The 57,671-nt window shown below is 67.8% G+C and carries 49 protein-coding genes and 2 pseudogenes (1 of these 51 running past the window's edge); 27 read left to right on the top strand and 24 right to left on the bottom strand.

Going from position 1 to position 57,671, the window contains the following annotated elements; translation table 11 throughout:
- Positions 1–277: 277 nt before the first annotated feature.
- The gene (locus ACQPZQ_RS08305; RefSeq protein WP_433293713.1) at positions 278–511 is read right to left on the bottom strand and encodes a hypothetical protein; all 234 of its coding nucleotides are present in this window, start codon (positions 509–511) and stop codon (positions 278–280) included.
- Between the two features lie 35 nt (positions 512–546).
- On the opposite strand from ACQPZQ_RS08305, the gene ACQPZQ_RS08300 reads away from it, so the two are divergent.
- Together ACQPZQ_RS08300 and ACQPZQ_RS08295 are read left to right on the top strand one after the other, a co-directional pair.
- The gene (locus ACQPZQ_RS08300; protein WP_433293711.1) at positions 547–1,419 is read left to right on the top strand and encodes a helix-turn-helix transcriptional regulator; all 873 of its coding nucleotides are present in this window, start codon (positions 547–549) and stop codon (positions 1,417–1,419) included.
- 191 nt (positions 1,420–1,610) lie between these two features.
- Positions 1,611–2,378 carry a carboxymuconolactone decarboxylase family protein gene (locus tag ACQPZQ_RS08295; protein WP_433293709.1) on the top strand — a complete coding sequence of 256 codons (768 nt, stop codon included), beginning with the start codon at positions 1,611–1,613 and terminating at the stop codon, positions 2,376–2,378.
- 78 nt (positions 2,379–2,456) lie between these two features.
- Here the strand turns inward: ACQPZQ_RS08295 and ACQPZQ_RS08290 are convergent, their stop codons facing one another.
- The 6 genes and pseudogenes from ACQPZQ_RS08290 to ACQPZQ_RS08265 all read right to left on the bottom strand — a co-directional run bounded on the left by ACQPZQ_RS08290 (position 2,457) and on the right by ACQPZQ_RS08265 (position 8,825).
- Entirely contained in the window at positions 2,457–2,699 is a 243-nt protein-coding gene (locus ACQPZQ_RS08290; RefSeq protein WP_433299070.1) for a transposase, read from the bottom strand.
- Between the two features lie 61 nt (positions 2,700–2,760).
- A pseudogene (locus ACQPZQ_RS08285) lies at positions 2,761–3,128 on the bottom strand (transposase); the annotation flags it as partial.
- 47 nt (positions 3,129–3,175) lie between these two features.
- Positions 3,176–3,754, bottom strand: coding sequence for a hypothetical protein (locus ACQPZQ_RS08280; protein WP_433293707.1), 579 nt, complete (start codon positions 3,752–3,754; stop codon positions 3,176–3,178).
- Between the two features lie 1,570 nt (positions 3,755–5,324).
- Positions 5,325–6,581: an MFS transporter gene (locus ACQPZQ_RS08275; RefSeq protein WP_433293705.1), complete on the bottom strand. Its 1,257-nt coding sequence runs from the start codon at positions 6,579–6,581 to the stop codon at positions 5,325–5,327.
- Positions 6,582–6,603: 22 nt separating this feature from the next.
- Complete coding sequence (locus ACQPZQ_RS08270) at positions 6,604–7,785, bottom strand: LLM class flavin-dependent oxidoreductase (protein WP_433293702.1); 1,182 nt, start codon at positions 7,783–7,785, stop codon at positions 6,604–6,606.
- Between the two features lie 425 nt (positions 7,786–8,210).
- Positions 8,211–8,825 (bottom strand): ribonuclease H family protein, encoded by a 615-nt coding sequence (locus tag ACQPZQ_RS08265; RefSeq protein WP_433299068.1) that lies wholly within the window; start codon positions 8,823–8,825, stop codon positions 8,211–8,213.
- 642 nt (positions 8,826–9,467) lie between these two features.
- On the opposite strand from ACQPZQ_RS08265, the gene ACQPZQ_RS08260 reads away from it, so the two are divergent.
- Positions 9,468–11,441, top strand: coding sequence for an Ig-like domain repeat protein (locus tag ACQPZQ_RS08260; protein ID WP_433293700.1), 1,974 nt, complete (start codon positions 9,468–9,470; stop codon positions 11,439–11,441).
- A 302-nt stretch (positions 11,442–11,743) separates the two neighbouring features.
- On the opposite strand, the gene ACQPZQ_RS08255 is transcribed toward ACQPZQ_RS08260, so the two are convergent.
- Complete coding sequence (locus ACQPZQ_RS08255; RefSeq protein WP_433293698.1) at positions 11,744–12,715, bottom strand: AraC family transcriptional regulator; 972 nt, start codon at positions 12,713–12,715, stop codon at positions 11,744–11,746.
- An 82-nt stretch (positions 12,716–12,797) separates the two neighbouring features.
- On the opposite strand from ACQPZQ_RS08255, the gene ACQPZQ_RS08250 reads away from it, so the two are divergent.
- From ACQPZQ_RS08250 to ACQPZQ_RS08230, 5 genes are all read left to right on the top strand, one after another.
- The gene (locus ACQPZQ_RS08250) at positions 12,798–13,634 is read left to right on the top strand and encodes an SDR family oxidoreductase (protein ID WP_433293696.1); all 837 of its coding nucleotides are present in this window, start codon (positions 12,798–12,800) and stop codon (positions 13,632–13,634) included.
- A gap of 409 nt (positions 13,635–14,043) precedes the next feature.
- Positions 14,044–15,408, top strand: a complete 1,365-nt coding sequence (locus ACQPZQ_RS08245) for an extracellular solute-binding protein (RefSeq protein ID WP_433293694.1) — start codon at positions 14,044–14,046, stop codon at positions 15,406–15,408.
- Positions 15,409–15,413: 5 nt separating this feature from the next.
- Positions 15,414–16,400 carry a carbohydrate ABC transporter permease gene (locus ACQPZQ_RS08240; RefSeq protein WP_433293692.1) on the top strand — a complete coding sequence of 329 codons (987 nt, stop codon included), beginning with the start codon at positions 15,414–15,416 and terminating at the stop codon, positions 16,398–16,400.
- Complete coding sequence (locus tag ACQPZQ_RS08235; protein WP_433293690.1) at positions 16,397–17,227, top strand: carbohydrate ABC transporter permease; 831 nt, start codon at positions 16,397–16,399, stop codon at positions 17,225–17,227. The genes ACQPZQ_RS08240 and ACQPZQ_RS08235 overlap by 4 nt, the downstream gene beginning before the upstream one ends.
- Before the next feature lie 12 nt (positions 17,228–17,239).
- A complete protein-coding gene (locus ACQPZQ_RS08230) occupies positions 17,240–18,034 on the top strand; it encodes an endonuclease/exonuclease/phosphatase family protein (protein ID WP_433293688.1) in 795 nt (264 codons plus the stop codon).
- A 26-nt stretch (positions 18,035–18,060) separates the two neighbouring features.
- Here the strand turns inward: ACQPZQ_RS08230 and ACQPZQ_RS08225 are convergent, their stop codons facing one another.
- Positions 18,061–18,468, bottom strand: coding sequence for a TetR family transcriptional regulator C-terminal domain-containing protein (locus tag ACQPZQ_RS08225; RefSeq protein ID WP_433293686.1), 408 nt, complete (start codon positions 18,466–18,468; stop codon positions 18,061–18,063).
- Positions 18,469–18,538: 70 nt separating this feature from the next.
- On the opposite strand from ACQPZQ_RS08225, the gene ACQPZQ_RS08220 reads away from it, so the two are divergent.
- From ACQPZQ_RS08220 to ACQPZQ_RS08185, 8 genes are all read left to right on the top strand, one after another.
- Positions 18,539–18,772: a hypothetical protein gene (locus ACQPZQ_RS08220; protein WP_433293684.1), complete on the top strand. Its 234-nt coding sequence runs from the start codon at positions 18,539–18,541 to the stop codon at positions 18,770–18,772.
- 18 nt (positions 18,773–18,790) lie between these two features.
- Entirely contained in the window at positions 18,791–20,530 is a 1,740-nt protein-coding gene (gene frdA, locus ACQPZQ_RS08215; RefSeq protein ID WP_433293682.1) for a fumarate reductase (quinol) flavoprotein subunit, read from the top strand.
- A gap of 4 nt (positions 20,531–20,534) precedes the next feature.
- Positions 20,535–21,278: a succinate dehydrogenase iron-sulfur subunit gene (gene sdhB / locus ACQPZQ_RS08210; RefSeq protein ID WP_433293680.1), complete on the top strand. Its 744-nt coding sequence runs from the start codon at positions 20,535–20,537 to the stop codon at positions 21,276–21,278.
- Positions 21,275–21,691: a hypothetical protein gene (locus tag ACQPZQ_RS08205; RefSeq protein ID WP_433293678.1), complete on the top strand. Its 417-nt coding sequence runs from the start codon at positions 21,275–21,277 to the stop codon at positions 21,689–21,691. Before sdhB ends, ACQPZQ_RS08205 begins: the two co-directional genes overlap by 4 nt.
- 8 nt (positions 21,692–21,699) lie before the next feature.
- A complete protein-coding gene (frdD, locus tag ACQPZQ_RS08200) occupies positions 21,700–22,059 on the top strand; it encodes a fumarate reductase subunit FrdD (protein ID WP_433293676.1) in 360 nt (119 codons plus the stop codon).
- 23 nt (positions 22,060–22,082) lie between these two features.
- Positions 22,083–23,240, top strand: a complete 1,158-nt coding sequence (locus ACQPZQ_RS08195) for an acyltransferase family protein (protein WP_433293674.1) — start codon at positions 22,083–22,085, stop codon at positions 23,238–23,240.
- Positions 23,241–23,488: 248 nt separating this feature from the next.
- On the top strand, positions 23,489–24,967 hold the full coding sequence (locus ACQPZQ_RS08190) for a glutamate--cysteine ligase (protein WP_433293672.1): 1,479 nt from the start codon (positions 23,489–23,491) through the stop codon (positions 24,965–24,967).
- A gap of 191 nt (positions 24,968–25,158) precedes the next feature.
- Positions 25,159–26,487, top strand: a complete 1,329-nt coding sequence (locus ACQPZQ_RS08185) for an APC family permease (protein WP_433293670.1) — start codon at positions 25,159–25,161, stop codon at positions 26,485–26,487.
- Positions 26,488–26,578: 91 nt separating this feature from the next.
- Here ACQPZQ_RS08185 and bla read toward each other — a convergent pair whose 3' ends face one another.
- Entirely contained in the window at positions 26,579–27,490 is a 912-nt protein-coding gene (gene bla, locus ACQPZQ_RS08180) for a class A beta-lactamase (protein ID WP_433293668.1), read from the bottom strand.
- 85 nt (positions 27,491–27,575) lie between these two features.
- Here bla and ACQPZQ_RS08175 point away from each other — a divergent pair, with 85 nt between their 5' ends.
- The 3 genes from ACQPZQ_RS08175 (at position 27,576) to ACQPZQ_RS08165 (ending at position 30,871) form a co-directional block, all read left to right on the top strand.
- Positions 27,576–28,442 carry a LysR family transcriptional regulator gene (locus ACQPZQ_RS08175; RefSeq protein ID WP_433293666.1) on the top strand — a complete coding sequence of 289 codons (867 nt, stop codon included), beginning with the start codon at positions 27,576–27,578 and terminating at the stop codon, positions 28,440–28,442.
- A 2-nt stretch (positions 28,443–28,444) separates the two neighbouring features.
- Entirely contained in the window at positions 28,445–29,344 is a 900-nt protein-coding gene (locus tag ACQPZQ_RS08170; protein ID WP_433293664.1) for a serine hydrolase, read from the top strand.
- Positions 29,345–29,515: 171 nt separating this feature from the next.
- Positions 29,516–30,871 carry an FAD-dependent oxidoreductase gene (locus tag ACQPZQ_RS08165; protein WP_433293662.1) on the top strand — a complete coding sequence of 452 codons (1,356 nt, stop codon included), beginning with the start codon at positions 29,516–29,518 and terminating at the stop codon, positions 30,869–30,871.
- A 77-nt stretch (positions 30,872–30,948) separates the two neighbouring features.
- On the opposite strand, the gene ACQPZQ_RS08160 is transcribed toward ACQPZQ_RS08165, so the two are convergent.
- A complete protein-coding gene (locus ACQPZQ_RS08160) occupies positions 30,949–32,535 on the bottom strand; it encodes a PucR family transcriptional regulator (protein WP_433293660.1) in 1,587 nt (528 codons plus the stop codon).
- Between the two features lie 219 nt (positions 32,536–32,754).
- Between ACQPZQ_RS08160 and ACQPZQ_RS08155 the strand changes: the two genes are divergently transcribed.
- Entirely contained in the window at positions 32,755–34,146 is a 1,392-nt protein-coding gene (locus ACQPZQ_RS08155) for an aspartate aminotransferase family protein (protein WP_433293658.1), read from the top strand.
- A 213-nt stretch (positions 34,147–34,359) separates the two neighbouring features.
- Positions 34,360–36,000: an APC family permease gene (locus tag ACQPZQ_RS08150; protein WP_433293656.1), complete on the top strand. Its 1,641-nt coding sequence runs from the start codon at positions 34,360–34,362 to the stop codon at positions 35,998–36,000.
- A 16-nt stretch (positions 36,001–36,016) separates the two neighbouring features.
- Here the strand turns inward: ACQPZQ_RS08150 and ACQPZQ_RS08145 are convergent, their stop codons facing one another.
- Both ACQPZQ_RS08145 and ACQPZQ_RS08140 read right to left on the bottom strand, forming a co-directional pair.
- Positions 36,017–36,160 carry a hypothetical protein gene (locus ACQPZQ_RS08145; protein WP_433293654.1) on the bottom strand — a complete coding sequence of 48 codons (144 nt, stop codon included), beginning with the start codon at positions 36,158–36,160 and terminating at the stop codon, positions 36,017–36,019.
- A 3-nt stretch (positions 36,161–36,163) separates the two neighbouring features.
- A complete protein-coding gene (locus tag ACQPZQ_RS08140; protein ID WP_433293652.1) occupies positions 36,164–37,288 on the bottom strand; it encodes an LLM class flavin-dependent oxidoreductase in 1,125 nt (374 codons plus the stop codon).
- Positions 37,289–38,037: 749 nt separating this feature from the next.
- Between ACQPZQ_RS08140 and ACQPZQ_RS08135 the strand changes: the two genes are divergently transcribed.
- Positions 38,038–40,167 carry a DEAD/DEAH box helicase gene (locus ACQPZQ_RS08135; protein ID WP_433293650.1) on the top strand — a complete coding sequence of 710 codons (2,130 nt, stop codon included), beginning with the start codon at positions 38,038–38,040 and terminating at the stop codon, positions 40,165–40,167.
- A 78-nt stretch (positions 40,168–40,245) separates the two neighbouring features.
- Here the strand turns inward: ACQPZQ_RS08135 and ACQPZQ_RS08130 are convergent, their stop codons facing one another.
- On the bottom strand, positions 40,246–41,823 hold the full coding sequence (locus ACQPZQ_RS08130) for a gamma-glutamyltransferase family protein (protein ID WP_433293648.1): 1,578 nt from the start codon (positions 41,821–41,823) through the stop codon (positions 40,246–40,248).
- Positions 41,824–42,049: 226 nt separating this feature from the next.
- Positions 42,050–42,208: a ketopantoate reductase family protein gene (locus tag ACQPZQ_RS08125; RefSeq protein WP_433293646.1), complete on the bottom strand. Its 159-nt coding sequence runs from the start codon at positions 42,206–42,208 to the stop codon at positions 42,050–42,052.
- Here ACQPZQ_RS08125 and ACQPZQ_RS08120 point away from each other — a divergent pair.
- A pseudogene (locus ACQPZQ_RS08120) lies at positions 42,208–43,715 on the top strand (sodium:solute symporter family protein); the annotation flags it as partial. The gene ACQPZQ_RS08125 and the pseudogene ACQPZQ_RS08120 sit on opposite strands and share 1 nt — an antisense overlap.
- A gap of 23 nt (positions 43,716–43,738) precedes the next feature.
- Here the strand turns inward: ACQPZQ_RS08120 and ACQPZQ_RS08115 are convergent.
- Both ACQPZQ_RS08115 and ACQPZQ_RS08110 read right to left on the bottom strand, forming a co-directional pair.
- The gene (locus tag ACQPZQ_RS08115) at positions 43,739–44,419 is read right to left on the bottom strand and encodes a YoaK family protein (RefSeq protein WP_433293644.1); all 681 of its coding nucleotides are present in this window, start codon (positions 44,417–44,419) and stop codon (positions 43,739–43,741) included.
- Between the two features lie 33 nt (positions 44,420–44,452).
- Positions 44,453–45,823: an amidohydrolase family protein gene (locus ACQPZQ_RS08110; RefSeq protein ID WP_433293642.1), complete on the bottom strand. Its 1,371-nt coding sequence runs from the start codon at positions 45,821–45,823 to the stop codon at positions 44,453–44,455.
- A gap of 627 nt (positions 45,824–46,450) precedes the next feature.
- On the opposite strand from ACQPZQ_RS08110, the gene ACQPZQ_RS08105 reads away from it, so the two are divergent.
- Positions 46,451–47,248 (top strand): SDR family NAD(P)-dependent oxidoreductase, encoded by a 798-nt coding sequence (locus ACQPZQ_RS08105; RefSeq protein ID WP_433293640.1) that lies wholly within the window; start codon positions 46,451–46,453, stop codon positions 47,246–47,248.
- Positions 47,249–47,384: 136 nt separating this feature from the next.
- Here the strand turns inward: ACQPZQ_RS08105 and ACQPZQ_RS08100 are convergent, their stop codons facing one another.
- A complete protein-coding gene (locus tag ACQPZQ_RS08100; RefSeq protein ID WP_433293638.1) occupies positions 47,385–48,632 on the bottom strand; it encodes an FAD-dependent monooxygenase in 1,248 nt (415 codons plus the stop codon).
- Between the two features lie 373 nt (positions 48,633–49,005).
- Positions 49,006–50,223 (bottom strand): alpha-hydroxy acid oxidase, encoded by a 1,218-nt coding sequence (locus ACQPZQ_RS08095; RefSeq protein ID WP_433293636.1) that lies wholly within the window; start codon positions 50,221–50,223, stop codon positions 49,006–49,008.
- 9 nt (positions 50,224–50,232) lie between these two features.
- Between ACQPZQ_RS08095 and ACQPZQ_RS08090 the strand changes: the two genes are divergently transcribed.
- Positions 50,233–51,153, top strand: coding sequence for an IclR family transcriptional regulator (locus tag ACQPZQ_RS08090; RefSeq protein WP_433293634.1), 921 nt, complete (start codon positions 50,233–50,235; stop codon positions 51,151–51,153).
- Here the strand turns inward: ACQPZQ_RS08090 and ACQPZQ_RS08085 are convergent, their stop codons facing one another.
- The 4 genes from ACQPZQ_RS08085 to ACQPZQ_RS08070 all read right to left on the bottom strand — a co-directional run bounded on the left by ACQPZQ_RS08085 (position 51,154) and on the right by ACQPZQ_RS08070 (position 55,143).
- Positions 51,154–52,266: an LLM class flavin-dependent oxidoreductase gene (locus tag ACQPZQ_RS08085; RefSeq protein ID WP_433293632.1), complete on the bottom strand. Its 1,113-nt coding sequence runs from the start codon at positions 52,264–52,266 to the stop codon at positions 51,154–51,156. It lies immediately after the preceding gene.
- Positions 52,267–52,313: 47 nt separating this feature from the next.
- Positions 52,314–53,012, bottom strand: a complete 699-nt coding sequence (locus ACQPZQ_RS08080; RefSeq protein WP_433293630.1) for an alpha/beta hydrolase — start codon at positions 53,010–53,012, stop codon at positions 52,314–52,316.
- Positions 53,013–53,244: 232 nt separating this feature from the next.
- Complete coding sequence (locus tag ACQPZQ_RS08075) at positions 53,245–54,189, bottom strand: helix-turn-helix domain-containing protein (protein ID WP_433293628.1); 945 nt, start codon at positions 54,187–54,189, stop codon at positions 53,245–53,247.
- A 186-nt stretch (positions 54,190–54,375) separates the two neighbouring features.
- Entirely contained in the window at positions 54,376–55,143 is a 768-nt protein-coding gene (locus ACQPZQ_RS08070; protein WP_433293626.1) for an SDR family NAD(P)-dependent oxidoreductase, read from the bottom strand.
- An 86-nt stretch (positions 55,144–55,229) separates the two neighbouring features.
- Between ACQPZQ_RS08070 and ACQPZQ_RS08065 the strand changes: the two genes are divergently transcribed.
- On the top strand, positions 55,230–56,006 hold the full coding sequence (locus ACQPZQ_RS08065) for an IclR family transcriptional regulator (RefSeq protein ID WP_433293624.1): 777 nt from the start codon (positions 55,230–55,232) through the stop codon (positions 56,004–56,006).
- 198 nt (positions 56,007–56,204) lie between these two features.
- Positions 56,205–57,605: an MFS transporter gene (locus ACQPZQ_RS08060; RefSeq protein WP_433293622.1), complete on the top strand. Its 1,401-nt coding sequence runs from the start codon at positions 56,205–56,207 to the stop codon at positions 57,603–57,605.
- 21 nt (positions 57,606–57,626) lie between these two features.
- Here ACQPZQ_RS08060 and ACQPZQ_RS08055 read toward each other — a convergent pair whose 3' ends face one another.
- A protein-coding gene (locus tag ACQPZQ_RS08055; protein ID WP_433293620.1) for an LLM class flavin-dependent oxidoreductase crosses the window boundary here: on the bottom strand, positions 57,627–57,671 show its 3' portion. 810 nt of this gene lie beyond the right edge of the window; only the last 45 of its 855 coding nucleotides appear in the window; the start codon falls outside the window, past its right edge; its stop codon occupies positions 57,627–57,629.

Below are 57,671 nucleotides of genomic sequence, written 5' to 3'. Positions count from 1 at the left end.
CGTCACCGGGACGTCCGACGGCCGCGTGGCGCGAAGATCGCGTCCGGTTGTCCGCGCACGGGATCTGATGTCGCTGCGGGCACGAGCTGATCTTTCGTTGTCCGGCGCGTCGGATCGAAGATCAGGTCAGGGAGGGACCACCCTCCGGGCTCGTCAGCCGCCAAACAGGCGAGCCCGGAGGAGGTCACCCGCGATCTTGCCTGTGGAGGAATGGATGGACATCAGGAGGTACGCCCCGCTGCGCGCAGCTTGGGGCGACGTGGAAAGAGATCGCAACTCACGCCGGCTGCGACTGGAGAACGGCGAAGAAGTACCTGTCCCCGGGCGGGTCGGGGCCCAGGCTGATCGACCCGTTCACCACGCGTGCCGGCCGCCTGCGGGACCCGGACCGCTTCGCCCTGGCCGCCGCCGATGCCGCCCACATACCGCCGTGCCGGCAGCTGCTCTGGAAGCGTTCGCGGCCGTGCACACGGGTGGCAGTCCCCACCGAGCCGGGTACCAGCAGACCCACCCCACTTGAGTGTGAGCCGAACTACCGTGGTCGTCATGGACCAGCGTTCCGAGATCCGTGAGTTCCTGGCGTCGCGCCGGGCGCGGATCACTCCCGAGCAGGTGGGGCTGCCGCATGCCGGTAGCCGGCGGGTCCCAGGCCTGCGCCGCGAGGAGGTCGCGATACTCGCCGGGGTCGGCGTCGACTACTACACCCGCATTGAACGCGGGAACCTGCGCGGCGTGTCCGACGGTGTCCTCGAGGCCGTCGCACGTGCTCTGCAGCTCGACGAACCGGAACGCACCCACCTGTTCGACCTGGCCCGCGCCGGATCCACGCCGGCCCGGCCGCGTCGACGCCGGTCGCAGAACCAGATTCGTCCCGGCGTGCAGCGCATTGTGGACGCGATGGTCGGCGCCCCGGCGTTCGTCCACAACGGGCGGACCGACGTCCTCGCGGTCAACCCACTGGGTCGGGCGCTCTACGCCCCGATGTTCGACACCGACGTCCGGCCGGTCAACTCGGCGCGGTTCACGTTCCTCGACGGCCGGGCGCGGGAGTTCTACCGGGACTGGGACCGGATCGCCTCGGATGCCGTGGCGATCCTGCACACCGAGGCCGGAAAGCACCCCGACGACCGGGACCTGTCCGACCTCGTCGGCGAACTGTCGACCCGCAGCGACGTGTTCCGCAAGCGGTGGGCCGAGCACGACGTCCGCTACCACGACACCGGCCTCAAACGGCTGCGCCACTCGGTGCTCGGTGACCTCGACCTGACCTACGAGGTCGCCGAGCTGCGCGGCGACCAGGATCTAACCCTGTTCGTCTACGGCGCCGAGCCGCAGTCCCCGTCGGCCGACGGGCTGGAGATCCTGGCCAGCTGGGCCGCCAGCCGCGACCAGGCCGATGTGGACTCCCCAACGCAGTGACCTCATCGTCGGGCGACGGCTGGTCCAGCGCAAGACGGCAGTCAGCGCCCTCCGCGCCCAGCACGGATCGGGATCCATTGCCCTGCGGTGTGGTCACCGACTCGGTGGAGCGCGCTGGACGATGCCTACGCCCGGACCCCGCTCCGCCGACGCATGCGCTCGATACTCCGCCACATCTCGAAGGATTGTAGATGCCACCGAACGACCGAGCCCGCCGCAACCACGACGAGCTGTTTCCCCGCCATGTCTCGACGCTCGCCCGGACCGACCCGGAGCTGGTCGAGGTGTTCCAGAACTTCGCGTTCGACGAGATCCTCGAGCACGGGAGTCTCGACCCACGACGGCGGCTGATGGTCCAGCTCGCCTCGATGATCGCCTGTGGGGCGCTGTCGGAGTTCCGGGTGATGGCCGAGGCCGCGCTTACCGCGGGTGTCTCGCCGGTCGAGCTGAAGGAGATCGTCTACCAAGCCGTCCCGTACGCTGGGATGGCGAGAGTGTGCGACTTCCTGCACTCGACAAACGATCTGCTCACCGAACGGGGGATCGACCTGCCCCTGCCGTCGCAGTCGACTAGCTCGCCTGCCGACCGCATGGAGCGGGGTCTCGAGGTCCAGAAGCGAGTGCTCGGCGACGACGCGGTCGACCGGATGTACGCCAGCGCACCCGACGACGAGCGGTACATCCAGCGTTACATGACAGGGAACGGCTTCGGCGACCACATCGGGCGGTCCGGGATCGATCTGCCGACCCGTGAGCTGTTGACGTTCGCGATGCTCGTCTCGCTCGGTGGCTGCGAGCCGCAGGTCAAGGGCCATGTGGCGGGCAACCTTAACGTCGGCAACGATCGCGCGATGCTGCTGAGCGTACTGACCCAGCTGGTGCCGTTCATCGGCTACCCGCGAGTCCTCAACGGCCTACGTGCCCTGGACGAGGCCGCGCCACCGCAGACGGAATCCTGATCGCGCGTTCGCGCAGCTCATCGGGTACTTCCGTGGTGCGGCCATCGTTCCTTGCTCCGGTTGACTTGACGGCCTCCATCAAACCGGCTCTTCCGGTTTTGAGTGCGAGGGCTCCGCATGCAGTAGGGACGACCGGATGCGGTAGTTGATCAGGTTGCGGGAGCCCAGGGCGCAGCGTCGGAGGGCTTCGAGTCGGCCGGTGATGGCCTCGGTCGGGCCGTTCGATGCGCGGTGGGTGAAGTAGGCGAGCAGCGGGCGCCCCTGGCGAGGGTCGGGGTGGGCGTAGGCGGTGATGATCTGCTGGTAGACCCAGTGGGTCACCTGTACCGGGGTGTGCTCGTCGGCGGCGAACACCACCTGCAGGCGGGTCTTCTGTCGTGCTCTTCGGTTCGAACGACCCGTCACGGTCGCGTGGGACGTCGATCTCCACCCGCCCAACCTCGGTCAACACCGTCTTGGCGCAGTGGCCGATGCGGAAGTTCCCGCCATCGCGCCCAGCCCGATCGTGGCGGTCGTGACCGAGATGGTCGGTGATCTCGCCCTTCAACGCGGACTCGACCAGCCGCTTGGTCAACTGAGCAGCAGCCCGCCCTCACCGGCCAGTTTCAGCCCGGCTTCCCGAGCCCGCCCGGCAAGCCGGGCAATCAGCTGCTCGTCGACAGCGTCCAACCGGCCAGCCGGCGCAACAGCTGACTCCTCGCCCAGGACGGCGTTGAGGTCAACCGCCTGCTCAGGCATCACGTCGGACACAGGTGTCAGTCTCCTTGATCTGAGTTACACCCTTGTTCTTACAGTCCCTAAAATCTTACTGCGTGGATCTCTACGCCGAGTTGGGAACTCATACGTCGCGCCACGTTGTTCAGATGCCTGGGGTTGGTGTCGTCGTGCGTCGCACTGGAAATAGGACGCGCGTCGGGGCTCATATAGCGACCGGATGCGTCGGTTACTTCAAATCGGCCGCTCTCTTCATTCCACTCTAAATGCCCCGCAATGCGAGCAGAACCAATTTTGGTCTTCCCATCGGATTCGAAGCGAGCGGCAACAGTTGGGTGACCCTGTCTATCCAAGCTATCGCGGAGGCGCGCTGCCGTGAGCGTAGGATCTTTTTCTCTCATGCCGCCAAGGAGCCTCTCGAATTCGTCTTGCTCGATAGTTCCGCTTACCCTGTCGACACCTATATAGATGTCTCCGTTGTCAGCGACGGTGAAGATCCATCTCGCGTTGAGCCTTTCCAGGAGCAGCTTCCTGGGAAATTTCTTGAGTGGATACCACATGGGGTTGAGTCGGAGCGACATGTCGTCAGAACGCTCCTCGGGGTGCAAGTCAGTGGGATTGACGCTCTCGCCGTAATCATACTTCGCCTTCCACTGTTCCATGCGATCCCATACTCCCTGCACCGGAATGGCCGCGCGACGCTCGATCCCGGGCCAATCGGACCGTTGGATCAACGCCATCGTGGCCCGGTTCCCGATCAACCGCTGGATTGCGATCCACCTCTCGACCTCCGCGCCACCATAATGAGTCGAAAGAGGGGAGGGCTGACGCCTCGAGACTGGGAGCCGTTGCGCTTTTCCATCCTTACCATCGGCGGGTCGGATGCCATCGTGACGCACGATTCATTCCTCCATATGGACTGGCGCCCTGAACGACGGTTGATTGCGGTCTGCACAGATTTCGATTTACCAGTGGCCGAGTGGTCGGCCAATGACGTGGCTCTCCGCGACAGCGGTCGCACGCTCACCACACTTCTGAACTGTCCATTCCGCCGGAGACCCGATCCAGCGGCCTCGCCGTCGACAGTCGCGTCCTGGGCGCCGCCGCAGCGGCAGCCTTCAGCGCGCAACCTTCATCCCCCTGAAACGATCAGCGGGGGCGCTGCGCAGTCTCGCGATGACCGCGATTTGGCTTGCGGCGCATCTCATCGCAATGGCCGCTGGCGAGCTCACGAGAATGTGCCGCGCGGCATAGGAACGGGCCAAGCAGCAACACACCGCTCGAACCCAGGGTTGGGACAGCAGTCACAGTCACAGTTCACCGAGACCAATTGAGCCCGACGATCGTCCATCGCAGCAGGGCGTCGAAAATTCGCCGCGCATTGCACTCATACTGAACCCTTTCCATGTCACTCGGCAATAACCCCTGAGGGGCATATTGCTGTGACTGCTCGGCCCGGCGGCAGCTACACGGGACAATGACTGACGTGTCATAGAGCGTGTTCGAGAGGGGTCGGCGTGTCTGCGTGATCACCTGCTTGTCGTGGTCCACCGTGGACCAGCGCCCAGACGTGAGACTGAGCCGCGTACTCGCCAGCGCACCTGCCCCGGCTGATACACCACCGACGCGCAGAGTCCGCGACAGAGCGCGACTTCGCGCAGACGGTGTTCGGTGATCGTCCAGGTACGACTCGCTTCCCCATCCGCGGGTCGACACTCCAGGCAGGCAGCAGATCACAACCACCGTTCGACCCGGCAGCGCCCATCGAGGAGCCAGTTGGAGAAGTCGCTGTCCTGACCGCCAGCCCCACTCCGGGCGCAATCATGCAGCGACAGCCGGCGGCACTGCCCATCCCCAGTCATGCCGCCAGATGGCCGGTGTGGCTAACGTGCAAGTCCCCCTCGGGCACCTAACTAGATCTCTGATCAGCGGTTTTCCTCGCGGGCTCTACTTGCTCTCGCTCGCGCTGGTCACGGGCGTGGGGATTCGAGTCCCACTGGGACACGCTCAACGCAGCGGACGCGAGTCCGACCAGTTGCATCTCAGTGTTCGGTCGCGCACCAGTTGTTCTATCGCCTGGGCCGACTGACCGGGATCTTCCTGCTCGCCGAGGCGAGCAGGAAGCCGGCTCGGCACACAGCAGCGTGGCACCGCGCCGCCCGGGGTGGCCAGGGCGGCGCGGGCCGCGGCGACGAGCCACCGCACCACCAGGCAAGCAACTCAAAACCAAGCTCAGGTGCCGGCTGCATCCCTGGCCGCGACCTGTGCCCCCTGGCGCGCCCGCACCCGCGGGGCGGTCTCCGGGAGGAACAGCGCTGCGACGCCGGATACCGTGATGAGGCCGGCCGCGAGCAATATCGCCGACTGCAGGCCGAAGTTGTCGGCCAGAACGCCGCCCAGGATCGGCATCAGGAAGGTACCGACAATCACGCCGGCGAAGTTGATCGAGCCCATCGCTGAACCCTGCTCGTCTTCCGGCAGCAGTTCCGAGACCACGGTGGCGGCCGCGAGCGGGATGATCAGGCCGTTGAAGAACGAGCTCAGCGCCAGGAACGTGGCCGCAGCCGCCACGCTGAAGTCGCCGATCGCGAACAGCAGCATGAACACGCCGCTGAGCACGCCGCCGAAGAAGATCGCCGGTTTACGGCCGGTGAAGTCCGAGCAATACGGCAGCAGCAGGGTGCCGGCCACCCCGGCGATACCGAAGATGGACAGGATGGTGCCCGCGGCGACCAGGCTGACGCCGATCTCGTCGGTCAGAAACAGCGTGTTGTACGCGACGCCGACCTGAAGCCAGCCGAGCGCGGCGGCCTGAATGATCATCAGGACGACCACGCTGGGGTACCGGACCACCCCGACCAGCTTGCGCCAGTCGGGCTTCGATCGCTCCCGCGTGGCCACGACGGCCCGGGGCGGTTCGCGCATGACGAAGTACAGCGCCAGCACGACGAAGAAGAAGACGCCACCGATGATGGCGAACGCCGGCCGCCACCCGAGGTCCTCGGCCATCTGCGTGATGACGATCGCGCCGAGCACGCTGCCGAACAGCGGGTAGCCCATGGTGAACACCGACTGCACGAAGGCGCGCCGCTTGGCCGGGAACTCGGCGGCGAGCACCGCCTGCGAGTTCGGCCACCCGACTCCGTCACCAATCCCGACGAACTCCCGGACAACGAACAGCGACCAGAAGTTCCACGTGCCGCCCATCGCGGCGGTCGCCCCCACGGCGAGGAAGGCGCCGGGCAGCAGGACCCTCCGCCGTCCATAGTGGTCGGACAGCCACCCGGACAGCCAGCTGCTGATCGCCCAGGTGAACGAAGTCCCGGAGACCAGCAGACCCGCCTGCCAGAACGCGAGGCCGAACTCGTCTCGGATGGCCGGCAACACGAATCCGATGCCGACCCGGTTGAGCCCGACCAGCCCCCAGAACGCGGTCAGCAGACCCAGTATTGCCCACGGATACATCGAGCGGCCATTGCTCGTAGTCATCGTGATCACACCATTCTCTGGTTCACTGGCGCACCTGGACGTCATGGGCTTGCAGTGCGGGTAACACCTCCTTGGCGAATCGCCGAATTTGACTGAGAAACAGCTCCTGGGGCATCGCACCGCGGTTGAGGTTGACCAGCACCCGGCCCGCGCCGGTGGCGTCGGCGTGCTCGATGATCCGCTGGGTGACCTCGTCCGCGGTGCCCCATGGCCACTGCTGCGCCCGCTCGACGATGTCGTCAAGGGTCAGATTGCGGTAGTCCGCCCGCGCGCGCTGTGCGGCGGGGAGGTTCTCCGGCCGGACGTAGTCGAGCGACGAGTCGCTCACGTAGCCCGCCTTGCGCTGCAGGTCGTGTTCGGTGATGTTGCCATGGCTGAACAGGGTCTGGTTGAAGTAACGCAGGTACGGCCCCGCCTCGTCGATCGCCTGCTGCTTGCTGTCGGCCACGTACGGGCTCATCGAGAGGTGCACGTGCTCGGCGGTCCGCTCACGGCCGTGTTCGTGCAGGCAGTCGGTGTAGTGCCGAAGCACGTCCGCACGCAGGCCGGGATGCTCCACACCCGGCGTGATCGACACGTTGTTCCGGGCGGCCCACTCGATGGTCTCCTTGCTGCTGGTGACCGGAACCCAGATCGGCGGGTGCGGTTGCTGCACCGGGCGGGGCCAGATGGCGACGTCATGGCAGGACCAGAACTTCCCCTCGAAGGAGAAGACCTCCTCGGTCCACAACCCGCGGATGATCTCGGCAGCTTCTTCGAACCTGGGTCGCGACTCGGCCATCGGCACACCGAATACGGCGTGCTCGCGCGGGATTCCTCGCCCGAACCCGGCCACGATCCGCCCGTTCGACAGGCAGTCGAGCATCGCCAGTTCCTCGGCCAGCCGGATCGGGTCGTGCAGCGGCAGCAGATTGGCGTAAATGTGCAGTTTAAGTCGCTTCGTCCGCTGCGCGGCGGATGCCGCGAGCAGGTTCGGCGAGTTCATCAACCCGTACGGAGAGGTGTGGTGCTCGTTGAACCCGACGCCGTCGTAACCAAGCCGGTCGAGTTCCTCCCAGGCGTCGAGATGCTCCGCATAGGTGCGGACCGCAACCGCGGGATCGAAGTACCGCTTGGCCAGCGGCCATGGAAGCTCCCCATCGTCCTGCTTGAGGTGCTCCACGTGCTCTGCGTACGGCACCAGGTCGAAGACCACTACCTCCATGGCGCAGCTCCCAGCTGTGAGGTCTCGTCAGTGTTCATACGGGTCTCGAACGTCCATACGCCATGCTCTGCAAGTTGGACAACATGTACCGGTCAAGATCGCGCCGATCGCCGCATGATGTCGTCGATGGGCTAGTCAATTTGTCTCGGAGCCGCTGGTGCAGTTGCTCCTCCGCGGTCGCCGGAGCTGTGCGAGCGCATCGCGGCTCCCCGGGCTCGGGCCCGCCCGTGCTGATCTCGACTCCCCCTCGGACACACTCCTCAGCCACGCTTGTCGCGTTGCTGACGGAGGCGCTGTCGGCGGCCCCGACGCACCACGCGAGCTGACGGGGCGAGCGGCGATCCGCGCGGCCGGATGGACGGCCGCCGTCATCACTGCCCTACCCACGGGGCAACCACCGCATCGAGACGGGCGGCACGTGTCGCTCAGGCGACGGCGCGGGCCTGTTCCACGGCCAGCGCGTCGACCAGGTCGTTCATCTGGTCGCCCGAGTGGCCCTTCACCCAGCGGAACGACACGTCGCCGCGCTCGTTGAACAGCGTGACCAACGGCTCCCAGAGGTCTCGGCTGACGACCGGCTTGCGGGCACTGGTGACCCAGCCCCGGTCGAGCCACCCCCGCCACCAGCCATCGCGGAAGCAGTTCACGACGTAGGTCGAGTCGCTGACGACGACCAGCGGCCCGGACAGCGCGCGCACCGCCTCGAGTGCGGCCCGGATCTCCATGCGCTGGTTGGTGGTGGGCGTCTCGCCGCCGCTGCCCTGCCGCCCGTCCCGGGTGGCCCACGCCCAGCCGCCCGGCCCGGGGTTGCCCGAGCACGCCCCGTCGGTCCACACCTCCAGCGCCCCTTCGGCGGCGGGCATCTCCGACCGCTGGGTCGTGCGCTTCGGCCGGTCCGCCGTCGTCCTCGGTGCCGAGCCGGCCGCCTCCGGCGTCGCACAGGCAGCGTGTGCCCAGGCCGCACCGGACCGGCCGATCTCTTCGCCGGGACTGATGCGCGACGAGCAGACCTTGCAGGTAGTGGCGTACTTGGCGGTCATCGGCACGCCGACCAGCCTAGTGAGCGCCGTCCGGGCCCCGTCGCCCGTTACGGCTTCCTCGACGGATCGCCATCGGGCTCCACAGAGCGGGCCTGTTCTGAGCCATCTCAGAATGACTGGCCGCAAAACCGCGTGATCCGCTCGCGGCTACTCCGTCGCGCCGACCTATTCAAGGAAGCCAAACGCAAGCTCCCCGAGGCTCGCCGACCAGCAATTCACGCTGAGATTGTAGAAGCAGTGGAGTCGGCGGCCGAGTAGCTCGCATCAGCGGTCGCATCTCCAATCTCGTTGACCGCCCGGAAGATCGCATACGAACCCGTCAACGTGGTCCTGAACCAACTGATCTCGTTCTGCTCAGCGCGAAGCTGATGAGTGACGTTGGACGGCGGTGGACGAAGCCCCTCGCGTGGTGGGATTTCTTGACTTGTCGGGTGAATCCTGTGGTTCGCGCTCAGCGATGTGATCGACACTTGCCGCGCTATCCGCGCCGGGCGTGGCGCGCACACGGACTCACCGACGATTTCGCGGGTGAGCCCGCTTCTGTGTCGGGCAACTGTTTTCGGGAGTGTGGGCATGCGTGCGGAGAGGGTCGCCGGGAGGCCGGGGCAGCGGGGTGCTGGTCGCCGATGGCGGTGGGTGGGGTTGCTTGCCGCTGTAGGCACGACGACGGCGCTGGTGGTGCTGCCTGCCGCGGGGGGTACGGCCGCCGCCGCGGTGCTGCCGCCGGAGTGCAGCCAGACCGGGCCGACGGTGACCTGCACCTACACCTTCACCGGCGCGGAGCAGAGCTTCACCGTGCCCAGCGGCACCACCTCGGTGCAGGTCAGCGCGATCGGCGCGGCAGGGGCGCCCAGTTACGGCGGCGCGTCGGGCGGCCGCGGAGCCCAGGTCACCGGCACGCTGACGGGGCTTACCGCCGACCAGGTGCTGTACGTCGAGGTGGGCGGCACGCCCACGAACACTGCAGCGTGCTACCCCCTGGCGGCATGCATCGGCGGGTTCAACGGCGGGGGCACCAGCCGCTTCGGTGGCGGGGGCGGCGGCGCCTCGGATGTGCGCACCGTCCCGAGCGCCCAGCCCAACAGTCTGGCCTCGCGGCTGATCGTGGCCGGCGCCGGTGGTGGCGGCGGCATACCCGGAATCCCGCCGTGCGACCCGACATTCGCCGGCACGCCCGGTGGTGACGCTGATGCGGCCGGGGGCACCAACAGCTGCGCTGGCGTGGGCACCAGCACCGGTGGCGGGCCTGGCACACAGGTCACCGGCGGCACCGCCGGCAGCCCGAGCGGCGACCCAGGCACCCTCGGTGTAGGTGGCAACGGCGGTGGCAACCTCGGCGGTGGAGGCGGCGGGGGGCTCTTCGGCGGCGGAGGCGGCGGCTCAATCATTTTTTCGGGCGGCGCGAACACCGCCGGCGGTGGAGGCGGGGGTGGTTCCTCCCTCGTTCCCGCGGGTGGGACCGCGTCGCTGACCACCGCCCCGGCCTCGGTGACGATCACGTACACCTCACCGATATCGACCACGACGCTCGCCGTGTCGCCCAACCCGGCGGTGGTGGGCCAGCCGGTCACGTTGACCGCGACGGTGACCTGCAGCGTGCCCACCGACACGGGCACGGTGACTTTCTACGACGGCGACGCCGTGATCGGCACCGACTCGGTCACCGGTTCCGACGTCGCCACCCTTACCACCAGCAGCCTGTCCATCGGCAGCCATACGCTGACGGCCAAATTCGTCGGCGGCACCGCCTGCCTGCCCTCGACCTCGAACACCGTGGTCGAAGTGATCCAGCAGGGCAGCTCGACCGCCACCCTGACGGCCAGTCCGCCCAACCCGTCCTTCGGCCAGCCGGTGACGCTGACCGCGCAGGTGAGCTGCACCGCCGGGGGTGCGCCGACGGGCACGGTGACCTTCTCGGAGGGGGCCACCGCGATCGGCACCGTCCCGCTCGGCGGCTCCGGCAACGCCGGCCTGACGGTCAGCGGGCTACCGAGCGGGTCGCACACCTTCACCGCGCACTACAACGGCGACACCAACTGTGCGCCGACCACGTCGAACGCGGTCACGGTCACCGCGGGCTGCCAGAGCATCAGCGGCACCCACCTCGGGCCGCTGGCGGTCACCGGGCCGGTCTGCCTGGGCCCTGGCACGCAGATCCTCGGCCCCGTCACCATCAGCGGTAGCGGGTCGCTGAACGCCGAGGGTGCCATCATTCAGGGGCCGCTGATCGCCACCAGCGGCACCGGGCTACGGGTCTGTGCCACGACCGTCAACGGACCCACCAGCATCTCCGGCATCAACGGAGTGATCGTCATCGGCGATGCCGGTGACGACGGCAGTCCGCCCTGCGGGGCCAACACACTGCGCGGCGCGGCCACCCTTCGCGGCAACACCGGGTTCGTCGAGCTGGGCGGCAACCAGATCCTGGGCCCGCTGACGGTGAACGACAACACCACCACCATCAGCGTGCCACCGGAGAACGCCACCGCCACCGAGATCGAGGCCAACCGCATCGTGGGCATCCTGGCCTGCTCCGGCAACACCCCGCCGCCGACCAACGACGGCCGGCCCAACACCGTCATCGGCATCCGCACCGGCCAGTGCGCCGCCCTGTAGCACCCTGATCACCAGCACAACGCATCCGGCGTCCTCCAGACACACCGGGTGCCCGGACGGCCCTGGCGTCGAGTCCGACGCCAGGGCCTTTCCACCTCTGCCTCCCCGCACGCCGCGGGGGTGCTCCGCTCACCCGCGTCATCCCTGCAGTTACCTACGCATTCGCCCGAGGTGTCAACCGAGCGCGAGGCGTGCAGGTAGTGCGCAAGTCCCCCCTCGGACACAACATCAGGTCGTTGATCAGGCACCTCGCCCCAGTTTCTGTTCACGGTGAGGCTGAACCTGCGTGGTTGCCCGCAGCCTCATCCCCCGTCACTCGACGCGCCGGGGTGGCCGACCTGGCGGCGCCAGACCGAGGGGCTGACGCCGCGGGCGCGCTTGAACGCGACGCTGAAGGCGAAGGCATCCTCGTACCCGACCTTGCTGGCTACGGCGGCGATTGTCGCCTCGGTGTCACGGAGCAAGTCCGCCCCTAAGGTCATCCGCCAACTGGTGAGGTAGGCGAGCGGCGGCTCGCCGACCAGGCGGGTGAAGCGCGCGGCAAAAGCGGCGCGGGACATGCCGACCTCAGCGGCAAGCGCGGCGACCGTCCATCGGTAGGCGGGATCCTCGTGCAGCACGCGCAGTGCGCCGCCGATGACGGAATCGTTCAGCGCCCGGTACCAGGCGGGGGGCGACGCCTGCGGTCCGGCACACCATGCCCGCAATGCCAGCACCAGCACGAGATCCAGCAACCGGTTGAGAACGGCGTCCTGACCAGGTTCGTCGCGGTCAACCTCGGTGGCAAGCAGATCCAGCGCCGCCCGAGTCTGCGGTCCGGCGGGCACGACCGCCAGCGGCGGGAGCATGTCCAGCAGGCGGTCACCCACGTCGCCGCGGAGTTCGTAGGCGCCTCGGAGCATGATCGTGGCCCCGGGCAGACCGTCGCCGTAGGTACGGGGGGCCAGACGCCGGTTGGCGCCCGCCGCCTGCTCGCCGCCGTCGACGACGTACTTCTTTCCCCCGTGGATCACAACCTGGGGCGGGGTAGTCGGACCGTCGGCGATCGTGTACTTGCCGGTTGCGGTGATGAGGGCGATGTCGCCCGCGGTGAGGCGCACCAGCGCGGCGCATGCGTCGTCGAGCTGGAGGTATGCGTGGCCGCCGATCGTGGCCACGACCGTGAGCGGAGGAGCGTCAGCAAAGGTCAGCGACCACGGCCGCCGCTGGATCAACTGCCTGACCATCGCGTTCCTGGCGCGAGCCCGGTGCAGCAGATCGCTCAGGACGTCCACGCCGCCGACGCTAGACGATCACAAATGTATTCGCGACGATCTCCCATGGATGGTCTTCGAGTGGTGGAGTTCTCTAGCCGGCATGACGAGCATCCTCATCCTCGGCGGTACTGGTAAGACGGGTCGCCGCATCGCCCGGCGCCTCCAGGCCACCGGCCGGCCGGTGCGGACGGCGGCCCGCACTGACGCCGACGCTCCCTTCGACCTGGACGACCCGGCGACCTGGGGGCCCGCGCTCGACGGCGTCACTACCGCCTACGTCGTGGAGCCCACCCGTCAGCCGGGCCTGGAGGCCGGGTCACGCATTTCCAGGTTCGTGGCCGAGGCGGTCGCCGCGGGCGTGCGGCGGCTGGTGCTGTTGTCAGCCCACGGCATCGGCGGGGCCGACGACAGTCATCCCCTCAAGGCCGCCGAACGGATGGTCCGCGGTTCCGGCGTCGACTGGACGATCCTGCGACCGGACTGGTTCTCGCAGAACTTCAGCGAGAGTTTCTGGCTGCCCGGAGTCCGCGCCGGGGTCCTGGCACTGCCCACCGGCGACGGCTGTACCCCGTTCGTCGACGCCGATGACATCGCCGAGGTCGCCGTTGCGGCACTGACCGAAGACCGCCACAGCGGCCAGATCTACGAGCTCACCGGCCCCCGGGCGATCAGCTTCGGTGAGGCGGTCGACCTGATCAGCGCGGCCGTCGGGCGCACAATCCGTCACGTCGACGTCGACCCCGAGGTCTTCATCGAGCGCCAGGTCGCAGGCGGCGTCCCACCCGGCGTCGCGCGACTGCTCACCGACCTGCTCATGGCCGTCCGCAACGGCCGGGGTGCCGCGCTCGCCGACGGTGTGGAACGAGCCCTCGGCAGGCCACCCAGATCGTTTGAGGACTACATCGCCGAGACCGCGGCCGCAGGCCACTGGAATTGACTCGACCGATCAGAACCGGCCGGCACAGCGAGGATCGCTGATGCAGTCGAGCGGCTGCCCATCCCGGGTGCTAGCTCACCCGCATCGCTCATGGAACGCATAGCATCCCTAACAGGCCGGCCGGCGACGGTCATGCCCAAGGCGGGCACACCGGACGATGGATAACGCTGCCAGGTGCGGCGCCGGCCTCGCGCCCTCCTACTCGTGCGACAACTGTGATAAGAGTTCATCACCCTGCCGAATGGGCTCCATCAACGAGTGACTCTGCCAACATTTTTCCACTTTTATTCTGCCGCTGTTCCGCGGACAGCGCCGCGGTAACGTCCGGGCAGCTCCTCCTTTTCCACCCGAATTCGCCCCTCAAGAGCGTCGGCGGAGACGAGAGTCGGCCCCCGAACGAAGGACGAGCGTGCACTTCACCCTTATCGCTCTTCGCCGAGCCTGGTTCGCACGGGCGCGGCTCGGCGCTCTCACTTGCGGAGCGCTGCTGGCCAGCGCCCTCGCGGGCTGTTCGAGCAGCCCGTCGAGCGGCACCGGCACCGAGGCCCACCCTGAGCAACTCACCATGGCCATCGCATGGACGGGAACCCAGGCGGCCGGCGTTCCGCCGCTTCTGAAGATATACAACCAGGAGCATCCGAACGTTCACTGGAACCTGGTCGATAATGTCAACGAGCAGAAACTCCTCGCTGAGGAGGCCGCCGGCGACGCGCCCAGCGTCGCCATGCTGGACACGACCGACCTGGTCGCGAGCATGGCGACCTCCGGCGCCATCCTCCCGCTCCAGTCCTACATTTCCAGTAACAAGCTGAACGTCAACGATTTCACTCCCGCGTCGCTCTACAGCAACTCGTATCTCGGGGCCCAGTACGCGCTGCCCTTCTTCGAGGACACTTACGCCCTGTACTACAACAAGACCCTCTTCGAGAAGGCCGGCATCGCCCAGCCTCCGACGACGCTCAGCGAGCTGGCCGCCGACGCCGCCAAGCTGTCGATCACCGGCTCCGACGGCCAGTACAGCCAGCTCGGGTTCGAACCGACGATGCCCAAGCAGCTGGAGGGCTACATGTTCGGCGGCAACTGGGCCGACGCCTCCGGCCAGGTCACCGCGACGAACCCGCTCACCGTCAAGGGCGCTCAGTGGATCGTGGACACGGAGAAGCAGCTCGACCCGAGCAAGGTCCAGAAGTTCCTGGCCGGCTCGAGCGGCGCGGTGAGCGCACTGGACCCGTTCGCCACCGGCAAGGTCGCCATGGACGTGTCCGGGGAATGGTTCATGCCCACGATCTTGCAGCAGTCACCGAACATGGACTTCGGCGTGGCACCGATCCCCTACCCCGACGGCCAGCCCCAGTACGCGGGCACCGGCTCGGTGGGCGGTAACCCGCTGGTCATCCTGAAGGGCGCCCAGGACGCCAACGCGGCCTGGGACCTCATCGACTGGCTGGCCACGACAGGCCAGGAGATCGCCACCAAGACTCCGTCCATCTACCACGACATCTACTCCGTGCCCGCCCTGAAATCGCTGGTCAGCAACGCTCAGATGGCGCCCACCCCCCAGATGGCCTTCTTCTGGCAGTACAGCGGCGGCAAGAACATTCATCCCTTCCCGCCGGTCCCGGACGCGACCACCTACCTGAACGCCATTACCAGCGCCGTTCAGCAGGCCCAGCTCACGCCGACGAGCGTGAGCTCTGCGCTGCAGCAGGTCCAGTCGCAGTACGGCCCGCTCGTCGCCGGCCAGATCAAGAGCGCGCAGGCGCAGGCACATTGAGCGTCGTGCTCCGCCGGGGAGCGCCGAGAGCAAGCGGTGGCGCCAGGGCCGAGGGGCGGGCAGCGGCAGTGCTCCGTGCCCGTCTCACGCTCCGGCGCCGCCGGTTCCTGTGGGGCGTGCTCTTCGTCAGCCCGTGGATCATCGGCACGCTCGGGCTGGTGCTGTACCCGATGGCCCTTTCCCTCTACTACAGCTTCACCAGCTACAACATCGTCGGAACGTCGCAGTGGACCGGTCTCGCCAACTACCAGGAGCTCCTGCAGGACCCGGAGTTCACGCAGTCCCTCGAGAACACGCTGTACCTGGTCGTGGTGATGGTCCCGCTGAGCCTGATCGCTTCCCTCGGCTACGCCCTCGTGCTCAACCTGGCCGTGTTCGGGCAGCGCTTCTTCCGTACGGTGCTCTACCTCCCGCAGATGGTGCCGACCGTCGCCGGCGCCATCTTGTGGATCTGGGTGCTGAACCCCACCTACGGGCTGGTCAACACCGTGCTCGGCTGGCTGCACATCACGGGACCGCTGTGGCTCAACAGCATCTCGTGGTCGAAGCCGGCGATCGTCCTGATGAACCTGTGGGGCATCGGCGGCGCGGGCGTGATCTTCCTGGCCGGCCTCCAGGGCATCTCCCCCGCCCTCGTGGACGCCGCGCGGGTGGACGGGGCCAATGCCTGGCAACGGTTCCGGCACGTGACGGTGCCCGCCCTGTCGCCGCTGATCCTGTTCAACGCCATCATGGGCTTCCTCGGCGCCATGCAGTACTTCACCCAGGCGTTCATCATGGGCGGCGGCGACACCGGGGGGACGTCGATCGGACTCGGCAACAGCCTGCAGTTCGCAGTCGTCTACCTCTATGAGGTGGCGTTCTCCGACCTGCGCGTCGGGTACGCCTCCGCTATCGGGTGGGTGCTGTTCGTCATCATGCTCGTCGTCATCGGAGTGCTGCTCAAGTTGTCCGTCCGCTGGGTCTTCTACGAAGGATGGCGCCAGCAGTGATCCGACTATCCGCCACCCAGAAGTTCACCGCCTACGTGGTGCTCGCGGGCCTCTCCGCGTTGATGCTGCTCCCGTTCGTCTGGATGCTCATCTCCTCGGTCAAGACCAACAGCCAGCTCTTCACGACGCCGATCCTCTGGTGGGTGTGGCCGCTGCACCTGGACAACTACGCTCAGGCCCTGGCGCTCATCCCGTTCTGGTCGCAGCTGCGCAACACGGCCCTGCTGTCGGTGCTGACCGTGGTCGGGACCGTGCTCTCCAGCAGCTTCACGGCCTATGGCCTGGCCAAGGTGAGCTGGATCGGGCGGCGGCTGCTGCTCGGCGTCCTGATCGTCACGATGCTGCTCCCTGCCATCGTGACGCTGGTCCCCACGTACGTGATCTTCCGTGACCTCGGGTGGGTCAACACCTACCTGCCGCTCGTCGTCCCCGCCTTTCTCGGCACTCCGTACTACATATTCCTCTTTCGGCAGTTCTTCCTACGGATCCCCGAGTCGGTGAGCGAGGCGGCACGCATCGACGGGGCTTCCGAGCTGCGCATTTACGCCCGCATCATCATGCCGCTGAGCCGGCCGGTCGTGGTCGCGGTCGCCGCGCTCGCCTTCGTCCAGTCCTGGACGGACTACCTGGGCCCGTTGATCTATCTCAACAACCCGGATCAGTGGACGCTCTCGCTCGGGCTCACCGAGTTCCTGACCAAGTACTCGGTGCAATGGAACTACATGATGGCCGCGTCGGTGGTCTTCACCCTGCCGCTGATCATCGTCTTCTTCCTCGGCAACAAGTACATCCTCAGTGGCATCAGCTTCACGGCCGACGTCGGCTAGAGATTGGAAGCCATGGACACCCTCCGGATCATGACCTACAACATGCTGCACGCTCCGGGGGACCGCCTCGGGCACCTCGTCGACGTGGTGCGCAGCGTCGACCCCGACGTGCTGGCCTGCCAGGAGATCAACACGTACGAGGGGATGATGAACCTCTCCCGGGAGCTCGGGATGCTCCCGGTGTGGGGCCCGGCCAACAGCCATGAGGACACCAAGGACGGCCGGCCGCTGTACGAGCACCTCGTCGTGCTGACCAAACTGGCACCGAGGGCCGTGCGGGTCCACCGCGGTGACCGCCGCGCCATGTTCCGGCCCGTGCTCGAGGTGCGGCTCGAGGCGCCGGGCGGTACGACCGTCACCTTCTTCGTGGTCCACCTGCGAGCCGTGCTCGATGCCACCGAGCGGTACCTGAGGTGGCGGGAACTCGGAGCCCTGCTCGCGGTGATCGCCGGAGCGGATGGGCCGGCGGTTGCCCTGGGCGACTTCAACGCTCTGCCACCCGGGGAGACGCCGCCGGCGGAAGGCACCCGCCGCGAGCTCCCCGAGGATCACCTGGCCGCGTTCGGCGGCGGTGTGGTGGCGGCCATCACCGAGGCCGGCCTGGCGGATTCGCTGCGTCTCGTCCACCCCTACACGGGCACGCCCGATTCGACCCTGCTGCGCCGCCAGGGGGCACGCGTCGACTACATCTTCGTCAGCGAGGAGCTGCGGGACTGCGTGAGGAAAGCCGACATCGTCGACGGCGAGGCGGTCACGGTGGCGTCGGACCACCGTCCCGTCATGGCCGAGCTGACCTTCACGCAGTGACGAACGGCTCGACGTCGTGGACGCGCCTACAGTCCGAGCAGTCTCCCGATACTCTGCCGCAGCCGTGTCGCGGCGTCGGGATCGTGGAGAAGGTGCACCGACATGTTGAAACCGGTGAACAGTCCCATCAGCTCGAACGCCAGCTGATCGGGGTCGGCACCGTCCGGCAGCTCGCCCAGGTCCGCCTCACGCGTTGTTGCGTCGACCAGGTAGGTGTGCCATCGCGTCATCCCGTCGACGATCGCGTCACGGACAGGACCAGTGAGCGAGTCGTACTCGAAGGTCGCCGCGCTGAGCAGGCAACCGCCCGGAAAGTGCTCCAGCGAAGGTGAGTCGCGAGGGCGTGGCAGCAGGCCCGAGCGCGACGCCGATCGGATTCGGGGTTGACGCGGCTTCCCCGGAGCGGTGCCATGTGGGACGAACGCGTCATCCACGGCCGTTCACCCCCACCACGACCCTCGCGCCGCGTCTGGAGGCGATCGGCCCGCAGCGAGGAGGTGCGTCGTGGTCGGCACGAGCACAGCCTTCACGAAGGAACGGGCACCCTGCGGGAAGCAGGTGGGCGGCAGCCGTTACCACGAGGACGACGGCTCCGGCATCGTGTGCAACGACGTCAACTGGGCCTGCGGCTGCCGCGAGATCGTGCACCAGTTCCACGACGGCAGCTGCCGGACCCGCATCGTCCGGCACGACGGCCGGATGCTGCTGAACCAGCTGTCCGCCGAGCACGCCGAATAGCCGAGGACGGACCCGGACATGGCGGACCACGACGTCGTGGTGGTGGGGGGCGGTGGCGCCGGTCTGCGGGCGGCCATCGCGATCATGGAGACCGCTCCGCGGCTGGACGTGGCGGTCGTGTCGAAGGTCTACCCGATGCGCAGCCACACCGTCTCGGCCGAGGGCGGCGCCGCTGCGGTGATCGCCGACGACGACTCGCTGGACGAACACGCGTACGACACGGTCTCGGGGAGCGACTGGCTGTGCGACCAGGACGCCGTCGAGGCGTTCGTCCGGGAGGCGCCGCTCGAGCTGCTGCAGCTCGAGCACTGGGGCTGCCCGTGGAGCCGTCGGCCCGACGGGGAGGTCGCGGTCCGCGCCTTCGGCGGCATGAAGAAGATGCGCACCTGGTTCGCCGCCGACAAGACAGGCTTCCACCTGCTGCACACGTTGTTCCAGACCTCGCTGCGGTACGAGCGGATCACGCGCTACGACGAGTGGTACGTGACCACGTTGCTGGTCGACGAGGGCCAGGTGCACGGCGTGGTCGCCGTCGAGCTGGCGACGGGGCGGATCGAGGCCATCACCGGGCGAGCCGTGATCCTGTGCACGGGCGGGTGCGGGCGGGTCTTCCCGTTCACGACCAACGGCAACATCAAGACCGGCGACGGGATGGCGCTGGCCTACCGTGCGGGCGCGCCGCTGAAGGACATGGAGTTCGTCCAGTACCACCCGACCGGCCTGCCGTTCACCGGAATCCTCATCACCGAGGCGGCCCGCGCCGAAGGCGGCTGGCTGCTGAACAAGGACGGCTACCGCTACCTGCAGGACTACGACCTCGGCACGCCGTCGCCCACACCGGTGCTGCGCAGCATGGAGCTCGGCCCGCGCGATCGGCTGTCCCAGGCGTTCGTCCACGAGCAGGAGAAGGGCAATGCGGTCGACACCCCGTACGGGCCGGTGGTGTACCTCGACCTGCGCCACCTGGGCCCGGAGGTGATCGACGCCAAGCTGCCCTTCGTGCGCGAGCTGTGTCTGCAGTACGAGCGCATCGACCCCGTCCACGACCTCATCCCGGTCCGGCCGGTGCAGCACTACATGATGGGCGGCGTCCACACCGACCTCGACGGCGCCACCGGACTCCAGGGGCTGTACGCGGCCGGCGAGGTCGCGTGCGTGAGCATCAACGGCGCCAACCGCCTGGGCTCCAACTCGCTCCCCGAACTGTTCGTGTTCGGCCGCCGCGCCGGCATCGCGGCAGCCGAGTTCGCCGCAGCGCAGCCCACCGGTCCCCCGCGAGCCGTGCAGACGCAGGCCGCCGACGAACGCCGCCGGGTGGAACGCGACCTGCTCACCCCACGCGACGGCCGGGAGCGAATGGCCGACGTCCGCGCCGACATGCAGCACACCATGGAGGGCAGCGCCGGGATCTTCCGGGACGCCGGTGCACTCCTGTCCGGCGCGGCGAAGCTCCAGGAGCTGCGGGAGCGGTACGCCAAGGCAGTCGTCGAGGACGACAGCAGGGCCTTCAACACGGAGCTGGTCGCCGCGCTCGAGCTGGGTTTCATGCTCGACGTCGCCGAGACGATCGTGGCCTGCGCGATGCGACGCGAGGAGTCGCGCGGCGCCCACCAGCGCACGGACTTCCCACGACGCGACGACGCCCGTTTCCTGGCGCACTCGCTGGTCACCCGCGACCCGACCGGAGCGCCGAGCGTCTCGTACCTGCCCGTCACGATCACCCGCTGGCCGCCGGGCGAGCGGGTCTACGGGAGGTGATGGCGTGGCCGACACGATCACCCTGCAGGTCGCCCGCTACCGGCCCGACGTGGACGCCGCGCCGCGCCTGCAGGACTACGAGGTCCCGCTGCGCGAGGAATGGGCGGTCCTCGACGCGTTGAACCACATCAAGGACCGGATCGACGGCACCCTCTCGTTCCGCTGGTCGTGCCGGATGGGAATCTGCGGCAGCTGCGGCATGACGGTGGACGGCGACCCGGCACTGACGTGCGGCACGTTCCTCGTCGATCACGCGCCGGGCCCGGTGCGTGTCGAACCGCTGGCCAACTTCCCCGTCGTCCGCGACCTCGTCATCGACATCGGCGACTTCATGCGCAAGCTGCCCACGGTGAAACCGTGGCTGGTTCGGGACGACGAGCCCGAGGTGGACGGTGTCGAGTTCCTGCAGACGCCCGCGCAGCTCGACGAGTACAAGCAGTTCAGCATGTGCATCAACTGCATGCTCTGCTACGCCGCGTGCCCGGTGTACGGGATCGAACCGGACTTCCTCGGCCCGGCGGCGATCGCGCTCGCCCAGCGCTACAACCTCGACTCGCGCGACGAGGGCGCCCACCAGCGGCTGGACGTGTTGGCCGGCGCGGAGGGCATCTGGGCCTGCACCTACGTCGGCGAGTGCACGACCGCGTGCCCCAAGGGCGTGGACCCGGCGGGTGCCATCCAGCGCTACAAGCTGACCGCCGCGACGAGGACGTTGCGGTCCCTGCTGATGCCGTGGGCTCGGCGATGAGCGAGCAGACGACGAACACCGCGCGAGCCGGCCCCTACCGGCCGCGAACCGACCGGTTGTGGTGGGTGCACCGCCGGTCGTACGTGCTGTTCGTGCTGCGTGAGCTGTCCAGCGTGTTCGTGGCCTGGTTCGTGGTGTACCTCGTGCTGCTGGTCGCCGCAGTCCACAGTGGCACGAGCTCCTACGAGCGTTTCCTCGAGTGGAGCGGCCGCCCGTGGATGGTGGCCCTCAACGTCGTCGCGCTGGCCTTCGTGGTCCTGCACGCGGTCACCTGGTTCACACTTGCGCCGAAGGCGATGGCGGTGCGGTTGCGGGGACGGCGTCTCCCGGCGCGGGTGATCGCCGCGGGCCACTTCGCCGCGTGGGCGGTGCTGTCGGCCGTTCTGGCGTGGATCGTGCTGGACGGGTGGTGAGGACCCGGATGACGACGCAGTCGAAGCGTTCGACCTCGGACGCGCTGGCGTGGCTCCTGTTCAGCGCCGGAGGGGTGGTGTCGGCGCTGTTCGCCCCCGTACTGCTGCTGCTCTTCGGGGTCGTCTTCCCGCTGGGGCTGCTGGCCCCGCCCGGCCACGCCCACCTCTCGGCCGTGCTGGACCACCCGCTCAGCCGGCTCGTGCTGCTCCTGCTGTGCGTGCTCGCACTGCTGCACTGCGCCCACCGGTTCCGGTACATCCTCGCCGAAGGCCTGCAGCTCAAACGGTTGCGCGGGCTGATCACCCTGCTGTGCTACGGCGCGGTGATCATCGGCTCCGGCTGGGCTGCGGACGTGTTGTTCGGATGATCGATCCGAGCTCCGATCGGAGGGTGGGTGCGACCACTCGGCCCGCCATACCGACACCGGTCGCGGTGAGCCGGGCCCTCGACCGCCTCGTCGCCGCGACTCCCGCTGCGCGCGATCGCACGGTCGACCTGCTGCGGGCGTTCAGCATCGCCGTGGTCGTCGTCTGGCACTGGGCGCTGGCGATCACCCACGAGCAGGACGGCCGGTACGTCATGTCGAACCCGATCGACACCGTGCCGCTCGCCTGGCTCGCTACCTGGCTGCTGCAGGTCATGCCGCTGTTCTTCCTGGTCGGCGGCTTCGCCGACCTCGCGGCATGGGATCGCGCCGAGCGCCGCCCGTGGGTGTTCCTGCGCCGGCGACTGATCCGGCTGCTACGCCCGGCAGCGGTGTTCGTCGCGGTCTGGACGGTGGCGGAGGCGATTCTGCAGAGCGCGGTGCCGAGCTACCCGGGCATCGGCGCCTACGCCCAGATCGTGATCACTCCCCTGTGGTTCCTGGCCGCCTATCTGTGGGTGGTGCTGCTGGTGCCGCTGACCGCTGCGGCGCACCGGCGGGCGGCCTTTCCTGCCGTGGCCCTTCTCGGCGCCGCCGTGGTCGCGGTCGACGCGGCGCGATTCGGAGCCGGGCTTGCAGCTCTCGGTGCCGTCAACACCGCGCTGGTGTGGGTGTTCGTGCACCAACTCGGCTACTTGTGGCGCGACGGAATGCTCGCGCCGGTGCACCGGCGCTGTGCGCTCGCCGCGGCCGGCCTCGGTGGTCTCGTCGTCGTGGCCACCATCGACGTGTACCCGCGCTCGATGGTCGCCATCGTGGGCGACGAGCGCAGCCACATGTACCCGACCACCGCGGGCATCGCAGCGCTGGCGGTGTTCCAGCTCGGCGTGGTGCTGCTGCTGCACCCGATACTGGCTCGCTGGACGCGTCGGCGGCTGGTGTGGAAGGGCGTGGTCGCGGTCAACGCCGTGGCGGTGACCGTGTTCCTCTGGCACCCGACGGCGCTGCTCCTGACACTCGGCGCTGTCCAGGCCGCCGGGCTGCCGATCCACTCCGCGCCCACCGCAGAGTGGTGGGCCCAGCGCCCGTTGTGGCTGCTGGGGCCCGTCCTCGTACTCGCCGGGCTGGTCGCGCTGTTCGCCCGCGCCGAACGCCGTCCCGCCGATGGAACGAGAGAGCCCTGACCCCGAGAACAGCGCGAGCCCGAATTACCCACCGTCGGGAGCGATGAATCTGTCAGTCCACCCGACTCCCGATGAGGAGCTCAGACCGGGAAATCTGCGTCACGCGAACACGGCGTGCTCAGGGCAGGACAAGCCGTGTGGGCGACGTCGCGCCGCGGCTCGGTGCAGCAATGGGCAGTGGGCTCGCTCGGCGGCGCGGGAAGTGCAAGGCTGAGCAGGCACGCGGTGGTGACGGCAAGGAGGTCGTCATGGGCGAAAAGATCGCGGCCACGCAGTTCACCCGGGCGGACCGCACCCGATACCGGCAGAAGGTGCGGCACTGCGTCGATGTATTCGAGCGCATGCTGCGCGAGTCGCAGTTCGACTCCGACCGACCGATGACCGGGCTGGAGATCGAGCTCAATCTCGTCGACGACGCCGGCGATCCGACGATGCGCAATGCCGAGGTACTCGGCGCAATCGCCAACCCTGACATCCAGACCGAGCTGGGCCAGTTCAACATCGAGTTCAACGTGCCGCCGCAGACTCTGTCCGGCACCTCGCTGGTCAAGCTCGAGGAGACGCTGCGCGGCAACCTCAACCACGCCGAGGCAAGCGCCCGCGGGGTCGGCGCCAAGCTCATGATGATCGGCATCCTGCCCACCTTGATGAACGAGCACCTCTCCATCGACGCGCTCACCGCCAACCCGCGCTACAAGCTGCTCAACGAGCAGATCTTCGCCGCCCGCGGCGAGGACATCTGTCTGACCATCGACGGTGACGAGCGGTTGCACACAGGCTCGGACTCGATCGCCCCGGAAGCGGCCTGCACCAGCGTGCAGTGCCACCTGCAGGTCAGCCCGGAGACCTTCCCGGCGTACTGGAACGCGGCCCAAGCCATCGCCGGCGTGCAGATGGCGATGGGCGCGAACTCGCCGTTCCTGTTCGGCAGGCAGCTCTGGCGGGAGACCCGGATCGCGCTGTTCGACCAGGCCACCGACACGCGCTCGGAAGAGCTCAAGGAGCAGGGCGTGCGGCCAAGGGTGTGGTTCGGCGAGCGCTGGATCACCTCTGTGTCCGACCTGCTCGAGGAGAACGTGCACTACTTCCCGGCGCTGCTGCCGATCTGCAGCGAGGAAGACCCGCTGCAGATGCTCGAGTCCGGCGCCGTGCCGTCGCTGGCCGAGCTGCGCCTGCACAACGGCACCGTCTACCGGTGGAACCGACCGGTCTACGACGTGGTCGGCGACCTGCCGCACCTGCGGGTGGAGAACCGGGTGCTGCCGGCCGGCCCGACTGTTGTCGACATGCTGGCCAACGCCGCCCTCTACTACGGGCTGGTCAAGGTGCTGGCCGAGGACGAGCGGCCGGTGTGGTCGCGGATGTCGTTCACGGTGGCCAAGGAGAACTTCCACGCCGGGGCCAAGCGGGGCATCGAGGCGCGCATGTTCTGGCCGGGACTCGGCGACGTGCCCGCCAGCGAGCTGGTGCTGCGCCAGCTGCTGCCGATGGCCGCCGACGGGCTGTCCCGCTTGGGCGTCGACTCGGCGGTGTCCGACCGCCTCCTCGGGGTCGTGGAGCAGCGCTGCCTGACCTACCGCAACGGGGCGGAGTGGCAGGTGGAGACCGTGCGCAGGCTGGAAGCCGAGCAGAACCTGAGCCGGCCGGACGCGCTACGCCGGATGACGCTCGGCTACACCGAGCACATGCACAGTAACGAGCCGGTGCACACCTGGCCGGTGGGCTGACCTACGACGTCGGCATCGGCGCTCCGGCGCCGAGCGCGTGTCCTGCTGGCGGAAGGTAAACATGACGCCTGGCCTGATGCGAAGGCGGCCCTATCCCGTATTCACGCTGACACCGCGAACTACGTCCTGGGCCACGACACCGATCATCCCCGTTCCCGAATTGATCGCGAAAAGCCTGCTAGACTGCGTCGATGACGACCGACGACACGTCGGAGCCGCATCCCGCGTCGTCGTCCACGAAGCAGATGACCGTTCTCGGTGCGGCCTTTCTCGGCGTGGGCGCAATGGTCGGCGCCGGCATATTCGCTCTCCTCGGCCAGGCAGGCGTTGTCGCGGGCTCGGCGGTCTGGTTGTCGTTCCTGCTCGCGGGGCTGATCGCGACCCTGCTGGGCTACATGGTCGTCAAGCTCGGCGTCCGTTATCCGTCGCGCGGCGGCTTCGTCGCCTATTTGGTCGAGGCATTCGGCAACGGCCGGCTGGTCGGCATCACCTCCTGGTTGCTCTATTTCGTGCTGCTGATTGTGACGGCCATGGTGGCAGTAGCCTTCGGCGCCTACGGCAGCTCGTTGTTCTTCGGCGACGCCGCACCGGGTTATTGGGACAAGATCCTCGCCTCTGCCATCGTCGTCGTGATGGCGGTGATCAACCTCTATGGCGCGAAAATAGTGGCGCGAGCGCAGTCGATCATCGTCTGGGTCCTGCTGGCCGTCTTCGTCGGCTTCGTTGCGGTCACGCTGTCACAGCTCGACCCCACATTGCTCGCGCCATCCGGGTACCCCTCGTGGGAGAAGATCGTCGCGAGCATCGCGCTGACGTTCTTCGCATACCTCGGGTTCTCGGTCGTCACCTTCACGGCGGGCAGCCTGCCCAATCCCGCCCGGACGCTGCCCCGAGCCATGTACCTCGCCCTGGGAATCACGACCGCCTTGTACGTGCTCGTCAGCCTCGGCGTGTTCGGCACGCTGACGGTCGATGAAGTGATCATGCACGGGGACACCGCACTGGCCGAGGCGGCGCGCCCCGTGCTCGGCACCGCCGGTTTCGTGATCATGGCGATCGCCGCGCTGCTCGCGACCGCGTCATCGGTGAACTCCATGATCTTCGCAGCTGGGAACCTCACACTCACGTTGTCCGAGCTCAAGCAGTTCCCGCCGGTCTTCGGGCAGCCCGGTCACTTTGGGGGCACGCGTGGCATACCGATCACGGTCGTACTCGTCCTGATCTTCGCGAACGTGTTCGATCTCGGCGCGATCGCCTCGATCGGCAGCGCGGTGGCGCTCGTCGTCTTCCTCGTGGTCGGTCTCGCCGCTCTGCGGCTGCGCGCCGAGACGGGTTCGAACGCCCGGCTGATCGTCATCACGATGCTCGCCACCTGCTTCGTGCTCGTTCTGTTCGCCATCGACACCGCCCGCAACGCGCCACAGACATTCACAGCGATGACCGTGCTCGTGGTGCTCGCCGTGGTCCTCGACTTCGTCTGGAAGCGCGTCCGAGCCAGGGCACCGGATACGGCCCGATGAACATCGTGAGTTCGACGGCCGCTGTCCACGGTGGCGCGACCGCCGCGCAGGCGCGTCCACGCATCGGCCTCGCGGTCATGGTGTTGCTGCGTCAGGCAAGCCTGTCCACGACGTTGGCGGCTGCTGCGGCGAGGAGCGCCTCGTCGTACTCGGCGTCCTTGCCGGCCTTGCTGGACATGATCGATATGACGAGTGGCGCGGCGTTCGGGGGCCACACGACCGCGATATCGTTGGCCGTGCCGTAGTCACCGGTCCCGGTCTTGTCGGCCACGGCCCACCCCTGCGGCAGGCCGGCCCGGATGCGATTCGCACCGGTGACGTTGCGTTCCAGCAGGTCGCGGAGGAAGGCGAGCTTGTCGGTCGGCAGGGCGTCACCCAGCACGATCTGGTGGAAGTCGGTGCCGATCGCGCGGGGGGACGTGGTGTCACGGGGATCTCCCGGGGTGGCTTCCGTGATCGTCGGCTCGATCCGGTCCATCCGGGTCACCGTGTCGCCGAGGCTCCGCAGGTATGCCGTCAGCTCGGCCGGACCGCCGAGATCGCGGAGCAGCAGATTGCCCGCGGTGCCGTCGCTGAAGCGGACCGCGGCGTCACACAGCTCCCGGATCGTCATTCCTGTGGCCAGGGACCGCCTGGTGATGGCCGAGCTCGCCATGAGGTCGGTTTCGGTGTAGGTGACGCGGGTGTCCAGATGCGACATCGGGTTGCGGTGCAGGACGGCTGCCGCCGCCAGTGCCTTGAACGTCGAGCAGAACGCGAACCGCTCGTCGGCTCGGTGGGCGATGGTGGCGCCGGTGCCCGTGGCAAGGGCATACACCCCGAGACGTGCGTCGAACTTTCGTTCCAGCTCGAGCAGCTGACCATCGGTCGGGGCAGGAGCGGACGCGCGCGACGGGTCGGCTGCCGGCGGGGTTGCCACCGGCGTTCCCTGCGCACATCCGGCCAGCGGTAGCAGTGCCACGGCGCCGAGGAAGGCACGGCGGGAAACCTGTGATCGCGTCATGGCAGGGAGCTTCGTATCCGACCGTGGATGCCGTCCAAGACAGAAAGACGAGAACCAATGCTGATCCGGCATAAACTCGCCAACCGTGGATCTTGTCGGGGCGTGCAGGGCGTTCGTCGCCGTCAGCGGCTACAGCAGCTTCACGGTCGGGGCCTCCGCGGCACGGATCCCGCAGTCCGTCGCCAGCCGGCGCGTTGCCGCGCTCGAGAAGCACTTCGGGGGCCGGCTGTTCACCAGGTCCTCACGGACCGTCGCGCTGACGCCGTTCGGCCGGGAGATGCTGCGGCCTGCGCGCCGCCTGGTCGAACTGGCGGAAGCGATGGAGCACGACGCGGAACGCGCCAGGTTGCGGCCCTTTCGGCTGGCCGTGCCCGCGATCTGCGTGCCACGCCTGCTGGCCGGGCTCGTGGCCGAGGCGCGACGGCACGACCTGAACCTCGACCTGTACCCGGCCGAGCCCGTCGAGCGGGCGGAGCTCGTCCGCACCCTCGAGGTACGGGCGGCGCTCGTCGCGGTGCCGGCCGACGAGGGCGTCTGGCGGGTGCCGTTGGGGCTCGCAGGTCATACCGACCCCAGGGACGCCACGGCGATCTACATCGAGACGCTGCGGGCCGGCCGCGCCGAACGGGGCACGCGCCGGCGGCGGGTCTGGCTCCAACCGGAGGACGACGTGCCCCACGTCCGTGACCGCGTCATCCGGCTGCGGGACTCCGTCGGACTGCAACCCGCGCAGGTGGTCGTCACGGATTCACTCGTCACCGCTGCGGCCGAGGTGCTCGGCTCCACCGACGTCCTGCTCTGTTCCCGGAGCCAGGCGGACGACCTCGGCCTGCACTGGCGGCCGGTCGGCGAGATGCCGCTGGCCCGCGGCTACGACGTCGCGGCCGGGCTGCGTGACGAGGTCCAGCAGATCCGTGCGCTGCCCGTGCTCGGGCGCTGTCTCGGCGCGTAGCGATGGGCATGACCAAGGTCCTGCGGGAGACCCGGGAAGCGCTCGACGACGGCGGGCTGCGCGGATCGTTCCTCGTCCGCGACCTCGACACAGGAGACGAGATCGGACTCGACGCCGAGGTGGTGTATCCGGTCGCGTCGCTGGTCAAGGTGCCGCTCGCGGTCGCGACGCTCGAGCGCGTCGCCCGGGACGAGCTCGACGCGGCCATGCCCATCGAGGTTCGGCCGGGCCGGATGACGGTGCCGGGACCAACCGGGCTGGCCAGGTTCCGCCACCCGGCCACCATCGCCTTGGACGACCTGATCTACCTCGCGATGGCGATCAGCGACAGCACCGCGGCCGACGCCCTGTTCGCGCTCACCCCACCTGCCGCGGTCACCGCGGAGCTGCGGCGGCTCGGCCACGACGGCATCGTGGTCCGCCACCTCATGCGAGACCTCACCGATACCCCGGCCGAACGATTCACCCCGGCGGAAGGGCACCTCGCCCACTCACTGGCCATCGCCGGCGCGACGGCGGGCCGCGGCCACCCGGTGCCCCAGCTCGACATCAGCCTCGCGAACGCAGGGTCCGCCCGGTCCTTCGTGGACCTGCTCGCCGGACTGTGGCGACCGACGACCATCCAAACCCCGGTCGCCGCGCGGGTCCGCGAACTGATGGGCTACAACATGGTGCGACAACGGCTGGCCCCCGACTTCAGCTCCGACGCGTCCCGATGGTCGTCGAAGACCGGGACTCTGCTGAACCTCCGGCACGAGGTCGGGGTCGTCGAACACGCCGACGGCCAGACGTTTGCCATCGCCGCCCTCACCGAGTCCCGGGTACCGGCCGTCCTGCAACCCGGCGCAGAGACGTTGATGGCACACGTCGCCAGAACCCTCCGCGACCAACTCCGGATGTGATGAGCGATCCCGGGCGAATGGAAGAGAATATTCGCCACTTCACGACACCGGATTCGAGCTCCGTTGCGGCAAGGTGGAGCACCCACGTCAAATATTGCTATCCTCATCCAGATTGCCGGAGCAGCGTCCGCAATCTCATGAAATGGGGCGATTCACACTTCGGAAGGAATCATGATGGGTTTGGTTTCGTCCGACCGCCGGCATGCCGTGGTCATCGGTGCGTCGATCGGCGGCCTGTGTGCAGCTGGGGTGCTCAGCGAGAGTTTCGACCGCGTGACGGTCCTCGACCGGGACAAGTTGCCCGAGGAGCCGGCCGCGCGGCGCGGCGTACCGCAGAGTCGACAGTTACATGCATTGCTCGCCAGGGGCCGGGCGGTACTGGAGGACCTTTTTCCCGGCACGAACGAGCGCTTGCTCGCGGCCGGCGCATTGGAAATGGACCTCCAGTCGGATCTCCATTGGTATCTCGACGGACGCCTGCTTCGTCCCGAACCGTCGGGATTGATCGGGCTGGCGGTGAGTCGACCCGCCTTGGAGGCCGTCGTCCGCTCCCAGGTTGTCGACCTGGCCGAGGTGACGATCATGGACGGCTGCGATGTGACAGGCCTGACGAGTTCGTCCGACATGGGCCGGATCAGCGGAGTGCGGATCCGGACTCGATCCGATGGAAGGAGTTCTTCGGTACTTGATGCCGACCTCGTCGTGGACGCCGCCGGCCGGGGTGCTCACACGTCGGCGTGGCTGGACGAGCTGGGCTATCAGCCGGCGCCGGAGGAGTCGGTTCGGATCGAGCTTGCCTACCTGTCGCGTTTCTACCGGCGTGAGGCCCACCACCTCGGCGGGCGTATCGGTACGGCGATTGCTCCCTATCCCGGGCAGAACCGAAGCGGGTTCGTCAACGCACAGGAGGGTGGGCGGTTCATGGTCACCCTGAGCAGCTGCGGAGGTGAGGAGTTGCCCACTCGGGACGCAGCAATGGCCGAGTACGCCGACAGCCTCGTTGCTCCGGACGTCGCCGAGATCATTCGCACGGCTACCCCGCTGACCGAGCCGGTCCTCATGCGCTACCCCGCAAGTGTCCGAAGGCGCTACGAACTGCTGGATCGGTTCCCGGAGGGCTATCTCGTCATCGCGGACGCCCTCTGCAGCTTCAACCCCATATACGGCCAGGGCATGACGGTGGCCGCGCTGGAGGCCCGCCTGCTGCAGCGCCTGCTGCGGGAGGATCACGATGATCTCTGTCGACGCTTCTTCACGGCGGTCTCCGAGTTGCTCGACACTCCCTGGAACCTGATCATGAGCGGCGATCTGCGGTTCCCGTTCGTCGAAGGTGAGCGAAGCGAAGGCCTGCTGGCGATGGGCGAATACCTCGACCGGTACCGGGAGGCTGCAACACTCGACGCCACGCTCGCCACCGAGCTGATCCGAGTGATGAACATGGTCGACGAGCCCGCTCGCCTGATGGCTCCCGATCTGGAAGCGAGGGTGCGCAGCGCATCGAGGACGGTTCCGGCGTCCGACGTCTAGTACGCCAGCAGCAGGTCGTCATGGATCGCCGGTGCGTCGTTCGTAGGTTGTCGCCGGTCTTGCCGTGGCGACGGCGGTCACTTCCGGCTGTCGTCCTGGCGGTACGCGATCAGGGCGACGTGCACGCTGGTCCGCTCTTCGGAGTCGGACAGGTTCGACCGCAGCAGCCGCTCGAGCGAGCGGACGCGGGCGTACGCGGCTGTGCGGCCCAGGTGAACTCGTCGCGCAAAAGGGACCATCGCTCCGTTCTCCTGCAGATATGCCTCCAGGAGGTGGAGGGTCTCCTCCCGCTTGTCGCTTCGGAGTGCCAGGACCGGGCCGAGGCGGCTCTCGATGAACGAGTGCAGCCGCGAGTCGTCCCGGATCTGCCAGAGCAGGCTGCGGATTCCGAGATCGCGTGCGCGGACGACAACGGGCCGCTGCTCGCCCGGCACGGCGGGAGCAACCGTGGCGACGTGCTCGGCTTCGGTCAGCGACACCGGGAGGTCACGCCAGCTCTGTGCGGTCTGTCCGGCCGCAAGTGCCGCCACCAGGCCATCGCCGAGCTTCTCCACCAGCCGTTCCGGAAGGCGCTGTGCGGCTTCCGGTGACGAGCAGTCGAACAACACGGCGACCATCTGCGGCCGAACCCTGCCGACCAGGGCGGATCGCTGGACCGCCTTCGCCGCTTTCGCCACTCCGTCGACGAGATCGCCGTCGAGGTCGTTGTCCGCCCCGGAGCCACGCGCCATCACCACGGCGATCGGGCCGCTCGTGGCGAACCCCAGCGCCCGAGCGCGCGCTCGGATGGCGACCGGGTCGGCGGCGTGCCCACTCAGCACGTCCTGGATCAGCCTGGCAGCGGCGGCGCTCTCCGTTCCCTCGGCCGCGTTCGCGACCAGGTGTGTGATGGTCACCGCCTCGGCTGCCCGTTCGAGCACGAACCGCACGTCGTCGAGGTGGGCCCGGCCGATCCGTGTCGGCACGACCAGTCGGCCCCAGCGCCGCCGGCGCGGGCCGACCGGCGTACTGACCCACTGTTCGGGGCCGCCGTAGGTCGTCTCCGGGCCCACGGGAACCTGACGGGAGCGCGACGACCAGTCGCGCAGGATGTCCTCGGCCGGAAAGTCCCCGTCGAAGGCGATGACCCGGTGCGCGAGATCCTCCAGAACGACCGGTCGCGAGATCAGGTCCACACAACGTCCGAGGATCTCCTCGGCCGACGCCCCTTCGACCCCGAGCGGGCCGAGGGCTCGGTGGGCACGATGAGAGAAGCTGAGCCGCTCGTACTGTGCGTTCACGACCTGGGCGTGCACCGTCTCCGTGATCTCGACGAACCGCACCGGGGCTTGCAGCTCGATCACGGGGAACCGGTGTGCGCGAGCGGCCTGGACGAGGGCGTCGGGGAGACGTTCGACGTGCCGCCCGAGCTCGACCGCCAAACCGGCGGCACCGCTGTCGCGCAGCGAGTCGACATAGCCGGCGAGGTCGGTGCCCGGCTCGGCCAGAACGATGCCGATCGAGAGGATCAGCTCCCCGCCGCTGAGCGTCCCGGCAACGTTCGCGAGCTCGCTGACATGCACCCACCGCACCTCGGCGTCGAGCGCGTCGGAACCGGACCGGACCTTCGGGAGCCCTCGCGCGACAGCCGGCAACTCGAGGACGTCCCTCAATGTGAGCCGCACCGGGCCACGGTAGCTCCGGCAGGCAATCTGTTCGTCGAGAACCGCGGTTGCGAACACTCTGCCGGTCGTGGCACCGCACTGTCGATCGCAGGATGAGTGGACCGAACAACTCCCGACGAGGAGGCCTGACGTGCTGGTCGCACCACCGCGAGAGATCACGAATTGCGAGTTGCCGAGCCGAACAAATCGACGCTATCGCCCATCGCGCGGAGGTATTCAATGACCACGATGGAGACGTCGGTCGCCGGCACCGCGACAGCGACCTCGGAGATCGCGGCACGCCATCTATGGATGCACTTCGCGCACATGGGCAACCACCCCGCACGGCCGATTCCGGTGATCACACGAGGCGACGGCGTCCACATCTACGACGAGAACGGCCGGCGCATCCTCGACGGCCTCTCCGGTCTGTTCGTCGTCCAGGCCGGCCACGGCCGTCGCGAACTCGCCCAGGTGGCGAGCCGCCAGGCCGAGACCCTCGCCTACTTCCCGGTGTGGGGCTTCACGACGCCACCGGCCGCAGAGCTGGCCGAGCGTCTGGCGACGCTGGCTCCGGTCGACCTGAACCGGGTCTTCTTCACCACAGGTGGCGGTGAGGCGGTCGAATCGGCGTGGAAGGCCGCCAAGCAGTATTTCAAGCTGATCGGCAAGCCGGCGAAGCACAAGGTCATCAGCCGGGCCACGGCCTACCACGGCACGCCGCAGGGCGCGCTGGCGATCACCGGGATCCCGGCGATGAAGAAGGACTTCGAGCCGCTGACACCGGGCGCGTTCCGGGCGCCCAACACCAACGCCTACCGCAACCCGCAGTTCGACGGCGACCCGGATGCTTTCGGGCGCTGGGCCGCGGACCGCATCGAAGAAGCGATCCTGTTCGAGGGCCCGGAGACCGTCGCCGCGGTGTTCGTCGAGCCGGTGCAGAACTCCGGTGGCTGTTTCACCCCGCCGCCCGGCTACTTCGCCCGGGTCCGCGAGATCTGCGACCGGCACGACGTGCTGCTGGTGTCCGACGAGGTCGTCTGCAGCTTCGGACGGCACGGCACGACGTTCGCCTGCGAGAAGTTCGGGTACCTGCCCGACATCATCACCTGCGCGAAGGGGATGACATCCGGCTACAGCCCGATCGGGGCGATGATCGCGAGTGAGCGGGTCATGGAGCCGTTCTTGAGGCCGTCGGTGAGCTTCCCGCACGGCTACACCTTCGGTGGCCACCCCGTGTCGGCGGCAGTCGCCCTCGCGAACCTGGATCTGATGCAGCGCGAGCGGCTCAACGAGCGGGTTCTGAACTACGAGCAGGCCTTCGGCGACACCATGAGGAAGCTGCTCGACCTCCCGATCGTGGGCGACGTCCGGGGCGACGGGTACTTCTGGGCGGTCGAGCTCGTCAAGGACAAGGCGACGCGCAAGACGTTCGACGCCGATGAACGGGAACGTCTGGTGCGCGGTTTCCTCCCGTCAGCCCTGCTGGACAACGGCCTGTATTGCCGCGCGGACGACCGCGGAGACGTGGTCGTCCAGGTCGCGCCGCCGCTGATCTGCGGTCAGCCCGAGTTCGACGAGATCGAACAGATACTCCGGCAGACGTTCATCGACGCCGCCGAGATCGTCTGACGAGCAGATCCGACGTTCGACCGCTGACGCCCGCGGGATCGCCACGGCGCCCACCCGCCGGCCGTTGCGGAGCACACAGTCGTCGTCATGGGCTGCATCGTCGCGGGTATCGGATGTCCGCCGTGGTCCGCAATTCGTTGAGAACCCGATCCTGGTGATTCCGATCAAGACACGACCAGCCGTGACGAATTGGGCTCGGCCATCGTCACACAAATGAAGGGTTTCGCCGTGACCGACATCTCTGCCGGACGCGTGAGCACGCCTGCGTCCGTGTTGCGACGCGAGGTTGGCCTGCTCGCGTTGATGCTTGTTTCGTTGGGCTCGATTATCGGATCGGGGTGGTTGTTGGGGGAGTTGACCGCGTCGAGCGCGGCAGGCGGGGCGTCGGTGTTGTCGTGGGTGTTGGCGGGCGCGGTCATGGTGCTGCTCGCCTTGGTGCATGCCGAGCTGGCGGCGACATATCCGTTCACGGGGGGCACGGCGCGCTATCCGCGGATCGCGTTCGGGGCGATGGCCGGATTCACCGCCGGGTGGGTGGGCTGGTTGGCGACGGCGACGACGGCGCCGATCGAGGTGGAGGCGGCGCTGTCGTACCTCGGCCATCTCCGGCCCGGGTTGGTGAACACCTCGGGAGCGTTGACCGGACAAGGCCTGGTGATCGCGGTGGTGTTGATGGCGGTGTTCACGGTGGTGAACGTCCTGGGTGTGCGGTGGTTGGCCGAGTCCAACCGGATCGTGATGCTGTGGAAGATCGCGGTGCCGGTGGCGACGGTGATCGTGCTTCTGGTGGTGTCGTTCCACCCGGGCAACTTCACCGCAGGCGGGTTCGCCCCGTTCGGCGCGCACGGAGTGTTCGCGGCGCTGCCGTTGGGGGTGATCTTCGCGTTGACGGGCTTCGAGCAGGCCGTTCAGTTGGGCGGCGAGTCGCGCAATCCGCAGCGGGACCTGCCGCGGGCGGTGATCGGCGCGGTGTTGATCGGCACGGTGATCTACCTCGGGCTGGAGATCGCATTCATCGGTTCGTTGAACCCGGCGAACCTGCTCGGCGGCTGGGCGGCACCGGTGGGCAAGGGCGACTTCGGCCCGTATGCCACGATCGCGACCACGCTTGGTCTGGGCTGGCTGACGGTGATCCTCTACACCGATGCGTTCCTCTCGCCGTCCGGCGCCGGACTCGTCTACGTCGGTACCTCGGCCCGGCTCTCCTACGCGATGGGCTACTCCCGGCAGGTGCCCCGCTCGGTGGCCCGGATCAGCAAACGTGGTGTGCCGTGGGTGTCGCTGCTGATCTCGTTCGTGGTGGGCATCATCTGTTTCCTGCCCTTCCCCAGCTGGCAGGGCTTCGTCGGCCTGGTCACCTCCGCTGTGGTGCTGATGTACGGGTTCGCCCCGGTCACCCTGATGGCACTGCGCCGCAGCGACCCCGACCGCGAGCGGCCCTACCGGCTCAAAGGCGCCGCCGTGATCGCGCCACTGGCGTTCGTCGCCGCCAGCGAGATCATCTATTGGACGGCCTGGCCCACAGTGGAGAAGTTGCTGATCCTCGTGGCCGCCGGACTGGTGATCTTCGGGCTGTACCACGCCTTCGGCCCCCACACCGACCGCCGGCAGCCGCTGGACGCGCGCTCGATGCTGTGGATCCTGCCCTGGTTCATCGGCCTCGGCCTGATCTCCTACCTGGGCCAGTACGGCGGCACCGGCGTCATCCCGCCGTGGGTCGACCTGGGCGTGGTCGCCGTCTTCGCCCTCGCCGTGTTCCATCTCGGCGAACGGCTCGCCCTGCCGCCCCAGCGGGTGGCCGAACAGCTCCTCATCGAGGCAACCGAAGCCGCCGCGGAGTCGGCAACCCGGTAGGCGGATCCGGCGACTACTACACGCGCGCCGGCACCCGGCCCAGCGCGGCGAGCGCCTCCACAACGACGTGGATGCCACGGAAGAAGCGCAGCGTCTCGCCGCGCTCGAGCCCGGAACGGTCCACCGCCTCCCGCCGTGTCCGCACCTGCTCGATGATCATGCCCTACTCACTCCCCCGTTCGATCCCGGCCGCTCGGCCGGGCAGTTTCTGAACGACCGGGAGTACTTTTTCTGCGAACAGTCGAAGGTTTTGTTCCGCGCTCTCGTACGACATGCTGCCGTACCGGAAGTACGCGGCGATCTCACTGGCGGCCGCCGCCTGCTGGAGCGCTTCGATCTTCTCGATCACCTGATCGGGAGTGCCCCACAGGACCTTCGCCACCTGGTCGCGCCGCGCTTGTTCGGCGTCGAGCTCTTTACCCATTGTGACGTAGTAGTCGTAGCCGCCGATCTTCTTGTATCGCGCGGCGTCGATCCAGCTGTAATGCAGGGCGACACTCTCCATGTATTCTTCCCACTGGGCTGCTCGCTCGTACGCCTGCTGCTCACTCTCGGCGCAGGCCACAGCGTTGACGATGATCGGAGCTGACGGACCGAGCCCCACCTCGGCTCGGGCCGCGTTGAATGCGGCGGTTTCTTTTGGATAGTCCGCCAAGTCTCGAGAGACGGCGAAAAGCGCACCCAGCTGCTGCTTCGCCGCGATCTCGAGCGTCTCCGGGCTCATCCATGCGCAGTACATCTGCTCGGCGATATTCCTGCGCGGCCTGGGCCGGATCTCGATTTCCGGGATCCGATAGTATTCGCCTTCGAAGGAAAACCTGGTCCGGCCGAGGCCCCGACGGATGACCTCCAGACATTCGGCGAACCGCGCTCGCGACTGGCTCATCGGGATCCGCTGGCCATCGAACTCGTCCGCGGAGGCGCCCCGGCCGAAGCCGAGGAACAACGTGCGGCTGCCCAGCATGATGTCCATCATTGCGATCTCTTCGGCCAACCGCACCGGATCGTGCCAGGGGAGGACGATCACGGCGGACCCGACGTCGGCATTCTTGGTACGTCCGACAAGGTATGCCAACAGCTGGAGCGGCGAGGGTGTCATGAGGTAGGGGCTGAAGTGGTGCTCCGTACTCCACAGCGTGTCGAAGCCCAGGCCGTCGGCGAGTACCGCGAGCTCCAGTGCTTCGGACGTCAGTTCGTGGTCGGGGTAGTCAAACGGTTCATCGAGGCCCGACTTGAAGCGCTTCCAATCCCAGTAGTTCTGCGTGCAAATGGCGTAGCCAAACCGCATATGAAACCTCCAGGTTTCCCCTATCGAGAAGAATGGGGGAGTTGATGCATGCGTGTCTCATACTTCCTGGCCGCCGTGCCAGGAACCACAGAAGTCGTGGTCAGGATAGGGTGCGGTCGGCACGACGGCGGACGCTGCCCCCCGGGATGCCCCCCGCCCCGCTGAGAGTCGGCGCGAGCGCGAAACGTCAAGATGATCGCCTCGACGACATGCTGCACCATGGCCCGCCCACTTCGCGTTTCCTGGTCGACGGAGCGCAGACACGTCATTCACGACCTCCATGTTTGCCACGTTGACCTACTGCCGCGACTCTCGAGGAGGAAACGTCGCTCCACTGACGAGAAAACGTCGATCCGAGAGATCGCCACTCAAGAAGAAACCGTCACGACGGCTTGCCAGAGGCAAGCATGACATTCCTCCTTGGATCTTGGTGGACGTCGGTGCGGTATCCTCGGCCACGCGCACCTCTCACCCACCGTCATGTGAGCGGGTTCAGCGCCGAGGTACCGTCCGGCTCCGCTCGCGCGGCGACCCCCAGGGCCTGAGCCTGTGCGCGGTGGGTGCAACGGTCGTCGGCTGCCGATCGTTAACCTGTTCGGCGGCGTCGATCTCCAGCACATCCGTGGGCCCGGGTCACGTCTCGGATGAGCCACTTCGGTCCTTGCCCCGCAACGCCCACCGCCCAACAGCAGCCTGTGTCCGGCACACCCGCCACCGCGCCTGTGCCGGACACCAATAAGGAGGAATTAGTGGTCCGACGAGGCCGGCCCCAGACCAGGGCTCGCCGTACAGCCCCGCGCGATCGTCGCCGCGTCCGCGGCCGCGGCGACGTCAACTCGGTGCTCGCCCGCGCCGTCCAGGAGATCGAAGCGGCCCTCCGGCATGGTCGGGTCACGCCGGCGACGCGCACGAAGTTCCAGGCCGTCGCACTGTTGCTGCGCGATGAGCGGGCCCGGGTCCAGGCGGAGAGCCACAGCGACTCGCACAGGGCCGAGCAGCTCAAGCGCCTCGACGGCATCGCGACGATCCTCGCGAAGAGCGCCGTCCGTGACTCCGGGCTCCTGATGCTCCTCGCCGAGGACGCCGTCGTCTCCGACGAGGCCCGGTCGCTCAAGCGGGACCTGCTGAGGACCGCGGGCATCGAGTCGGGTGCCGACGAGCTGCCGTCGGTGGAGCCCCCGGCCGCCACCGAGCACCGGGCGGTGCCGCGGTCGGTCATCTCGCGGCAACTGGCCAACCCCTTCCTCGCCCCGGACGTCTCCGCCGCCCGGCCCAGCGCACATCGTCCGACCCGGCTGGCCGCTTGGGAGCTGATCGGCCCACTGCTCAGCTCGTTCGAGCGGGCCGGCGGCGGAGCCACGACGTGCATGGCCCTCCCTGCACCGACCTCGCGGTACACGCCGCGCGGCCTGGAACTGATGCCGCACCAGGCTCGGCTGGTCGCCGCGGCCGCGGCCGGCAACCGGACTTTCCTGCTCGCCGACGAGCCGGGGCTGGGCAAGACCGCCCAGGCACTGCTGGCCGCGGAGGCCTCGAACGCGTACCCGTTGCTCGTCGTCGTGCCGAACGTCGTCAAAACGAACTGGGCGCGCGAGGCCGGGATGTGGACACCCCACCGCTCGGCCACCGTGATCCACGGCAACGGTGACTCGATCGACGGATTCGCCGACATCGTCGTGGTCAACTACGAGGTGCTCGACCGCCACGTGGGGTGGCTCGGCGACTTCGGCCTGCGCGGAATGGTCGTCGACGAGGCGCACTTCATCAAGAACAAGTCCTCCCAGCGCTCGCGGCATGTCCTGGCGCTCTCCGAGCGCATCCGGTCCTTCACGGCGCGACCGCTGCTGATGGCCCTCACCGGCACGCCGCTGATCAACGACATCGAGGACTTCCGGGCGATCTGGCAGTTCCTCGGCTGGATCGACGAGACGAAGCCGCTCGCCGCGCTGATGAACGCGCTCGACGACACCGGCCTGACGCCGGCCGACCCGGGGTTCTACGGCGCGGCCCGCCAGTCCGTCGTCGATCTCGGCATCGTCCGTCGCCGCAAGGTCGACGTGGCCGCCGACATCCCCGCGCGGCGCATCGCCGACCTCCCTGTCGAGCTGGATGGGCCGGCCGGTCGATCGATCCGAGCGGCCGAGCGCGAACTCGCTCGCCGGATGGTGGCGCGGTACGAGGACGCACTGGCCGGCCGTCGGTCCGGTGCCGTCGTCGAGGGCATCGACCACGACCTCGTGCGCCAGGTCGCCAGGTGGGAGCAGAAGGACGCGACCACCTCGACGACCGGCGAGAACGTCTTCAGCATGATGCGGCGCATCGGCCGGGCGAAAGCCGGTCTCGCCGCCGACTACGCGGCCCAGCTCGCGCGTAGCGCGGGCAAGGTGGTCTTCTTCGCCAAGCACGTCGACGTGATGGACCTGGCCGAGGAGACGTTCACCGAGCAGGGGGTCCGCTTCTCGTCGATCCGTGGCGACCAGACGCCCGCATCGCGGCAGCGGAACATCGACGCCTTCACAGGCGACCCCGATGTGGCCATCGCGGTCTGCTCGCTGACCGCAGCCGGCGTGGGCATCAACCTCCAGGTCGCCTCCGACCTCGTGCTCGCCGAGCTCTCCTGGACCGCCGCAGAACAGACCCAGGCCATCGACCGCAGCCACCGCATCGGCCAGGCGCAACCCGTCACCGCCTGGCGCATCATCGCCGCGCAGACGATCGACGCCCGGATCGCCGAGCTGATCGACAGCAAGGCCGGCCTCGCCGCCCAGGCACTCGACGGCTCGGAGGAGGAGGCCGGGTCGGCGGCCGACGTGCAGCACGAGGCGCTCGTCGCGTTGCTGACGGAGGCGCTGTCGGCTGTCCCGACGCCTGCCGAGTGAGGATGGGCGAGCTCGCCGCACGCGGGGACGATCACGGTCGCGGGTGCCGCCTGGAGGGGACCGCGAGCAGGGCCTGCGTCATCGGGGCGGCAGTTCGACCTCACCGCCCGAGCCGTCGCACCGGGGGTCGCTCACGGCGTCGAAGCGGCCGTCGTCTCCGACCTTGATCAGGTTGGCATGGCCGAGTCGCTCGTCGTGCTGGGGAAGCACCTTCGGGACGAATCCGCGAGCGACCAACGAGTCCGTGGCAGGGGCGGGCAGGTCGCTCTCCCTGTAGACCGTCATGTTCGTGTCCCCGGCATCTTGCACCCCGACGATCCAGCGAGGCGCATCGACCGCGTCGGCCGGCGAGTCCCCCGCCATGGAGCGCAGGAGCAGCTGGGCGTGGATCTGCGGGTGCCCGTGCCCGCCCTTGGTCGAGCTGACCCACCTGACGTCCCCGCCCTCGGTGACCATGACCGGCATGAGGGTATGGCGGGGCCGCTTGCCGGGAGCCACGACGTTGGGCGAGAGCGGATCCAGGGAGAAGGACCGTCCCCGGTTCTGCATGAGGATGCCGGTCGTCGGCTCCAGCACCCCGGACCCGAACGCGTCGTAGACGCTCTGCAGCAGCGAGACCGCGTACCCGTCCGTGTCGATCGCGGAGATACCGACGGTGTCGCCCCCGACCGGTGCGATACCTGATGGCGCGTGCGGCGCGGCCGGGTCGTGATCGATCAGCGCACCGGTATCCACGGTGACGAATCTCGGGTCGGCCAGCAGGAGATCGCGAATCGCGTTGGCTCGCTCGAAGATCTCGGCCAGCGCGCCTGCCTGCTCGCCCAGAGCGTCCTGCGGGTCGCCGATCTGCTGAAGCCGTTTCAGCGCCCGCAACAGCATGAACCCCTGCGTGTTGGGCGGGCTGGTGATCACCTCGTACTGCCGGAAGGCCGCCGCGAGGGGTTCAACCAACTCGGGTCGGAAACCGCCGAGATCCTCGACGGTCATCACGCAGCCCCGTTGCGCGAGACCATCGATCAGGCGCCGGCCCACGCCCGCGCCGTAGAGCGCGTCCGGGCCCTCGGCCTGCAGTTCCACCAGCGACTGCGCGAGTGCCGGCTGGCGGAAGACGTCGCCCTCTCGCAAAGGCGTTCCGCCGGGGAGGAACACATCGCGGCAGCCGGGATCCCTCGACAGGACATCGTGCCTCGTGGTGATGGCCGCGGCGAGGGACCGGCCGACCGGAGCACCATCCGACGCGAGCCCGACGGCGATATCGAAGTGTGCCGACCATGGCAGCCGGGCACCGAACGACCTCAGCGCCTCCCAGCCGCGAACCGCGCCCGGCACCGTGACCGTGTCGATGCCACGGAACGGGATCTCCTCACCGTGAACCGCCCGCAACCGCTCCACCGACTGGGCCGCCGGCGCCCCACCCGTCGCATTCACGCAGTGGATCGCCCCACCAGGAGTCCGCACCAGCGCCACCGCGTCGCCACCCAACGCCGTCTGGTTCGGATACACCACGTCCAGCACCACGGCCGCGGCGAGGGCGGCATCGATGGCGTTGCCCCCGGCGCGGAAGGCATCCTCGCCCGCCTCGGTGGCGAGATGGTGCGGGCTGGCGATCGATCCGCGTCCGAGTGACGTATCGGTCGGGGCCGTGTTAGGCGTCATGGTTCTGCTTCCGGTCTCATCGTGAATCACCTGCGCGAGGATCGGCATGAAAACCCCGCCGAGATCTCGGCCCGCGCTCTCACCGACCCCGCCAAATCGGACGTAGAGTTTCGGCAGGCAGAGCGTCGCTGCGCATTCGACACGCGCGTTCTCAGCATAACGAAGATGTGCGAGTTCTTCGACGTGAGATTCGGCACCATGCGTTGCGCGGGAGCCCGCGAACGTATTAGTCGTTCCGGCGCATTACGACGGAATCGGACGACATGGCTCGCCGATTCGTCGAAAGGCCGCGCAGCAGAGCCAGGACGGTGTCACTGACCGGTGTGGGGATGCCGTGCCGGCGTGCCAGACGGACCACCGTGCCGGTCAACCCTTCGTGTTCCATACCTGATCGGTGGTGATCTGTACACCGCGTACACGTTCGTGGCGGTGCCCGCGTTGTTGTTCGGGGCAGGGGCAACCGGGTTCTTCGCGCTGCCGTACGCGTTGATCGCATATCCGTTGGTGTTCCTGCCGTTGTTGCGGTTGTGGTCGGTGTCGCGGATGCACGGGTTTCTGACACCGGCGGATTTCGTGCGCGGTCGTACGGATCACCGGTGTTGGCGTTACTGGTGGCGATCACCGGGTTGGTGGCCACGATGCCCTACATCGCGCTGCAGCTGGCCGGGCTGGAGGCGGTGCTGCGCACGATGGGGCTCAACGGATCCGGGTTGGTGGGGCACCTGCCGTTGCTGGTGGCGTTCGTGATCCTGGCCGCCTACACCTACCAGTCCGGGTTGCGGGCACCGGCGTTGATCGCGTTCGTCAAGGACCTGTTGATCTACGTGGTGGTGCTGGTCGCGGTGATCTACCTGCCGCTGCGGCTGGGCGGCTGGTCGGCGATCTTCGCGGCGGCGGATGCGAAGTTCGCCGCGACCTCGTCGCAGGCCGACGGGGTGCTGCTGAACGGCTCGAACCCGCTGCAGTACGTGACGCTGGCGGTGGGCTCGGCGTTGGCGCTGTTCCTGTACCCGCACGCGGTGACCGGGGTGTTGGCCTCGGGCGGGCGCGACGTGGTGCGGCGCAACATGGTGACGTTGCCGGCGTACTCGTTCCTGCTCGGGTTGATCATGCTGTTGGGGTTCGTCGCGATCGCCGCGCACACCCGCCCCATCAAGAACGCGGCGACCGGGCGGGCGGACACCAACACGATCGTCCCGGCGTTGTTCGCCGACCAGTTCGGTCCGGTGTTCTCCGGGGTGGCGTTCGCGGCGATCGGGGTGGGTGCGCTGGTGCCGGCGGCGATCATGTCGATCGCGGCGGCAAACCTGTGGACCCGCAACATCTACAAGGAGTTCCTGCGACCGGGCGCCACCCCCACGCAGGAGGCGCGGCAGGCCAAGCTGGCCTCGCTGGTCGTCAAGGTCGGGGCGGTGCTGTGCATCGTGCTGATCGACCCGCAGTTCTCCGTGGACCTGCAGCTGATCGGTGGGGTGATCATCCTGCAGACGCTGCCCGCGGTGGCGATCGCGCTCTACACCCGCTGGCTGCACCGCTGGGCGCTGGTCGCCGGCTGGGTCGCGGGGATGGCCTGGGCGCTGTACCTGCTATGGATCATTCCCAACCCGGCCACCGGCTCCGCCCACTTCGGCGGCTCCGCGCTGCCCCTGGCCCGCCTGAGCATCTTCGGCCGGCACCCGTTCCCCGGCTCCACGGTGCTGATCTACGTCGGGCTCCTCGCCCTGGGCCTGAACCTGCTGGTCAGCATCATCGCCACGCTCGTCCTACGGGCGGCGCACGCCGCCGACGGCACCGACACCACCGCCCCCACCGACTACGACGCCGACACCGGTACCCACGACCTGCCCGACCTCGTCGCCACGCGGGAACCGGCAACAGGCCGGGTGGTGTAGTCGCGACGCGATCGTCCCGCCACTCAGCGGCGTGTGATCACCAGTGCGCAGGAAACCGCGACAAGAGCGGTGGCGACGCCTACGCAGAGTGTGACCAGCCGCTGCTCGATCAAGAATGCGCCGAATACGGCGCCGCCGAGCATGGCAGCGATGGACAGCCCCCGAATCCCGACCTTGCTGTCCGTGCCGCCGGCTACGCGACCGTCAGCGGCGATACCTGTGACGGCCATCGTGAGCACGGTGGTGGTGAGATTGGGTACCGCCAGCTTGCGAACCCCCGCATTCTGCACTCCCATGGCCAGCGCGAGCAGCACGATCAGCCCGTAGCGCTGGGCCGTCAGGTTGATCGCCGATAGGAGCGTGGCCAGGGTCGCGGCGAGCAGTAGCACCACCTCGACGCAGGTGAAGGCGACGAAGAGCTTGGTCCGTTGAGTGAGGCGATGGCCCAACTGCCCGCCGATGATCGAGCCGACCATGAACGCGGCCAGCGCGATGAGCGAGGCGACGACCGAAAAGTTCTCGGCGTCGACCAGAGCGAACGCGATGAACACGATGTTTCCGGTCATGTTGGCCACGAACACCCGGTCGAGTTCGAGGTAGCTCAGTGCGTCGACCATTCCGGTGGCGACTGTGAGCGTGACCAGGGCCGGGATCAGCGGATTACCCGGACCGGACCCGGGGTGAGACGGAGTATTGTCGGCCATCGAATGCTCGCAGAACTCGTCCGTGCGCGGTGTCTACCGTGGTGAGGCCAGGAGCTTGCCGGCCCGTTGGGCGAGGGACCGGCCTCGGCTTCCGGCTTCGGCGATCAGCTCGCGCACGTCGTCCGCACTGAACCTGGTGAATTCTCCGTCTTCCAGAAGAATCTCTCCGTCGACCAGGACGTGTTTGGCGTCGGTGCCACGGGCCGCGTGAACGAAGGTCGACAACGGCCGGTGATTGATGGCGGTGTGCACGCCGGAAATGTCGAACACCGCGATGTCGGCGCGGGCCCCCTCCGCGATACAACCGAGCTGATCACCCGATCCGAGCGCAGTTGCTCCGGCGGCGGTGCCCATGTGCACCACTTGCTCCGGCGTCAGGGCCGAGGGGTCACCATGCACCTGGTTCTGCAGCAGCCGGGTGAGCTTGACCTGTTCCAACATGTCGTTGGTGAGGTCGACCATCGGACCATCGGTACCGAGCGCGACCTTCACCCCGTTGTCGACCATCCGCTTGATCGGGGCGATGCCGCCGCCTCGGCTCGCCTCCGAGCTCGGGGTATGAGAGACGGTGCTGCCGGACTCCGCGATGAGGTCGAGGTCCTTTCCTTGGGGGTGGATGGTGTGCGCGAGGATCCATCGGTGATCGAGGACTCCGAGGCCCTGCAGAAATTCCAGATCAGTACGGCCCATTTGCAGAACCCAGCGCAGGTAGCCGCGCTCGCGTGAGAGGGTCCCGCCCGCGATGTGTGAGCTGACGAAGGTGTCGAACTCGCGGGCCAGCGCGTGGCCGCCCTGGATCATCTTTTCGGTTGACGTCCCTGCTGCGATCCAGTGAGAAGTCGCTTCCAGGACGAATCCGACCCGAACGAGCCCGTTGCCGCGGCCGTTCCACCGCTCGTAGGCAGCTCGGACCCGCTCATACTCCGAAGCAACGTCATTCGGGCGGACCGCTTTGGCGAAGTATTGGCGCATGCCGGTCTCCAGCACCGGCTCCAAGATTGCGTCGTCGGCCTCGTCGTCGGTTTCGGAGACGAGGTGGTTGACCGAGGTCGTCGTGCCGGTCCGGATCATGTCAAGGCAGGCCAGTCGGCTGGCAACGCGCAGATCGCCGTTGTTCAGTTCGGATTCGAGGGGGAAGAGGCAATCCTGCACCCAGTCCTCGAGAACCATCCCATCGCCGAGGCCTTTGCCGAGGAGATACCAGTCGTGCTGGTGCGTGTTGATCATTCCGGGCACGACGAGGCACCCGGTGGCGTCGAGAGTCTTGTCGACGTGAGCGACGGCGATCTCACCAGGCGGTGCGAGCGTCTCGATGGACGGTCCGTCGATCAGTAGGTCTCCTCCGTCGAGCAGCTCCGGGTTGCCTTCTGCCAAGATTCGACCACCACTCACGAGGATCTTCACGCGTACCTCCCAGGATGTGAATTGACCACCAGGGCACACGAACGGTGGACCGTCGGCGATGAGGTCGGCTTCCGCGCACCGGAGGCCGGGCGCAGTGGCGGATATACATTGCGAATGCGCTCGAGAAAGTACGCATCGCAGACGACGGCGGACGCTGACGATGCTCGTGACGTGCCGTATCGGTGCCTCTGACTACACACGGGCCCAATGCTGATGTCACAGAATACGGCCCGCCAATAACCCCTGAGAGGCATTTGGCCACGGCACTTGTGCGACGACGTTGCTCGACCACGTGCCCCGAGCGCGCTTCCGACTTCATCCGGATTTTCGACTTCGTCCCGGTAGGCACTGCCAGCGATACCACGAGGACCACCCAGGGCCATCTCTATACTGTTGCTATACTCAGGCAGGTTCGAGTGGATTGCCGCGCGAAGATGCGTCGTACCTGATTTTCTCTGTTTTGCAGAGCCGCACCTGCCTTCGTCCGGCGGACCGTACGGTCCCACCTCGCATCCAGCGGTCTCCCTGACTGCCGCGGCCGAGCGCGCCACCGGAATCGCAGATGAGCGACGAGACGAAGTCGGGCGCCCGCTCCCGCCCGTTGACTGACATCGTGAAGGAGTCGTCGTGCTGGAATCGGAACAAAACGGGCACGCGCACAGCTTCGCCAGGTATTCCGATCTCTCCGAGAGCGCGTTCGTGGTGTTCGGCACCGGAGCCGGCGTGGGGCAGAGCGTCGTCCGCGGGCTCGCCGCGAACGGCGTCCGGGTGGTGTGTGTGGATCTCAGCCAGGAAGCGGCCGAACAGGCCGCCTCGCTCGCCGGCAGCGACATCGCGATCCGAGCGGACTTGCGAGAACCGGATGCCGTCCGGACCGTGCTCGACCGCGCCACCCGGGAAGTGGGGCCGCTACGTGGTGTCGTCGACGTTGTCGGGATGCTCCGCCCCGGGACGATCGCCGACACCGACGACGAGACCTGGCGATGGCACTTCGACGTGGTGTTCGAACACGCGCGGCGCCTGGCTCGCGAGGCGGCCCACCTGCTCGGCCATGGCGGTTGCCTGACCTATGTGGCTTCGGCTGCCGGCCTGGCAGGCGTGCGCAACAACGCCGCCTACGCCGCCGCCAAGGCGGCTCAGATCTCGTTGATTCGCAGTGCTGCAGCGGAATTCGGACCTGCGGGCGTGCGCGTCAACGGAGTGGCGCCCGGGATGATCGCCAATCAGCGCATGCTCACGTTCCTCGCCGACGTCGACGGAATGGCGAAGGCCCGGGCGGTGATCCCGATGGGGCGGCTGGTCGAGCCCGATGAGGTCGCGGACGCGGTGCTCTACCTCAGCAGTGCCGCTGCCTCGATCGTGACGGGCCAGATCCTCGTGCTCGACGGCGGTGTCCAGCACACGTGGCCCTACCCGGATCTGTGACGCATGTTCGGTCTGCGCCGCGTCGAAGCCGACAGTCCCGCCTCACAGGTTCGGGCTGGCCCGAACGTGACCGCCGGTAGGTCACCGTTGCCCGTGGCGCCGTAGTCGGGCACACCTCCACATCGACGATTGGCACCTACACCAGGTGGAATACCTGATCCCGGCTCTCATCGATCTGGATTCCATGCCCGCGATCCGGCCGCTGCGCGTCGTAATCGTGGATCCACACGAGATGGTCGTCGGCCTCGCGAAGCGCGGTGTTGCGGGTGGTGGCGGCGGGGCCGTCGGGCAGGTGCAGGATCGAGGGCTTGTCGAGTGAGCTGCGCTGGATGAGGTCGGCGCGGGCGCGGCGGGCACGCTGGTAGCGCTCGATCGCGACCGCGTATTCACCAGGTGGGGTGTCGGCGAGCGCGTCGGCGAGGACGACGGCGTCCTCGATGGTCTGGTTGGCGCCCTGACCGTGGTACGGCAGCATCGTGTGTGCGGCATCGCCGATCAGCACAGCGCGACCACGGGCCCACGTGCTCAGCGGGGGCTGGGTGAACAGCGCCCACCGGTCACTCTGCTGCGTGGCGGTCAGTAGCTGCAGCAGGCCGGGTGACCAGCCGGCGAAGTGCTCGGCCAGTTCCCCTGGAACGGCCGGAAGGGTGCCGTTGAGAGCAGGCCACTCGCTCGGACCGTCGACCACCGCCAGATAGTTGACCATTCCGCGCGTCGGGTAATGCAGCACGCTTTTGCCCGGGCCCATCCAGGCCTGCAGCGCGTGTGGGTCGGGCAGGTCCGGCACCTCGCTCATGGGGACGAGGCCGCGGAACCCACTGACACCGGAGTAGCGCGGCCCTGCCTCGTCGGTGATGGACCCACGAACCACCGAATGCAGCCCGTCCGCGCCCACGACCAGGTCGGCGTCGTGGAGCCTGCCGTCCGTGAACTCCAGACGGATCCCGTCCGGGCCCTCGACCAGGTGCCGCACCCCCCGGCCCAGGTGCAGGTGCTCCCCACCGACGGCGCGGCTGAGGATCTGTTGCAAGGCGGCGCGGCGCATGCACAGAAACCCGGCGCCGAACCGGGCCCGGTACTGCGAGCCGATCGGCTGCGCGGCGATCCGCTCGCCGGTGCGCCAGTCCCGGTAGATCACCTCGGTCGGCTCCACCGACACCCGCTCCAGCTCGTCGCCCAGCCCGAGCCGGGCCAGCAGCCGCACGGAGTTGGCGGTCAGCGAGATCGCTGCACCCACCTCGCCCAGAACCGCGGTCCGCTCGAACACCTCTGCGACGATGCCGTGTCGGCGCAACGCCACGGCGAGGGTCAGTCCGCCTGTTCCCCCACCCACGACCGCGACCCGGAGTTTGTCCGGATCATTGCGTCCATTTTTCGTATGCATCGAATCTCGAGACGCCGAGTCGAGGTTCGAGGTTCGATCCACTTTCTGCTTCCACAGCCGATCCTCTCGGCCGCGGGTGGGGTCCAGGCGCGCGTTGCCGTGCCGCTCAGCTTCCATGTACCGAGGGTGCATTTCGACTCACCGGACAGCAATGCGCGGTACTCCTACCAGCGCCACTAGTAACGGCCGCTTGCGAGAACAACATTCTTCTCGCCGGAAACCGGAGATAGATCCGAATTCAGTGGATCGGCCCCGTGATCGTCGCATGGCCCACCCCGCAGGACGCAGTGCGGGCGTCTGTGTGCGGGCGCCCGCGGATCATCGAGGAACCCTTGATCCGTCCTGACGGGGTGGATCGAGAGCCTGCACGGCTTCAACGCCACGGACACGCGTTGATCGAGAGTACGGAAGGTTGGAGGTCGGCCACACCGCCGGCGCCGAGCAGGGTCAGCGTGGTCAGCATCTCCGCACGGAGCAACTGATGCACCTGGCGTACGCCGGCCTCACCGTCGGCGGCCAGCCCGTAGGCGACGAGTCGCCCGAGCACCACCACGTCGGCACCCAGTGCGAGGGCGATCACGATGTCGCTACCCCGCCGGATACCGCTGTCGAACGCGACCGGCACCCGTCCCGCGACAGCAGAAACCACCTCGGGCAACTGGTTGAGTGCCGCAGGTACGCCGTCGAGCTGACGGCCGCCATGATTGGAGACGAGCACCGCATCGGCCCCGACCTCGAGCGCAGCACACGCATCAGCACCGGTGAGCACTCCTTTTGCGATCCAAGGCAGGGGTGTCTTGTCCATCAGCTCCCCGAGCTGCCCCCAGCTCCACCCCGCCCCGGAATGGTAGAACAGCTGCTTGAAGATGGTCTCCGAAGAGACTGAACCGTCATCCGGATAGTTACCAGAAGCCTCCGCGAAATTGCGATCGAATCGGTTCATCAGATCACGTTCCCGCCGTCCGGCGATCGGAAAATCAACTGTGACACAGATTGCCTGGTATCCGGCGCTCTCGATTCGATGCAGCATCTCCACGAAATGTTCAGCGGAACCCATCGGGTGGAGCTGTGCGATACGGGCCGCGTCGGGTGCAGCCTCGGCAACGACCTCGAACGAGTAGGTTCCCGCCTCCGGCACGATACTCGCGACCCCCTCGGCGGCATTCGCTCGTGCCACCGCACACTGCCCCCGTGGATGAAACAAACCGTCGGCGCCGAACGGCGCAGTGAGAACGGGAATCGCGAGTGGTATGCCGAGGAAGCTGGTTGCCAGCTCGGGCTTTCCGTAGCCGGTCATCACCCGCGGGACGAAGTTCCAGTTACGGAAGGCCGTTCGGTTGTCCCTCAGGGTCCGCTCCTCACCCGCTCCGCCTTCCAGAAAGTCCAGGATGCCCGTCGGCAGTACGCCGCGCGCGACCCCTATGATCTCGGTCAACGTCACAAAGGAGTCCAGGCCCTCCCCGAGCGGCAAGCGCGCGGCAGTAGAGGTCGAGTTGATCATGCCTACCTTCACTTTCCCGATATCCAGATTTCGCGAGGTCGGGAGCTCGACGGCGCCGGCGATCTCGTCAAAATGCGTGAAGCGCCCCATTGGAACCCGATGGCGACGAATCCGGCCGCGCCGCCGTTCCACCGGGACGCGGCGGCCGGCCAGTTCGTGGGCGAGGCAGGCGGTAAGCCACAGACCGCCTCGTCATACGGCGATGTTAAGACCGGTCCGCTGACAGGGACGTACGATTCTGAGGTGAAGAACAAGCCGACGTACAGCATCGACTCCGTCGATCATGCACTGCGGCTGGCCGGCCTGTTGCAGCAGGAAGGCCCACTCCGGGTCGCGGACGCGGCCGAGCGGCTCGGAGTAGCGCGCTCCACCGCACATCGGCTGCTTGCGATGCTCGTCTACCGGGACTTCGCCGAGCAGAACGCTGATCGGCGCTACGTCGCCGGATCCGTTCTGCGTCATCTGCCCGGCGTCGAACCGATTGCCCAGCTGCGCGCCGTCGCACTCCCCCACCTGCAGCGACTCGTCGACCAGACAGGCGAAACGGCGAACCTGATGGTGCTTCTCGGCAAATATGTGCGATTCGTCGCAACAATCGAATGCAGCCACATTCTGCGGGTAGGCGACCGCGAGGGCCGCATGGTCCCGGCACAACTGGCGTCCGGCGGGCCCGCACTCCTTGCCAGGCGCAGCGATGCGGAGATCGACGCGCTGTACGCCGACGATCGCGAGGTCGACCTCGCCGCGTTGCGACGGACCCTGCGCCAGACCCGGAAACAGGGATTCTCCATCAACGACCAGGCCACCGAGGCCGGCATGACCGCGATAGGACACGCAATCAACGGGCCATCGCGGCCCGCCGTCGCGGCGCTGTCGCTCGCGATGCCGACCGTTCGCTATCAGCGGTCCCGGCTCCCGGAGTGGGTGGCGGCCCTGCGCGGGACAGTGCGCGAGATCGAACAGGACCTCAGCAGCATCACCGACGGATGGGGGCAGCCCGCGACTCCCACCCGGACGTGATCAGGCTGACGGAGCATGGCCTCTTGCCCGAACCGGGCTCGGCTGGCCCCGCAGCCCGGGGATCACCTCGTTCTGCATCGTCGTCCGGCTCAGGACGACGTCGTCGAGGTCGGCGGGCTCCTCGCTCAGGGCGGGGATGACTTTGATTCGGTCGAGGCCCAGCCCCTCCAGCTCCTTGACCCGCTCGATGCACTGATCGGGCGTGCCGGCGATGCCGAAGGCGTCGGCGAATCCCTGGCTCAGGACGTTGCGGTGCTTGGCCGCGCCCGCGCCGTGGTCTTTCATGTCGTAGCCGGCCGCCAGCCGCTCGAGCTCGGCCTTGGACTCGTCGTCGACCAGTGCCGTCGGCCGACCGTGCATGACCAGGAACCGGGACAGCGTGGCCACACCCACCGCGTTGAGGGACCGGGCCACGCCGGCGTCGGGGTGGGTGACGAACGGGATGTAGCAACCGAACGAGAGGTCGTCGGGGTCGAGGCCGGCCTCGGCCCGGGCCGTCCGTGCGGTGTCGACGGCCCAGCTGAGCCGCTCGGGATCGGCGCCCAGCGCGAAGGTGAGCCGCTCGGCCGTGAGCGCCGCCGTCCTGATGACCTTCGGACCGGAGGCGGCCACGTCGACCGGCACCTTGGGCAGCATCGGGTCCAACCAGCGGAGCCTGCTCTCCTCGGGGCTACCGGCCAGGTGCAGGTCGTCGACCGGGCGGATGCCCTCCTCGGCGGCCGGCTCGAAGGCGACCCGCTCGCCCCGCAGGTAGGCCTGGACCCGGGCCAGGAACCGCTCGAAGTAGGCAGGCGACGCCGGGGCGTAGCCGAGGTGCGCCAGCGAGGAGTCGCCCCGGCCGACGCCGAGGACGGCCCGGCCACCGGACACCGCCTGCACTGATGCGATCGCCGATGCTGTGATCGCGGCGTTGCGGGTGTACGGGTTGGTGACACCGGTGCCGATCTTCAGGGTGGACGTGGCCCCGGCGGCCACCGCCAGCAAGACGTAGGTATCGGCTACGAGGCTCTGGCTGTCGGGCACCAACAGGCCGTCCCAACCTCCTTGCTCGATCTCGACGGCGCGCCCGGCGATCGTCACGGGGTCGGCCCGTATTCCTGTCCAGAACTCCATGGTCACCCTCCTGTGCGCATATCGGATCGATCGCGGTTGCGACTTCGTCAGAGGCTGAGCTCGTCCCGGATCAGCCCGGCCAGCTCGGTCGGCCGGGAAAGGAACGGCGAGTGCGAGGACTGAATTCGCCGAACTCGCTCCGCACGCTTCGCCATCATTTCCTGAACGGATGGTGGGAGCGCGGAATCCGCCTCACAGATGAGGTACGTGCTGGGGTGGTGGCGCCAGGCCGCTTCTGTCAACGGCTGCGTCACCGCGACGAGGGACTGGAAGCGGAGTTGTGCGACGGACTGTTGCGCGAGGCCCGGGTCCAGGTCACCGTAGAGGATCTCCACCGGGTCCGTCAGCTCGATGTAGGCGCCCCCGTCCTCACCCATACCGACGTGCACCTCCAACCCCGGCATGTCGTCGCCCATGATGGAGTGCGGTGCCTCACCGACGTCGAGCTGGAAAGCCGCCAGGTAGACGAGGCGCCTGACGTTCCCTGCCGAGGCGACCGCCTGCGTGACGGGGTGGCCGCCGTAGGAGTGCGCGAGGACCACCACCGGACCGTCAATGGCGGCAACGGCGGTCGTCACCGCGGCGGCGTCGTCGTAGAGATTGCCGAGTGCGGCCGGATCACTGCCGGTCGAGGGCAACGCGACGGTATGCACATCGACGTCCGGAAGCTGCTCGATCAGCCGCTGCCAGGCCCACGGCCCATGCCATGCGCCGTGAACGAGAAGAAGCGCGGGAAGCGGGGTCATTCATATCTCCACATCGGGTGAATCATGAATCAGCGGGCGACTTCGCCGCACAAGCCGGCCTCATCATCAGACAGAAACGAAGAAGGGAGCGAACGGGATATACAGCTGATCGAGATCAGCGGTCCGGTCATCCCATCTGAGAAGTGGCTGCATCAAGCCCAGTCGACCACACCGGGACCTCAGCTCGACACGACGATTCCGGCTCAGCCTGGAGGCATTTTCGGCAGCTCGGTTACGGGAGCGGCTCGGAGTGGAGGTGCTCGCGCCGCCAGCCGCCCGGCGTCATCCCGTACTGCCGCCGAAACGCCCGCTCGAACGTCCTGAGGTTGAGGAACCCGACAGCAGCCGCGACGTCCGACATCCCGAGCCGGGCGTATCTCGGGTCGGACAGCATCGCCCGGGCCGCGAGCAGCCGCTGCTCGCGCAGGTACACACCCGGCGTCGTCCCGATCCGTTCGAACAGGGTTTGCGCATGGCGAACCGACACGTGGTGCCGCCGCGCCAGCTCCTCAGTGCGCAGCCGCGGGTCGGCCAGGTGGTCGCGCACGTGCGTCCGCATCATGTCGAGCAGGACATGCGCAGGGCCATCGTCGCCCGGCACGGTGGGGGTGACGTCCCGCAGCGCCATCGCGAGCAGATCGATCGCGGCCTGCCCGGCGTCGAGTCGCTGCGACGCCGTGAGGTCGTCCGCGAGGTCGAACAGCCGATCCAGGTAGCCCGACAGCATCTGCATGGCGGGCGCGGCCGGGTCCATGCTGCGTGCACAGCCTTCGGTGATCTCAGCCGTGCGGAGCGGGAGCAGATCACGGGAGAAATGCAGGGTCAGGCTCCGGCTCTCGCCCGATGAGAGCAGCTCCCACGCGCTGCGCGCCTCGTACAACACCCCGGAGCCGGCGGTCAGCTCGGCGAAGCGGTCGTGCTGGCGGACGTGGCTCCGACCCGCAAGATGCACACAGAAGAGCACCACGTCGTCCCCCGGCGTCTTCACGGCCATCCGGTCGGTCCGGAACGTCCGATGCGACCCTCCCGAGTACGCCCGGGAGACCGTGACGGCTTCGCCCATTTCCTGCAGCGCCATCCGCCCGCGGAAGTCGGAACGAGTCCGCGTGATCACCGGCATGAAGCTCTGGCGGGCTAACTGTTCCAGCCCCTCCCCCGAGTACTCGTGGATCTCCACGGCCCGAGGCTAGCTCCGAGCATCCGCCCGCGGAGGCAACGTGTCACCCGTCCTGGTGAAGGCCCACGGCTTCATGAAACGGTCATGTCAGGGCGAAACGTACCGTCGCCACCATGGGTGGCGGCCGGTCGGACACCCTGATCCGGCCGGAGTCGCTCGTCGAGTAGCCGGGTGGAATCGATCCCGCTAGGCCACGCCGCCGTCGACGAGAAGGATCTGGCCGGTCATGTACGAGGACGCATCCGAAGCCAGGTACAGCACGCTCGACGCGATCTCTCCGGGGGTCGCCTGCCGACCCAGCGGCACCATCCGCTTGACCAGCGCGTCCTGGGCCTCGCGCCCGCCCATGAAGTCGACGGCCGGATCGTTGAACGGGGTGTCCACCCAACCGGGGCAGATGGTGTTCACCCGGATCCCTGCCGGGGCGAGCTCCATTGCCAGAGCCCTGCCGAAGGCGACGATCGCACCCTTGGAAGCCGAGTACGCGGTGAGCCCCGGACCGCCCTTCACCGCGGCCAGCGAGGCCGTGAAGACGATCACGCCGCCGCCCGCTGCCTTCAGGTGGCGCGTCACATACTTGGCGCCCAGGAAGCAGTGTCGCGGATTGACCCGGAACAGGGCGTCCCAGTCCTCGGTGCTGAACTCCGTCACGGGACCGGAACGCTGCAGTCCCGCGTTGAAGAAGGCCACGTCGACACCGGAAAGACGCTCGGCGCTCGTCTCGATCAGCCGGGCCACCGACTCCTCGTCGGCGACGTCGGTGTGCACGAAGGATGCCTCGCCACCCTTGTCGGTGATCGCACGGACCGTCTCGTCAGCCCCCTCGGCATTGAGATCACCGATCACCAGGCGCGCTCCGTGCGCAGCGAGCAACAATGCGGCCGCTCGGCCGATGTTCGTCGCGCCGCCCGTGAGAACCACACGCTTTCCGACGAGCTGTCGCAAATCGTCCATTGCTCCCGCTTTCACGTGTTTCGGTATGCTAAATGTGTCTCGCGCAGCTTAGCAATTACTGCTGCCGCGCCGAGTATTCTTGGTAAGTGCCACCATCGACCGAGTCGGGCCTGTCGTCCGTGGGGCGCGCCCTCCGATTGCTCGAAGCCATCGCGGAAGGGCCACCCCTGGGGGCCACCGAGCTTGCCGCGCGGCTCACCACCTCGAAGGCGACGGCGTTCCGTCTCGCTCGCACTCTCGAGGCCAACGGTTACCTGGAGCAGTTGGAGGACGCGCGCTACCGGCTCGGCGCGCGCTGCCTGGTCCTCGGCGCGCGGGTGTCCAGCGAGATCGACCTGCGCCAGGAACTGCGCGGAGCCGAGGAAGAGCTGTACGCCAGAACTCAGGAGACGGTCCTGCTGACGGTTATGGCCGGCCGGTTCGCCGTCTGCCTGGACTCGATTCCGTCGAACCATGCGGTCGTCAGCGTCGCGCAGATCGGCACGGTCTGGCCGCCGCACGCGGTCTCCGGAGGGCTGGCCATCCTGGCGGAGGACGACGAGCTGCGTGACGAGTACCTGGCAGAACCGCTGACCAGTCACTCACCTGACACGATCACCGATCCCTCGACGCTCCGGGAGGTCCTCGTCGAGGCACGCAGGGTCGGCTACGCGGTGAATGACAACTACCTCCGCCCCGGGGTCTGCGCGATCGGCGCGGTGGTGCGCAGGCCGTCCGGCGAAGCGGCGGCCGCCCTGTCGGTGATGCTGCCCGAGTTGCGCCTACGCGAGACCGGAGTGGAGGTGCTCAGCCGGACCGTGTGCGCGGTGGCCGATCGCGCAAGCCACCACCTCGGCTGGCGGCCTATCACGGCAGCAGGCTGACACACGTCGTGAATCTCGCGCCCCCGGCTGCGGAGCGTGCCCGGTGGTTCACTCCTTTCCTGAGCGCGTTTCGCTATGCGGTACAGGATTGCAATTCGCGGAACGCCTCGCTTAGTTTGAGCCCAACGTCGCAGTGACTCTCCGACCCCGGCTCGAGGCCGGGGGTTGTCCGCGGCATGTCACATTGGGGTTGCATGCATGGCACTTGACGAGTTCGCACCTCCGCGTCGGCGTCGCGGCAGGATCGGCTTCAAATACTCGTGGCTCGCCCTGGTCGCACTTTGGCTCGTTTATGCGATGAACGGCAATATGCGCCAATTGGTGTTCGCGGTCCAGCCGTCCATCGTCCAGGAATTTCGGATCACACCCGGCGAGCTCGGGCTGTTCACCGGATTCCTCACGCTTGCCCAGGCCGTCCTGGTCCTCCCCCTGTCGATCTGGTCCGACCGGGGTGGGCACGGCTGGGCGCGGAAGTTCCGCGAGCTGCCGGTAGCCCTCGGCTATCTGGTGTTCTCGCTGCTCACCGGGATCGGCGGGCTGACCCATAGCTTCGTCAGCCTGTTCACCCTGCAGGCGGTCAAGAACGCATTCAGCGGGACCGGCGAGTCGCTCGAGGTCACCGCAGTGGCGGAATGGTGGCCGGTGGAACGCCGCGGGTTCGCCCAAGGCCTGCACCACACGGCGTTCCCGTGGGGATCGCTGATCGGTGGCTGGGCGGTGGCCGCCATCCTGGCCAGTTTCGGCAGCTCGAACTGGCGCCTGGTGTTCCTGTTGCTGCCGCTGGCCACCATCCCCATTCTGATCTTCTACTGGGTGGTCTCGAGCAAGGGCCGGTTCGACGCCTTCGTCGCGGACACCCGTGGCCGTGGCCTCACCGTCCCGGTCGCCGGCGACACGTCCGACCGGAACGCGGCCGGATCCGCGCCAGGGGCGGTCCGCCGTGCGCTGCGCAACCCGAACGTGCTGGTGAGCGCGATAGCGTCCGGCCTCGGCCTGGCGATCTACACCGGGATCAACTTCTGGATCCCGCTCTACCTCGCGTTCGTCGCGCACTACGACTTCGCCCAGGTAGCCGCCTACAGCGTGATGTTCACGATCACCGGTGGCATCGGCCAGATCCTCTGGGGAAGCGTCTCCGACCGCATCGGGCGCAAATACACACTGATCATCTGCTTCCTGTGGCTGACCGTGGCCCTGATCCTGCTGCAGCAGATCGGCATCAGCCTCGGCTGGCTCATCGGCGTGCAACTGTTTCTGGGCATGGCCACCAACGGCATCTACCCGGTGCTGTACGCGCTGTCGTCCGACTCCAGCGAGAAGGGCGCGGTCGCGATCGGCAACGGACTGCAGATGGTCGGTCAGGGTATCGGCGGCCTGTCCCCGATCCTGCTGGGCTGGCTGATCGGTGTCGGCGGGGGGTTCGCCAGCGCCCGAGGGTTCGACTACGGGCTCTACTTCCTCGCCGCCCTGCAGCTACTGGCCGCGATCCTGATGGCGCTGTTCACCCGGGAGACGATCGGCATCTTCAAACACCGCGACCGCGCCCTGGTCTCGCGCGAGGCGTGCAATATCGACACCGCGACGGCTGCCGGCCGGTGAGCCCACGTGTCCGTCGACGGCTCAGAGAACGATCTCGGCCAGGCGGGAGACCTCGTCCACGTCGTC

Origin of the sequence: Pseudonocardia sp. CA-142604 (assembly GCF_050948475.1) — a bacterium.
GTDB lineage: Bacteria > Actinomycetota > Actinomycetes > Mycobacteriales > Pseudonocardiaceae > Pseudonocardia > Pseudonocardia alaniniphila.
Note: the sequence above shows the minus strand (reverse complement) of the source record. Positions and strands in the feature narration are given on the sequence as shown.

Excerpts from the sequence above, each read along its gene's own strand:
- ACQPZQ_RS08155 (WP_433293658.1), top strand. The coding sequence starts at position 32,755 with ATGACCACGATGGAGACGTCGGTCGCCGGCACCGCGACAGCGACCTCG.
- ACQPZQ_RS08150 (WP_433293656.1), top strand. The coding sequence starts at position 34,360 with ATGAAGGGTTTCGCCGTGACCGACATCTCTGCCGGACGCGTGAGCACG.
- frdD (WP_433293676.1), top strand. The coding sequence starts at position 21,700 with ATGACGACGCAGTCGAAGCGTTCGACCTCGGACGCGCTGGCGTGGCTC.
- ACQPZQ_RS08265 (WP_433299068.1), bottom strand. The coding sequence starts at position 8,825 with ATGACCGCCAAGTACGCCACTACCTGCAAGGTCTGCTCGTCGCGCATC.
- ACQPZQ_RS08205 (WP_433293678.1), top strand. The coding sequence starts at position 21,275 with ATGAGCGAGCAGACGACGAACACCGCGCGAGCCGGCCCCTACCGGCCG.
- ACQPZQ_RS08060 (WP_433293622.1), top strand. The coding sequence starts at position 56,205 with ATGGCACTTGACGAGTTCGCACCTCCGCGTCGGCGTCGCGGCAGGATC.
- ACQPZQ_RS08275 (WP_433293705.1), bottom strand. The coding sequence starts at position 6,581 with ATGACTACGAGCAATGGCCGCTCGATGTATCCGTGGGCAATACTGGGT.
- ACQPZQ_RS08080 (WP_433293630.1), bottom strand. The coding sequence starts at position 53,012 with ATGACCCCGCTTCCCGCGCTTCTTCTCGTTCACGGCGCATGGCATGGG.
- ACQPZQ_RS08090 (WP_433293634.1), top strand. The coding sequence starts at position 50,233 with ATGGCGACGAATCCGGCCGCGCCGCCGTTCCACCGGGACGCGGCGGCC.
- ACQPZQ_RS08140 (WP_433293652.1), bottom strand. The coding sequence starts at position 37,288 with ATGCGGTTTGGCTACGCCATTTGCACGCAGAACTACTGGGATTGGAAG.
- ACQPZQ_RS08125 (WP_433293646.1), bottom strand. The coding sequence starts at position 42,208 with ATGGAACACGAAGGGTTGACCGGCACGGTGGTCCGTCTGGCACGCCGG.
- ACQPZQ_RS08145 (WP_433293654.1), bottom strand. The coding sequence starts at position 36,160 with ATGATCATCGAGCAGGTGCGGACACGGCGGGAGGCGGTGGACCGTTCC.
- frdA (WP_433293682.1), top strand. The coding sequence starts at position 18,791 with ATGGCGGACCACGACGTCGTGGTGGTGGGGGGCGGTGGCGCCGGTCTG.
- ACQPZQ_RS08115 (WP_433293644.1), bottom strand. The coding sequence starts at position 44,419 with ATGGCCGACAATACTCCGTCTCACCCCGGGTCCGGTCCGGGTAATCCG.
- ACQPZQ_RS08190 (WP_433293672.1), top strand. The coding sequence starts at position 23,489 with ATGGGCGAAAAGATCGCGGCCACGCAGTTCACCCGGGCGGACCGCACC.
- ACQPZQ_RS08270 (WP_433293702.1), bottom strand. The coding sequence starts at position 7,785 with ATGGAGGTAGTGGTCTTCGACCTGGTGCCGTACGCAGAGCACGTGGAG.
- ACQPZQ_RS08130 (WP_433293648.1), bottom strand. The coding sequence starts at position 41,823 with ATGACGCCTAACACGGCCCCGACCGATACGTCACTCGGACGCGGATCG.
- ACQPZQ_RS08095 (WP_433293636.1), bottom strand. The coding sequence starts at position 50,223 with ATGGGGCGCTTCACGCATTTTGACGAGATCGCCGGCGCCGTCGAGCTC.
- bla (WP_433293668.1), bottom strand. The coding sequence starts at position 27,490 with ATGACGCGATCACAGGTTTCCCGCCGTGCCTTCCTCGGCGCCGTGGCA.
- ACQPZQ_RS08085 (WP_433293632.1), bottom strand. The coding sequence starts at position 52,266 with ATGGAGTTCTGGACAGGAATACGGGCCGACCCCGTGACGATCGCCGGG.
- ACQPZQ_RS08185 (WP_433293670.1), top strand. The coding sequence starts at position 25,159 with ATGACGACCGACGACACGTCGGAGCCGCATCCCGCGTCGTCGTCCACG.
- ACQPZQ_RS08230 (WP_433293688.1), top strand. The coding sequence starts at position 17,240 with ATGGACACCCTCCGGATCATGACCTACAACATGCTGCACGCTCCGGGG.
- ACQPZQ_RS08280 (WP_433293707.1), bottom strand. The coding sequence starts at position 3,754 with ATGGAACAGTGGAAGGCGAAGTATGATTACGGCGAGAGCGTCAATCCC.
- ACQPZQ_RS08300 (WP_433293711.1), top strand. The coding sequence starts at position 547 with ATGGACCAGCGTTCCGAGATCCGTGAGTTCCTGGCGTCGCGCCGGGCG.
- ACQPZQ_RS08295 (WP_433293709.1), top strand. The coding sequence starts at position 1,611 with ATGCCACCGAACGACCGAGCCCGCCGCAACCACGACGAGCTGTTTCCC.
- ACQPZQ_RS08250 (WP_433293696.1), top strand. The coding sequence starts at position 12,798 with ATGACGAGCATCCTCATCCTCGGCGGTACTGGTAAGACGGGTCGCCGC.
- ACQPZQ_RS08170 (WP_433293664.1), top strand. The coding sequence starts at position 28,445 with ATGGGCATGACCAAGGTCCTGCGGGAGACCCGGGAAGCGCTCGACGAC.
- ACQPZQ_RS08165 (WP_433293662.1), top strand. The coding sequence starts at position 29,516 with ATGATGGGTTTGGTTTCGTCCGACCGCCGGCATGCCGTGGTCATCGGT.
- ACQPZQ_RS08100 (WP_433293638.1), bottom strand. The coding sequence starts at position 48,632 with ATGCATACGAAAAATGGACGCAATGATCCGGACAAACTCCGGGTCGCG.
- ACQPZQ_RS08070 (WP_433293626.1), bottom strand. The coding sequence starts at position 55,143 with ATGGACGATTTGCGACAGCTCGTCGGAAAGCGTGTGGTTCTCACGGGC.